We start from the raw sequence: 57,671 nt of genomic DNA on the forward strand, positions 1-57,671 counted from the left end.
CCATTCGCATTTGAAAGTGTAAAAGTGTAAATATCCTGTTTCAGATTCTTGATATTAAAATGAAGCATCGCTTTTGTTAAATCGATTTTTCCTGTTTCAATAAGGGTTAACTTTCCTTTTCCTTTCAGGCTCTTCACTTTTATTGTTTTACCAATATATGTATTGATTTCTTTTACGGGATTATTCACCAAAGTATAGTCGTTTCCTTTTTTTATTACCTGAAGTTCGCGGGCAATTGTGGTACTGCTTCTCCAGGATTGTGTTGGAACTTGCTGCGCATATTCCCAGTTTGACATCCAGCCAATAAACAATCTTCGTCCGTCAGCACTTGGTATATTATTCCAGGTAACGCCAGCATAATTGTCTTTTCCGTAATCCAGCCAGGCCGCTTTTTCTGTGTCTATTTTTTTTGCGAAATTAGAATCTAATGTAAAAGTTGTGCCATCAAAATCACCAATAAAATATTGTGTTCCTGAACCTCCGTTTGCTCCTCCGGGATTCAAATTCTGAATCAAAACCCATTTGGTTTCATTGGTTCCTTTTACTTTTATTTCAAAGAAATCCGGACATTCCCATACACCGCCATGAGCACCAATATTTTTTCCGAACTCAGATAAATATTTCCAGTTTTTAAGATCTTTAGAAGCATAAAACTGATTACGGTCTTGCGCTGCCAAAGCCATAATCCATTGTTTATGGGTTTCATCCCAATTTACTTTTGGATCACGAAAATCGCGAATCCCGGGATTTTTTATGACAGGATTTCCTTCCTCAAATTTCTGCCATGTAAAACCATTATCATTTGAATATGCAATATCCTGTTGTTCAACATCAATCTTACCTTCTTTTTCTTTTGTCATATCATGCAGCGTATAAATCGCTACAATTGGAGCTGTTTTGCCATTCCCTAATCCCGATGTATTATGCGTATCTACAACAGCACTTCCTGAAAAAATATATTTGTCTTTGTCCGGATAAAGCGCAATTGGCTGCTCTTCCCATTTAATTAAATCTTTACTAATCGCATGCCCCCAGTGCATTGGTCCCCAAACACTTTTTTCAGGATAATGCTGATAATACAAATGATAAACTCCATCAGCATAAAACATTCCGTTAGGATCATTCATCCATCCATTTTTTGGTGTAAAGTGAAAATTAGGACGATACATTTTTTCTTCTGTAGCTATTGAAGTTGAGACAGCAGTTGTTTGTGCAACAGCCGTATATGATTTACAAGCTCCTATTGATAATAGTACGGCACTATATAATGCCAGCGGCAGATGTTTCTTTGATGTCATTTTTTTTGATATTTTTTTTGGTTAGATTTTCACTTAAAACTTCTAGAGAAATTCCTTTAGTTTCCGGCATTATAAAAATTACAAATAGTAACTGCAGGACCATCATCAGTGCAAAAATTAAGAATACGACTTCGGGTCCAATTTCTGAAAACAACATTGGAATTAAAGACGGAATAATCGCCGCTAAAACCCAGTGTACCGAACTCCCAAAAGCTTGTCCTGAAGCACGAATGTGATTAGGGAAAATTTCTGAGATAAACACCCATATTACAGCTCCCTGGCCAATGGCGTGCGATGCAATAAATAAGAAAAGAAAAGTGGGCACTGATAATCCGCCCCAGTTGTAATAAAAGGAAGCAGAAACCAATCCTAAAGATATGATATAACCAACTGAACCAATGTACATTAACAACTTTCTTCCTAATTTGTCAATTAATGCTACTCCTATCAGGGTAAATATAAGATTGGTGATTCCGATTCCTATACTGCTTAGTAAAGCTGTATTTTGTCCTAAACCTGCTTCTTCAAAAATTCTTGGTGCGTAATATAAAAAGGCATTGATTCCGGAAAACTGATTGAAAAACGCAATTAAAAACGCCAGAATCAATGGGAAACGGTATTTTTTCATGAAAATATTCTCGTGTTTGGTAACTCCGTTTTCTCTTGAATCATCCATGATGTCTTTAAGATCAGCAGTAGGATCAATTTTAAACAAGACTTTACGGGCTTCTTCATCACGGTTTTTAGACAATAACCATCTTGGACTTTCCGGGATTGTAAGTATGAAAAGAATATAGATAAGAGAAGGAAAAGCCTGAACTCCTACCATCCAACGCCAGGCATTTTCGCCAATATCTTTTAAAAAGTAATTGGATATAAAAGCAATTAGAATTCCCAATACAATATTAAACTGATACAAAGCTACTAGTCTGCCGCGTTTGTCTGCCGGAGCAATTTCAGACACATAAGCCGGAGCGGCAATAGTCGAAGCACCAACTCCTAAACCGCCAATAAACCTGAAAGCGGCAAAAACAATAGGATCGTTTGCAAAAGCGGCACCAATGGCAGAAATAAAGTATAGAATCCCGATCCAGAACAATGTTTTTTTACGTCCTATTTTATTGGTTGGAATTCCTCCAAAAATGGCACCTATAACGGTTCCCCACAATGCCATTGCCATAACAACAGAACCGTGAAAAGCATCAGATGAATGCCATAAAAGCTGTAATTGTTTATCAGCTCCAGAAATAACTACGGTATCAAAACCGAATAGAAAACCTGCCAGTGCAGCAGTAACAGACCAAATCAATATCTTATTCATTGTAGATGTATTAAAAACTTGTTGCTAAGATATCCGCAAAAAAAACAACTTATTTTTAATGATGTTACAATTTAATTCTATAATTATTGATAGTTTGCTATTTTAAGTTAAAACCGTTTATTTACAAGGCTTTACGTTTATTAAAATTTATTTACGAAAACCATGTAGTTTCGATTTTGTTACATTTAATACAAAATTGATACATGAAAAGATACGTTTTTGTACTAATTTGAATTAGAGGATTTGTATTCTTTTGGCGAAATTCCAAATTTATTCTTAAAAGCGGTAGAAAAATAGTTGGGAGAAGAGAATCCAAGTGAGTAGGCAATTTCAGAAATATTCATCTCATTTGATTTTAAAAGCTCTGCAGCTTTCTCTAATTTGACATTATTGATATGATCGCTAATATTAATACCGATAATCGCTTTTACTTTTCGATACAACTGAACTCTTGAAACACTTAGTTTGTCTGCCAAATCTTCGACAGAGAATTTAGGGTTTTCGACATGCATCTTAATAATATCATTCATTTTGGTAATAAAAGTCTGTTCCTGATTACCAAATTTCGATTCGGGTTCGATACGATAAATGTTATTGGTATAATAATAACGAAGTTTTTCTCTGTTGAAAAGCAAACCGGAAATGGATTGTTTTAGAATAGAAAGACTAAACGGTTTGGTAAGATATTGGTCTACTCCGCTTTGCAATCCTTTTAAAACAGCTTCTTTATTGCTTTGCGCCGTTAGTATAATAATGGGAATATGCGAAGAGCGCAAATCCTTTTTCAGCTCTTTGCTAATTTCATAACCGTCTTTATCGACCAGGTTGATATCGCAAATGATAATATCAGGCACTATATCCATTGCTTTTTCAATAGCGTCGCTTCCGTCAGAAGTATGCACTGTATATTCATTCGATAATTTAGCTCTTAAAAAAGTGACCAAATCATTATTGTCTTCTATAATTAAAATCGAATGTTTCTCTGCATCAGAAATAACATGTACCTCATTTACATCTGATTCTATATCAAGATTATCTGTTATTAAACTAGGCGTTATATTTAGGTTTTCGGCTTTGCTTACGATCTCAGAAGGCTGCAAATGGCTGTTTCCTTTTAATAAAGTAATAACAAACTCACTTCCCTGCTTTGATTTTAGTTCGATGGTTCCGTGATGCAAAAGAACAAATTCCTTAGAAAGATGAAGTCCGATTCCTGAACTGTTTTTATTATTATTCGAAGCTTTAAAAAACGGACTAAACACATTAGAAAGTTCATTCTCAGGAATTCCAATTCCGGAATCCTTGCAGCTAATTTTAACCGTATTGTCCTGATTTTCGATAATCGAGATCGTGATTTTTCCGTTATCAGGCGTAAATTTAAAAGCGTTCGAAAGCAAATTAAAATAGACTTTATCCATCAGTCCTTTATCAATAAACAATTCCAGATTTTTATTTTTACAAATAAGCTGAAAATCAATATTCCTGCGAACCGCTTCTCCCCTAAAATTGGTCATTATTTCATTCGTAAAATCACAGATCTTAGTATTTGAGGCTCTTAAAGTAAATTTTTGTTCTTCTATTTTTCTAAAATCCAATAACTGATTGATTAATCTGAGTAATCTGTTTGAGTTTTTATGAATGAGTTTTACTTCATCAATAAGTGCTGTTCCTTTAATTTTTTCATTTTCGATTAAAGACTCAACATAACTCATAATAAGCGTTATTGGAGTTTTAAATTCATGCGAAAGTCCGGTAAAGAAATTTAGTTTTGCTTCGTTGCTTTTCTCGGCAACCTTAGCCATTTCCTGAATTTCATTGTTCTGGTCGATTACAGTCTGATTAATTCTTTCCAGTTGTTTTTTCTTTCTCGAAATAGAAATCGTCGAATAAATACTGTAGATGGTCAGACTCAAAATAATCACCAGGAAAAAACTCAGTAATCTCACCAAATTGTTTTGCGAGGCATATTCTCGTTCCTGTACTTTTATGGCACCTTGCTGCGACTCGATAACCACTTGCTGCTGATCGACTTTATCCATTTGGTTTTCGATAATTTCAGCATTGTTATGGTCGATTACAATAGTATTGAGGATATTGTTTTTTGAAATCGGTTCTTTATTGTACATTTTCAAAGCCAGTTTCAGCGCTTCATTTCCTCCTGTTGGATATAAAATAGTTCCGTCTAAAACGCCGCTCTTTACCAATTCGATACCGCCATTTACCGAATTTAAGCCGTCGACTCCCAAAAACTTAATTTTATTTTCAAGACCTACTGTTTTAGCTGTTTCCCAGGCGCTCAATGCCATGCGGTCGTTGTGAGCGAAAATGTATTCAACATCAGGATTTTGTAAAAGAATAGCTTTTAACGGTGCTGTTACCGATTCTTTTTCCCAATTGCCGTGAATAGTATTGACAACATTCATACGTTTATTCCCCTGAATGATCTGACTAAAGCCCAGACTACGTTCATACGCAGGCGACGAACCATTTGCTCCTGTAATTTCGATAATTTTACCCGAAGCTTTACTATGCGAAATAATATATCGGGCAGCAATTCTTCCTATTTCGATATTATCTGCGCCAAGATAAGCGGTGTAGTTTTCGCCATCAATTTTGCGGTCTACCACCAAAACGGGAATTCCGGCTCTTATCGATTTTTCGACAACGGCTGTTAAAGGTTGGGACTGAATTGGAGATACGATTATTACGTCTACTTTATTGGCGATGAACTTTTCGATATCGTCGATTTGTTTGGCGACATTATTATTGGCATCGCTAATTTTTAAATCGACTTCTGGACGTAATGAAGCTTCAATTTTCATTGAACTGGTCATTTGTTTGCGCCAATCATCTGTGGTCATGGCCTGAGAAAATCCAACCTTAATTTTATCTCCTTGTTTCTGAGTACAGGAAACTAAACTTAATGATGCTAAAAAAAGCAGCAAAATATATTTTACAAGTGAATACATGAATTATGAGTTTATGTAATGAAAATGAGTTTTCAAAAAAAAAATACCTTATTAGACCAGCAACCTGTCAAAATAATTAGGAAGGATTATTTTGTGCTGACAAGCGGGAAGGCAATATATAATTAGGTAAAATTAAACTTTTATTTGATGTACACAAACGTTATCGTATATCTGTAAACAAAAAAAAGAGGATAGGGAATCCTCTTCTAATTATCTCTATAAACTATGCCATGCAAAATTTTACAATAGATTAAAAATAAACTTACAATTGAACTATATTATTTCTCCAAGTATGTAAAAGACTGAATAGCGTACAACTTTAGTTGGATGGGAAAATAAATTATAACGAAAGGGCTTTAGCCAAACAAATATTATTTTGGCTAAAGCCCTATTCTATCAAATCTGGATTTTCCAGCTAAAGCTGGAGCCTATTCAAAATACTTTGCGTAACGATCTTAATCCAATAAAAAAACAATCAATCCTCTTGCGCCATGCGCTCCCAAAACCAATGATTGTTCGATATCAGCCGTTTTTGATGGTCCGGCAATAAAAGTTCCGAAACCGTATTCCTGATTTCCAATTCTTTCGTAAGCCTGATGCATTGTTGCGAGAATATCTTTTTTGTGTACGATGATGGCTAAATACTGTGCAATAAACGGCGATACGCGCTGTCCTAATACATCATCTGTCACCCAAAGCGCACTATTTTCGGCTACGCCAAAATGGGCTTTAATCACATTCAATTCGACATCCTGAAGCGAATGCGGATCATCGTTTGTCCAGTTTAAAGCTGCGATTTCTGCAAGTTGCGGAATTGTTGTGATCAGTCGTTTTTGCAGATTATAATTGGTTTTTATGTATTCGATGATGTCAGCATAATTCGACACTTCAACAGGATCTCCGCCTATATTTTTGAGTACCGTTTTATAAGTTGAAAGCACATCAGGATTCTCTGAACTTAAAAGATTCAGATCAGGCAAATTAGTGATAAAAGCAGGTTGATTTTGCTTTATTTTATTTAAAATATCTGCTTTAGTACTCATTGTCTTTTGCTTTTGCTTCTCTTGAATTTTTCTTGTACCATTCTCTAAAAGATTCCTCGGGAACTTCAGGCATTTCGCGCTGATCGTACCATTTGTTCATTTTATTATTGACCAGACCGGGAATATTTTTCATTACAAAACGACCTGATTTTCCGGCAATATTAAAAATAGTAGGATTCGCTAAAACTGTTGCCATCGTTTTCATTGCAACGGTTTTGGCTGTTGGCGTATGTCCTTCTTTTACTAAAACCTGACGCCACTTGTACAGTTGATCGTGTATATCAATTTTTACCGGACAAACATTGGTACAAGAACCACAAAGTGTACTTGCGAAAGGTAAGTCGGCATTTTTGCTCATGTCTAAATTGGGTGCTAAAATAGAACCAATTGGTCCTGCAACAGCATTATGGTAACTGTGTCCGCCACTTCGTCTGTAGACCGGGCATGTATTCATACACGCGCCGCAACGAATACATTTGAGGGAATTTCTAAAATCTTCTCTTCCTAATTGGGTACTTCGACCATTATCGACAATCACGATATGAATTTCTTTGCCGTCTCTTGGTTTCTTAAAATGACTAGAAAATGTGGTAATAGGCTGTCCTGTTGCACTTCTGGCTAATAATCTCAGAAACACACCTAAATGTTTACGCTGCGGAATCAGCTTTTCGAATCCCATGCAGGCAATATGAACATCGGCAAGATGCGCGCCCATATCGGCATTTCCTTCATTGGTACAAACGACAATTTCACCGGTTTCTGCAATAGCAAAATTGACTCCGGTTAAAGCTACTTTTCTTGTCAAGAAAGTATTTCTTAAACTCAAACGAGCCGATTCTGTTAAATATTGAGGATCGATGTTTCCTTTTTGTGTACCTAAATGTTCGTGAAACGTTTCGCTGACATCTTCTTTTTTAAGGTGAATAGCGGGCAAAACAATATGGCTTGGCGGTTCTTTTCGAAGCTGTACAATGTATTCTCCTAAATCAGAATCGATTACTTCGATGCCTTTTTCGGCCAGATAATCGTTTAAATGGCATTCTTCGGTAAGCATCGATTTTGATTTCACCATTTGCTTGACATCATGTTTTGCCATGATCGAATGTACAATTTCGTTATGCTCTTTTGCATCGGCTGCCCAATGTACTATTATACCGTTTTTCTGTGCATTGGCCTCAAATTCAATCAAATAATCGTGAATGTTTGAAAGCACATTATTTTTAATTTGTGAAGCAGTTTCGCGAAGTAATTCCCAATCGGGAATTTGATGTGCCGATTTATCCCTTTTTTCACGAACAAACCAAAGTGTTTCATCGTGCCAGTTGACGCGTTCTACATCTTTGTTAAAACGTGTTGCGGCTTCGCTGTGCGGTATAACTTTTTCTGATGACATCTCTTTTTGTTTTTTTACCATTAAGATATTAAGTTCATAAAGCTTTGCCTTAATTTACTTAATCTCTTAATGGTGAAAAGAAAATTAAGCTTAATTTTAAAATTACTTAGTTTTCCAACGAATTTAATATTTCGGCGATATGAATGGTTTTGATGGGGCTTTTTTGTCTTTTTAAAATTCCTTCTAAATGCATCAAACACGACATATCTCCGCCTGTAATATAATCTACGTGATGGTTTTCATGGTCTTTTATTCGGTCTTGTCCCATTTTTACCGAAACAGCTTCTTCGGTCACACAAAATGTTCCTCCAAATCCGCAACACTCGTCTTTTCTGGATAAAGAAACCAAATCTAATCCCTTTATATTGTGTAGTAATTGTTCCGGTTTAGAGAAAAATGGCGCATTAAGTTCGGTCATCTGCGAAAGCTTTAATCCGCGTTGACCGTGACAGCTTACATGCATTCCTACTCTATACGGAAAATTTCCATCTATAGAATCAACCTTCAGAATATCGGTAATAAACTCCGTTAATTCAAAAACTTTTTTGCGCATTGCTGCAGCCAAATCTTCCTGTTTTTCATCATGCAAATGGTCTTTTACATGTAAAACACAACTTCCTGACGGACAAACGATATAATCAAATTCTGAAAAATTAGCTATAAAGTTGGCATCGCAGCCTTTGGTTAAATATTGGTATCCGCTATTGGCCATAGGCTGTCCGCAGCAGGTTTGTCCCATCGGAAAGTGAACTTCGCAACCTAATTTCTGTAAAAGTTCATAAGTTGCAATCGCTACTTTTGGGTAAAACTGATCGACATAACACGGTATAAAAAGTCCAACTTTCATATTCTTGGTATTTTAAAACACATAATAACTATGTGTTAAATATTTTCTCTCGCAGATTTGGCAGATTCTGCAGATTTATTTTTATTTTTTAATCTTTGGCTATTATTTTATTTCAGGCAGATCTAATTTCATTTTTGTCATCCTGACGAAGGAAAGATCTCCACAAGTTGCTCTACAAAGATTGGCAATTTTGTTTGCCGAGCTACTTGTGGAGATTCCTCGTTCCTCGGAATGACAAAACTAAACTTAATAACAAAAAAACTTTTAAATCCTTTAATCTATAAACTATTATTTTTCACAGATCGAGCAGATTTTTAATTTTTAATTCTAAATTTTTAATTAAACATCAATGCTTGTAAAACTTCAAATCAATCAAATCATTCTGGATCGGTTTCGGATTCCAGTTTTGATGAATCGCCAATGCAGCTCCCAAAGCACTTGCCTGCGCCATCGAAGCCGCAAAAACTTCGATATCCGGATAAGCTTCGGCCAGTAAATTCATAAAAATTGAATTTTTACTAAATCCTCCATCCACAAAAATCTTTTTTACAGGACTGTTATGAATGACCAAATTAGTCGAAAAAAACTGTTGTTCAACGAGATCGAGCATCAATTGATGATATGCAATTTCATAAGTCTTAAAATTACTCAAATCTCTTTTTTGAAACGGACATTCTTTTAGAATATCAAAATCATATTTCTTTGGATAAATAATCTGAAAATTTAAAGCTCTTAAATTCGAAACTATCTTTTTATCAAAATAAACCTCTTTATACGTATCCAACGGAACTTTAAAATGTGCTGCTAATCTTTTGGTTTGCACTTCATGTTCATTGCCTGAAAACAGACGCGCTGCTTTTACAGGCTTTTCTGTGTATTGCATGTAACACAAACAATCGTGCTGCAGTTCATCAAAAGTCAATTGTTTATTATTGAACGGATTCAGGGAAATACTCCAGGTTCCTGTTGATAATAAAACAAAAGGTTCTGTGAAATTGATAGTATACGGAATAATAGCCGATGAACTGTCATGTAAACCAACTCCAATGGACAATCCGTCTTTTTGTTTTATAATGTCTTTTCCGTAATGAAGCGGTGGAATTTTATCTGAAATATCTTCATTTTTAAGCCATTTATGATACTTCATCTTTTTAAAATTCCAAAGATTGGTATGGCATCCAATACTTGTAATGTCAGAATAAGCTTCATTCGTTAAAAGAAAACTCAAATACTGCGGTAAATGCAAACAGTATTTTACCTGATCGAATAATTCCGGTTTTTCTTCTTTGAGCCTGTAAATCTGCATTCCGGAATTCAGACTTCCCAATACGGGCGAAGCTGTTTTTACTGCAAAAGTTTCTTTTCCCTTGTATTTATTGTAAAAGTCATTTTTTAACTCCTCCGGATACTCTTTTAAGTAGTTATAGAGAGGAGTTAAAACTTTTCCTTTTTCATCAATATAAACAAAACTAGCACCATAAGTACTAAAATTGATGGCTTTTAAAACGTAATCCGTTAGGTTTTTAATTTCTGCCAATCGATCGAATATCCAGTTTTTAAGTACTTCGATATCTTCGCAGGGAAAACCATCTTCATCTACGGTTTCCTCAAGATTTACTGATTTTTCCCAGACAATTTTATAATTTTCATCAAATAAAAATACTTTCTTGTTTGTTTTACCAATGTCAAAAATTGCAACTACATTCATTTAATTATAAGTTATGAGTTTTGAATTATGAGTTATGAGTTAGTTTTTGTTTTATAAAAAACTGCAATAGAGTATTACTATAACTCAAAACTCATAATTCATAATTACAATCCTGTTGCCAATGTTTTTAATCCTCTTTCACCAATTAGATTTTTTCTAACAGAAAGGCTTCTGTACAATTCCACCGGATTTAATGCTGCGCCTGAACGTAAACGAGCTTCGGCAACCAATGCACGAACATCTGTACGGAAAGCGTCCTGAAGAATTTCCTGTGCTTTTACAACATCATTTTCTTCCTGTGCTTTTTCTAATGCTTTTCTGTCTACCAAAAGGGCCTGGGCATATGCAATCATAATGGCTTCTACCGATTGTAATAAATCTTCTAAAGGATCTTTTATGTTGTGAGAAGCATCGATCATCCAACCTAAATCTTTGGCGTGATTCATGCCGCGAGCGTCCATTCCTTCTACTAATTCATTAAAAATCAAGAATAATTGATATGGTTTTAAAGCTCCGGCCGTTAAATCGTCATCTCCATATTTTGAATCATTAAAGTGAAAACCTCCCAGTTTTTCTTCCATCAATAATAAAGAAACGATTTGCTCGATATTGGCATTTGGCAAATGATGTCCTAAATCGACCAAAGTTTGTGCTTTGTCTCCTAACTTTTTTACATACGAATACGATTGTCCCCAATCTGCTACTGTTGTCGAATAAAAATTAGGTTCTGCACATTTGTATTCTAAGAATAATTTCCAGTTTGAAGGCAATGCATCGTAGATTTCTTCTAAACTTTCTAATGTATTTTGGTAGGCTTTTCTAAAGTTTAATTGTCCCGGAAAAGAAGATCCGTCTGCTAACCAAATCGTTAGTGATTCTGATCCTAATTCGATTCCGTGTTGGATAACTTCTATATTATGAGCAATTGCTTGTTTGCGAACTGCTTTGTTTACGTTTTGTAATGATCCAAATTTATACGAATTGTCCTGACCTGCCTGATCCTGAAAGGTATTCGAATTCATGGCATCAAATCTTAAATGGTGCTGTGCAGCAAGACTTTTTATGGCTTTATAATCCTGTGGAATATCCCACGGAATATGTAAAGAAATCGCTCCTGAAGCATTGTTTAAAGCATGAAGCAAACCAACATCTTCGATTTTTTCTTCGATAGAACGTGGTTCCCCGCCTCCTGCAAAACGACCAAAACGTGTTCCTCCTGTTCCTAAAGCCCAGGATGGAATCGCGATTTGAAAATCGATCAATTTTTGAATAATAGATTCTGTATCACCAATTTCTGATACTGTAAAGGCAAATTTATTTTGATGTTTTTTTAATAAATCGTCGTTGTGAGATGCGATATTGTTTGATCCGATTAACATATTATTTTATCTTTTAATAGAGATTACAATATATAAATTAAATAAATTGTACTCTGGTTTAACTTTACTTTTGTATGCTATTTGCTCATTTTTGCAGGCAGTTATGTCTAAAAAAATCTAACGTCCGAATGCTATCGAACGTTAGATCACAAAAAACCACTTTTGCTTTAAACAAACTTAAAAACTTAAACAATCTATCTGTAAAAGCCCATTGATACTCCGCCGTCTACATTCAGCGCGTTTCCTGTTGATTTGTCCAGTAAACCGCCAACGAATGCGAAACAAGCGTTTGCAATATCATCCGGCAATATAATTTCATTTAGTAACGTACGCTTTGCATAATATGCCGGTAACTCGGCAACCGTTATACCGTATGCTTTTGCACGGCCTTCTGCCCAACCGCCAGACCAAATGTTAGAATCTGAGATTACGGCATCAGGATTTACGGTGTTCACACGAATTTTATCGGCACCTAATTCAGCTGCCATCAAACGGGTTAAATGCGCCTGAGCTGCTTTGGCCGAACCATAACCCGGATTATTTGGACCCGCAACCACTGCATTTTTAGATACAATGTTTACGATATCTCCGCCAAATCCTTGTTTGCGCATGACTTCGATTCCGGCTTTTGAAACAATAAATTGTCCTTTTACCAAAATGTCATACAATCTGTCCCACTCTTCAAGCGTATGTTCTGCAATAGATTTAGAAATACTAATTCCGGCATTGTTCACTATAATATCTGCGCCTCCAAAAGCTAATGAAGCTTCGTCTAATGCTTTTTCTGTACTTTTTTCGTCGGTTACATTTAGTAATGTACTTGCTACGGCATCTTTACCAAATAACTTGATAAACTCAGCTGTAGCTTGTTCTAAACGTTCTTCGTTGATATCGTTGATGACCACACAGGCACCTTCCTGTGCAAACTTTTTGGCAATTGCCTTACCAATTCCGCCGGCAGAACCTGTAATTACAGCTACTCTTCCTGAAAGTGCTTTTGGTTTTGGCATACGCTGCAGTTTTGCTTCTTCAAGCAACCAATATTCAATATCAAAAGCTTCCTGATGTGGCAGCGAAGTATATTCTGAAACTGCTTCAGCACCTTTCATTACATTTACTGCATTAATATAATATTCTGATGCCAAACGCGCCATTGTTTTATCTTTGGCAAACGTAAACATACCTACGCCAGGATATAAAATCACGACCGTATTTGGGTCACGCATTGCAGGCGAATTCGACTTTTTGCAAGTATTGTAATAGTCCTTGTACATGGCGCGATACGCTTCAAAAGCAGGTGTTAATTTTGCTTTGATCGCCTCAACATCTGATAAATCTTCGTTTGGTTCCAATGTTAAAACCAAAGGACTGATTTTGGTACGTAAAAAGTGATCCGGACAAGAAGTTCCAAGCGGAGCCAATTTTGATAAATCATTAGAATTAATGAATTCCAGAACTCTTGCATCATCTGTATAATGCCCAATCATTTGACGTTCTGATGAACAGAAACCTCTAAGAATTGGTGCTACTTTTGCTGCTTTTAATTTACGATCAGCCTCAGGAAGACTGTCTATTTTTTTACCTCCAAAAACAGCGCGTTTTTTTCCGTAGTTACTTTCTAAATATTCAGCACATTTCTCGATTACCTCAAGTGTGTTTACATAACTTTCGTAAGCAGTATCTCCCCAGGTAAACAAACCGTGAGAACCTAACATGATACCGCGTAATTTTTTCCCTTTTTTCTCAGCTTCTTCCAAACAGCTTCTTAACTGAAGCCCCAAGTCAAAACCAGGACGCTGCCATCCTACCCAGCCAATTTCGCCGTCGAATAATTCCTCGGTAATTTTAGCACCGTCTTTGGCAGCAGCGATTGCAATTGCCGCATCAGGATGTAAGTGATCGATATGTTTGAAAGGTAAAAAACCATGCAAAGGCGTATCTATAGAAGGCGCTTTTGAAGCCAAATCGAAAATACAGTGATTGAATAATTCGACCATTTCGTCTTCAAACTCAATTCCTCTGTACACATTTTCAAGATTACGAAGACGGTCCAGATAAAGTGCCGCACAACCCGATTTTGTAAGTGTACCAATGTCTCCACCAGAACCTTTAATCCACATTACTTCAGAGGTTTCTCCGGTTAACGGATCTTTATCGGTAATTTTTACTGACGTGTTTCCTCCACCATAGTTTGTCAATCTTAAATCGGCTCCTAATAAATTAGATCGATAAATGAAAAGCGCTACTTCATCTGTTGCCAATGCTGCTGCCTTAGCGTCATCCCAAAGATAGCTTACATGCTTAAAAGTCATATTGTTTATATTTATATTCGACATTGTTGTTATGTTATGTTTGTATGTTTATAATGAATTTCCAATTCCAACCAATACAATTGAAAGCATGATCAGTGCAATTCCCCAACCAAAAGTTCTAAGGGTTCTCTTAGAAACTCCCGACCATTCTTTAAGATAAAATCCCCAGAAATTTGCGGTCAGGATAATGGTTGCCATATGCAAAATCCACGAACTTGCCCCGTTTCCTAATTTGCTTTCTCCCATTCCGTAAAAGAAAAATTGTAAAAACCACATCGTTCCTGCAATACCCGAAAAAAGTACGTTTCTGGCAATTGGCGTTTTAGTATTGGTATAATCTGAGAAAGTTTTATTTTTAAAGTTAAGGTACATGCACCAAATGAAATTGGTAGTAAGGCCACCCCACATCAAAACGATATACGTCACGTTGTTTTGAAATAACGGGTTACAGCCATAATTTACTGCGGTTTCTGCCATTGGCTTTCCAGCTTCGATTCCGTAATTAAAAAACGAACTCAGAATTCCCGAAATAACGGCGATAATCAAACCTTTTACTAAACTAAACTCCTTGTCTTTGTCCTCGTGTCCTGTTGCAAAATCTTTTTCTTTTAAGATTCCTGCTTTTCCCGAAATGGCAATACCTATAAGGCAAACTAAAACTCCTGCCAGAACAAGACGTCCGCCCGGATTTGAAAGCATATCGGTAAACGAAATTTTACCTTCTGTTGGATATAAATCGTAATAAACTGAAGGAACCAAGGCACCAAAAGCAGAACAAAACCCAAGGATAATAGAGTTTCCTAAAGACATTCCTAAATAGCGAACTCCCAAGCCGTAGGTTAATCCTCCAACTCCCCAAATTAATCCCATCAAAAAGGTGAACGCTTTTATGGTTGGCGATGCTGTTACAATAATGTCAACAAAATTTGGAATCGTTAAATACGCTGCAATGGGTGGTACTATAAGCCAGGAGAAAAATCCTCCCACGATCCAGTAGCTTTCCCAAGCCCAATCTTTTACTTTTTTAAATGGCATATAAAAACTACCTGAAGAAAATCCTCCGATAGAATGAAAAATGATTCCTAATAATGATTCCATTAATAATTTAGTTTTTGGTTAATTTGATAGTTAAATTGGTTTTGTAAAATAATAGAATGTAAAAAAGAAAACTGTCCTGTACTATCCTTTATAGTTTTGTTATTTATGTTAAAACTGAAGATTATTACAAACAACTGCCCGATATTATTGGAAATATAAATTTAAAATTTCTATTTTAGCAATCGATTTCGTAATTATTATATCCTCAATTTGCCTTAAACATACAAATCAGCAAAAACATACAACAACCCTTATTTAATTTGAAAGCTTTTGTGAGAAAAGTACCGGACTGAATTATTTTACCTTTTAGACTAAATTTTTTTTCACGCCAATTATAACTCAAAATTAAATCGTAACTTATTGCTGCATAATTTACAAGACTTACAAAATGATTAAATTAATTAAAATAGATGAAGAGTCCAGGATTCCTAAATACAAGCAAATTGTAGATTCGATCCTGCAAAATATTGCCAACGGAAATTTAAAAATAAATCAAAAAATACCCTCTATAAATAGCTTTAGCGAAGAGTTTTATATGTCCAGAGATACTGTCGAAAAGGCGTATAACATTCTAAAAGAGCGAAAAATCATTTCTTCGATAAGAGGAAAAGGATATTACATTACCCGAACAAAACTGGAATCTAAAGTAAATGTGCTATTTGTTTTAAATAAGTTAAGTGCGTACAAAATGAAAACGTACAACTCTTTTATAAATACTATTGGAGCAAATGCGCATACGGATCTGCATATTTACCATTGTGACGAAACTTTGTTTTTGAACTTACTGGATAAATTTGAAGGTGCTTATGATTATTATGTTATTACAACACACTTTAAAACAGATGAGTTAAAACACCTGAGTTTTACAGATGAAGTTGCAAAAGCGATCCAGAGAATTCCGGAAGAAAAACTGGTTTTAATGGATAATATTAAAATTGGAATGGAGGGCGAAATCATTAAAATATATCAGGATTTTGAAAATGATATTTATAACGCTCTGAAAGAAGGATTGGCCAAAATAGCAAAATACGAAAAACTAATTCTTGTATATCCTGACAAAGCGGTTTATCCGTATCCGCGCCGTATCTTGCACGGATTCAGAAAATTTTGTGTAGAGCATGAAATCAATTTTGAAATTCTAAGCGAAGTCTACGACGATATGATCCTTAAAAAAGGGGATTTATTTATTACCATCGAAGAATCGGATTTGGTGAATTTAATGAAACAAATTCGAGATGAAAAATTTACTCTTGGTAAGGATATTGGCGTGATTTCGTATAACGATACGCCTTTGAAAGAGTTATTGGGAATAACGGTGATGTCTACCGATTTTAATGTAATGGGAGAAACTGCTGCCCGAATGATTTTGAATAAAGAAAAAGGACCAGTGAAGGTGCCTTTTAATTTTATTGATCGAAATTCTATTTAGTTTTTTTACCACTAAGACGCTAAGGCGCAAAGTTTTTTTATAGAGTTAAGATTTTAAAGTAGAAAGCTTCAGGGAAATCTGAGGCTTTTTTTGTTGAAATAATCAGAAGAATTTTATCAAATTTAATTATAAATTCGTCTAACCTTTTGGGTGCAGTCTAAGAGACATTTGCGCAGCTTTTCATGAGAACACTTCGGGGAGCGGGGATTTCAAAAACTGTGGAATTTTCGAGTGAAGCATCGAAGGTATCGGTTGGAATGTGTACATATTACAGTAGTACGGGGAGGTAATTTGATGTTTAAATCGTGGAATTTTGTACCAAAATAGCCGATACAGGAAGGAGGTGGGTCGTGGATTTTGATTACAATTACTTTTGGCTTCTTATAGCTGAAACAGGCGAATTTACGTACGGAATTCAGTCTTTTGGTACGTTTTACATAGTTATAATTGACGTTATAAAACCATAAGCCACTCCGTTATGGAATGGCTTTGATTTATTTATACAAATCTGTAAAAATTATAAATATTACTTTTTAAAAAATTCAACAGCATCAATCAATTCAACATCTTTTTGATAAGAATTGACAGCTCCAAATCGTAATTTAGTATCCGTTAAAATCTCAATTAAGTGTTTTTCCTTAAATTTAGTATTTACCAAAATTAAAGTATCTCCAGAAAGAGTGTAACTATTATAAACTATTTTCTTACCATTTTCTAATCTTGAAATAATGTTTTTATTGATTTCAAGAATTATGGAAGACTGTTTTTTATCTATAGTCTGCCAATTTCCAATTAATTTTTCTCTAGTAAAAGCTTCTTTTTTCTGACATGAAAAAAAACTTATCAAAACTACAAACAACATTTTTATAGACATATTCTTAATATTTTAAATTATTCTTCTTTTTCTCCCTCTTCATCAACTTCCCATTCCCAATCAACATCATTTCTTTTTTTAAGTTTAATATTTATATCCGTTCCTTTATTAGCTTTTCTATTTTTTTCTAATCGCTTAATAATATCATTAATAAACTTTTTTGCTCCTTTATTACCCGCATTCTTCCCGCTTATTCCAAAACAACCGTACGAACCAACCAGACGAGTTTTACCATCTCTTGTAAAATTTCCTCCTACATGAATCATTACACCCCGCTCTTCGAAGTGTTCCTTATTCGCGCTGCGCAAATGTCTCTGACTTTGCGCCATTTTAAACAAATGTAATTGAAAAACAAAAAACTCTGAAAGTCTCCGACTTTAATACTGAATTTAATATAAATTATATAGCATTAAAGATTTTGGATCTAAAACATTTACTATTGGATTATCAACTTTTTCAATTTCTAATAATCCTGAATCATTAACGTTGAGATATTTGCGCAACTTTTCATGAGGACACTTCGGAGAGCTGGAGTATTTTTTTATTTATAGGTTTTACCATCACACTCAAAATTAAAACTTAAAATAGTGTTTGTTTTATGTATGCTAAAAATAAGTTCGCCTTTCTTTTTAATAATAGTGTCTCCAATTTGAATGTGTTCTTTATATTTCGCCCACCATAAATCACTTCTTTTTGAATTACAATCACAATCTTTTTTTGTAATTGGATTAGTTCCTCCATAGTCAAACCTTTCATCTGTATCACTAGGAATTTTTTTTACAATCAAAAGACACTCATCAATTCTTCGATTTTCAGCCGAAGAGTCACAATCATTAGCTGAACCGCAAGACACTAAATTTAAACACACGCAAAATAAAATGACATACTTCTTCATTATCAATATTTTTTTTTAATAATCTTCTTGTTTTGTTAATTCTATAATTAGCTCCTGTACTTGATTTAAAATTACCTCCCGCTCTCCGAAGTGTTCCTTATTCGCGTTGCGCAAATGTCTCTGAATTTGCGACATTTTAAACAAATGTAATTGAAAAACAAAAAACACACTACAAAATCACAGATATCTGAAAGCCTTTCAATAAGCTTTCCGGAAACAAGAATCATTAAATTTTAATTAGTATCATACTAACCTCACAAACTATTTAACTAATAGATGATTACTAAGAAAAAAATAAGTTTAGGTACGTATTGCGGATAACTAAATAGAATCATATCTATATTTTTGCCCAAAATCCACAATAAAGGATTCAAAACCCTAAAATAACTAAAAAACTATGTCTGATTTTTTAAAACAATTTGGAGAAGATCTAAAAAAAAATGTACCCGGTTTTATCGCAGTTTCTGTAGCTGAAATCAAAAGCGGAATGTCATATTATTCACAATCTGTAGTAAGCGATTTCGATCCTGAATTAGCTTCTGCATTTAATCTTGAAGTGGTTAAAGCAAAAATGAATGCGATAAAAGCACTAAATATGCAAGGACAAAGTGTTGATAATATCATGATTACTCTTACTTCTCAAATTCATATTATTGATGTATCTGATAATGGGGAGTATTTTATTTACTTAGCCGTAGATTCTACCAAAGCTAATTTAGGTATGACAAAATCTATCCTTAATAAATACAAAAAAGAAATAGCAGAAAAATTGTAATTGCATTTTATATAAATTGTAAAAAGAGAATATTCGTTTTGAATATTCTCTTTTTTATTTATGCTCTTTCTTTGTATGCGTAATTCATTTATCTATATTTATTCGGTAAAAGAAAATAGCACTAAATGGAATTGCGAGAGTACTTCGAAAAATACCCAAATGAAGAAATCTGTATTGAAGAATTAAAAAGCAAACGTTTACAGAATGGATTGATTTGCAAAAAATGCCAGCATAATGTACATTCCTTTAGAAAATCTGATTTAAAATTTCAATGTAAAAAATGTAAAAACAGAATTGGTCTGAGATCCGGAACAGTGATGGAAAACTCCAATTTACCCATTAAATACTGGATGATCTGCATCGAATTAATGACACTCTCTAAACGAAAATTCTCCATTTTACAAATTCAATATTTGTTGGGTCATAAACGCTATGAACCCATTTGGTTAATGGTTCATAAAATTCGTCTCGTCATGCAAAAAAGAGATGAAAAATATACTCTAAGAGCCTACACCGAATTTGATCCTGAATTTCTTAGCGAAATTGGGAAACTCACAACCGCCAAAAATAAACAATCAGATAATATTGAAATTTAATTGAAGACATGCGAAAGCCTCTTTCAAACCTTTGGCTAAAGCCAAATTGTATCACTTCTTTTTTTTGTTTTATAGGGATTATCATTTAATTTGTAACACAAAAAAGTGATGTATTAATTCACCCAAAAAAGTCCTTTAAAAGCTTCTTTAACATTTTATTCTAATCTAATCTCTAAAATGCATCTTCTGCTTGCTTTAAATGATAAAGTTATCGTTATTAAAAATTGATACCACCGAATAGTACCACCTAATTCTCCTGAAATTTAACCAGTACAATATTCGGTTTTGGTGCAGGTTTCATACCTGTTCCCATATAAAAACTGGTATGTGGCGGCTGATTATATCCCACATTTTGCCATGCAACGCTCAACCTGTATTGTGGATCGTGCATCAAAGTATATTGTCTTATTTCGGTTGGAATTGTAGTCGAATAAACTCTAAGTTCTGAATTATCTTCAGATCTTAAAATTAATTCTTCACGCCAATCTCCTAAAATATCTGCCGAAAGTGCCGGCGTAGATTTTGTACCATTGTTTGATGCCGCGCCTGTTGCAGTAAATAATCGGCCTGCGTTGTATTTATCTATGTAATTTGAGTTGAGTAATTCTCTTGAAGAATCCCCATCCCAATAAATTAAAAAATTGATAGAACTTGGTGCTTTTCCTATTTCATTTCCTTTCATGTCATGCAAAAAAGGAGATCCAGACCACCAGCATTGCGCGCCTTTTCGGGTTGGATCTATATTGTCTGCAACTCCACGCCCAACATCTTCGTTTATAGAACCGGTAAACAACACTTTTCCGTCAGCGGCAGAAAACAAAGTTACACCCGGCCCTGTAGTTCCGTTTTCTATTTCGTGAATTCCAAAAACTTCCAAGCCGGGAACATCAAGATCAAGATCTGAAACGTGAAGTGCATCTCCGTGTCTAAAACCTGTTGTATACAAACCTTTTCCGTCATCATCTATACACATCGATCCGTAGATAATTTCGTCTTTTCCGTCGTTATCCACATCTGCAACCGTTAGTCCGTGATTTCCCATTCCGGAATAGGGATTCTCGGCATCTTTACTATCAAAAGCCCATCTTGAAGTCAGTTTTTTATCTTTAAAATCCCAGGCTGCCAAAACAGTTCTTCCGTAATAACCACGGCACATAACCACACTTGGATGAACGCCGTCAAGATAAGCAATGCAAGCTGTAAAACGATCAATTCTGTTTCCTTTAGTATCATTTCCTCCGCTGCCGCCATGTCCGCCCCAACCGGCAAGATCACCGCGTTCCGGAATATAATCGGTCGTGGTAATTAGCTTTCCGGTTCTTCCGTCAAAAACAGAAAGGTATTCAGGGCCTTTTAGAATTTTACCCAAAATAGGCGAATTGGGGTCGCGTTCTACCCAATCTTTTGAAGCATCTCCAACCACATTATTCTGGCTGTCGGTAGTGCCGTCGGCAGTTTTACAAACAAATTCTGAAATTCCGTCACCATCTAAATCGTATACCATAAACTGGGTATAATGTGCGCCTTCGCGAATGTTTTTTCCGAGATTAATCTGCCATAAAAATTTACCGTCTAAGGTATAGGCCTGAAATATGGGTGGATCTGTAATTCCGGTATGTGAGTTATCGTGCGCTTTTCCAGTCATGTGCACGATCAAGTCGTATCTTCCGTCTCCGTCTAAATCCCCCACCGAAAGATCATTTGGGATATATCCTTCAACCGGTTTTAGTTTAATAGATAAATAATCTTTATCCGGGCTTTGGGAAGGAATCGTAAAACTTCCTTTTGCATCGGTTTCTTTTCCTTTAAAAACTGTTTTTACAAACCAGGTATTTTCTTCCTGACTATTGGCTTTTGAGTCTATAAAATTCGTTGCACCCAGAATAGGTTTGTTGTTAAGTTTAATAGCTTTTCTAGTACCACTTTTTCGATATAAATTAAAAGCAATATTATCAGAATCAGTTCCTAAAACTCTCCATCCTATAAAAAACTGACCTTTGTCTTTTACAGCAATAACGCCACGATCGAGGTTTTCCATTTGCCTTTGAGCGAATGAAACTAAAGTTGATAAAAGAAATAATAGTAAAATTTTATTCTTCATGATTGGTGTTTTTTATGGTTAGTTATTGGCCACGGATTGAACGGGTTTTAGCTGGTTTGCACTGATTTTTTTAAAATCTCTCGCAAAGACGCAGAGGCGCAAAGTTTGTTTTATAAGTTTATTACTTTGCGACTTTGTGGAGAATTTAAGCTCAAAAAAATTAAATAAAAAACCTCCGACAATCCGTTCAAACCCGTCTAACCCGTGGCCCATCAAATCAAAACATCTTTTTAAATCCTTCGCTTTGTATTTTCCAGGTTCCGTCTTTTGGGAAACCCGGATTTGGTTCTGTACTTCCGTCCCAACCGGCGCACATCATAGCAACAGCCGTTAGCAATCCTCCGTTTCCTGGCAGGTAAAGCGTTAATCTTTCTGCCTGATAATTGTGTCCGTTTTTCAAATAAGTATTAGTCGTTACATTCATAAACAAGGCTTCAACAGCTTTTTCGGGCATTTGCAAACGCGCTGCCGACATGGCTGTCATTGGGAAATCCCATCCCCATGTTTTATCCCACGACCACGTTTTCCAAACCAGATCGAAAGTATTTTTCATGATTTTTTTATCTAAAAGCGATGTTTCCGGAAGCATCCCGAAAGTTCCTAATACAGACGGATGATCTGTTTTGAATTCCGGATTGGTATAGGAATCTTTGGCACTTTCTGTGGCCAGATATACCTGATCTAAAATGGGTAACGGAGAAAGTTTCGCCAAAACCGCTTCCCATTTTTCAGGTACTGTTTGATTTAGCTTCTTTTTCCATGCGATTGCCGTTTTCAATGCCCAGTTCCAATACGCTAATTCATAAGTTGGATTGAAAGTTTCCATTGCTTTAAAACGTTCCTGTGCAGGAATAACACCAGGTCCTAAAACATAATGATCTGTTTTGCTGTCGTAATGGGCAAAAGAAGCCATGAAATCTGCGGTTGCAAAAACACGCTCGCTATATAAATTTAAAGTTGCTGTGGTAGGTTTGGCACGATAAATCAATTCAGCATAGGTAATAAAATGTGGCTGTTGCCAAATCAAAAACGAACCTACAGATGATGGACTTTCATTCCCGTCTGCATCAACCATTTTCTGCCATCTTGCACCTTCAAAACCTTGCCTTTTGGCGATATTTTTGGCTTTATCAAAGACTTTCTGATACCACGGTAAACTTTTCTCTAGTAACTCAGGTCTGTTCCAGAGTGCAAAGTGAACACCGTGCCACCAATGCATTTCTAAATGCGGTTTTCCGTACCAACTATTGTACGTTAAACCTGTTTCCTGAGGCGGTACTTTTCCTGTACATTGCACTTTGGTCAAATATTGTGACAGGATTACCCGGCGCTCTAATTCTTTGGCTCGCGGATCTGTACTGCCTGAAAAATCTACGGCAGCGCCACTTTTCCAGAATTGTTCCCAACCTTTTATACTGCTGTTTTCAATATCTGTAAAAGAAGAATTTGGTATTTTTTTATCTGCTAAAGCAAAAAGACAGCTTAATTCTAAAGTATTAGTATTGGATGCTTCGATCACAAAATAATGATCTGCAGTTTTTTTAATCTGTGCATTTCCTTTCCAACTCAAATTTACGTTATATGAAATACTGTCCATTACGTGAGTTACAATAGCTTCAGTTTTCGATTTTTCTAGAAGAATACTTTTATAATCCTGCTTGCCTTCGTATTTTGTTCCCATATCTGCCCAATCTCCTGTAGGAAACGGAATTCTTAAACTAATTTTTAAGCGTTTTTGCTGTAATAAATCTGATTTTACTTTTACACCAATGGCATCTTTTTCCTGATGCGAAGCCGTAAGAACTGTTACGGGAATTCCTTCTACTTCAAAATAACTTTCTATTTCCCCTGTCCATAAATTTAGTTTTTGGGCAATCGATTTAATATCTTCGGGTTTTGCCGGAGTTCCGTCTTTTTTTGTAATCTCAAAACCTAAATTTCCCAATTGCAATAAATGCGGATTCTGACGAAACCAATTCACCGCTTCGACTTTTCTGGCTGGTTCCTTTATCTGAACCGTGTACGAAATATCCCTGCCGTATTGCTTGTAATCTCTCAGGGTTTCTGAAAATTTATAATTATTGGTGTTTTTATAACTGTCCCAACCCCACTCTGATTGTGTTCCTAACGGAATTCCGTGTTGATATTTTTTAGGGAAAGTCTGCAAACCGGTAGCGTCAACAGTAAAAGCAAAAGCACCATTACCAACTGTGAGCGAAGCCAAAGTATCTATAGCCGTAATTTGTACATTATGCCTTGTTACTAATGCTTTTCTATCAATTTTCTGTTGGGCCGACAATGAAATCGAGAATAATGATATAATTATTAATAGATGTTTTTTCATTTGGTTAGGTTTATAGTTTCAGGTTGAAATAAAAAAATTAACCGCAAAGCACGCAAGTTTTTTATCTCTAATATTTGTTAAAAAATAAGTTCGCAAAGCTTTATCAATACAAAGCTTTGCGAACTTTGCTTTGTCATAAATCACGCAAGCATAAAAAGCTTTGCTCCCGATAGCTATCGGGATTGCGGTAAAATTTTAAGCGGTTTCATATTTTTATTTTAATAGGTTATCCAATTTTCTTATTGGCTTGATTTATATGTCGTCCCTACGGGACTAAAATGATAGTAGCTATAAATGTTTCTACAAATATATCGCTCCTCTGGAGCTTAAAATTTCTATTTCAAAATCTAAAATCCAAAATCTATGTTCTACAATCTATGTTCTACAATCTATATTCTAAAATCTATATTCTAAAATCTACACTCTTTACTCTATACTCTATACTCTATATTCTAAAATCTAAAATCACCTGACCAAAGTCAAACCCATCAAACCAATCACCACATCATTGGCAATGGTTTTTAAAGTCAGGTTTTTTAATGTTTTATTTTTATCTAATGGTAAATCTAAAATCGTTCCTGCACCGCCATCGACTCCATAACTCGTGAATCCTTTTATGCTTTTAAAATCTTTGAAATATCTCGAAATTTCTCCGGTTTTAAAATAAACTCTTGGCGGTTTTGGCGCATCGGTTGTGAAAGCTAAACCATCAATAAAATAATCCTGCTCGATAGGCCACCAGTTTTCGGGATTTTTTAGAGGCAGAATTTCCGAAGTTCCATCCGTATAATTAATGGTAATTTCTCCGTTTGTGATGCGACTTTGCATTGGGTTTGTAGTTCCTGCGAGCATGAAATAGGCGTGTGAAGCTTTTCCGTTTAAGGGAATATTAATGCTTTCAGGAAAATTATCCCACATGGAGGTGAAGATAATATTTTTTTGATTTTCATCAGAAGGCGTTTGAAACGGAATTCCGTTTGGAGTTGTAATCTGCCCGTTTGTTTTTGCTTTTTCGCGTAAACCTTTGTCATCGATTTTTACGGAAATATTCGGATAACACCAATTCCCTACTCCTTGTTTGGGTAATTGTAAAGTCACCGTTTGAGGTCTTGGGGACAAATATTCATAATTGAAAATATCCGTCACTTTTGAGTTAAAAAATGATGCTAACGAAATTGTTTCTGCACGTTTGGATTTATCCAATGGCGCATCCCAGTTTGTAAACTCGTTAAGAGATTTATTAACTGATTTTACATTTACATGAATGGGTTTCCACCAGGATAATTCTCCTTGTCTCAATTCTACAAAAAAGAGTTTATCACCTGCCAAATTCACTTTTGCCTTGAGCGAATTTTCTGTTTTGGAAATTTCACTTAAAACTAATTGCGGATCGTAAACTGATATTATTTTAGCTTTAGAAGTTTTCAATTCTACTATTTCATTTGCAGTATAATTTTCTTTTGAAGTTACTTCTTCTATCAAATCGCCTTTCCATTTAATGGTAATTTCATAAGAGGTATTATAAGGAACTTCGATACTGATTTTTGGATTTCCGATGTTTTCCGGAACTGATTTCCATGAAACTGAATTTCCGTTAACAGTAATATTTTCTACAGTTTCATAAGACGAATTCAAAACCAGATTTAAATTCATTTTAGCCGAAAACTGGTTTTTGATCTGGTATTTTTCCTCTTTATTTTCTCTTTTAAAATCAATTGAAATGTCCGGAATTTGCAAAGAAGCTTCATTCCATTTTTGAGGAAATCCGGGTTTGATGGTTAAAACCTCAGCCAAAGCATCCGGCTGAATTCCAAAAAGTCCTTCGACCAAAGTTCGTGAAGCCATACCAATTGGGTCAGCAAAATCGCGGTACAATTCGCCACGCATGGCATCCTGATACAAAAGCTGCTCGAAACCTCCGGGCGAAGCTCCTAAATACATACTTTCTACCAGAGCACTTTCCCACATTGTAAAAGCTTTTTCTGATTGTCCGCCTTGCCAAAACGCCAAAGAGGTATGCAATTGTTCGGCTAAAGCCACATTATTTGTCGACCATGTGTAAGGCTGCCAGTTGGTGGTACTAATAACATAAAGGTCTTTTTTATCCAATCCTTCTGCCGAAATTGGAATGTGCGGAATCTGATTGTTGACATAATCCAGCATTTGATAACTCTCGAAAGGATTCGATAATTCTGAATCAATCGTGTGGTAAATACTCCAGATTCCTGGTGTATCGTGCAATAATCTGTTTCCTAAAGCATCTTTATATTCGGCAAAAATTCCTTTATTGGCTACCCAAAGCTGACTGTTTGTTGCTTTTAGAATTTTATCAGCTTCTTTGGTAAAAGGGTTTTCATCTTGCTGAATTTTCTTTGCAATCTGAGCAACCGTTTTGTTCGCGTAATAATTATACGCCGAAGAATGAATGACTCCGCCCCCGCTATATTGCAAGGCATCACTTGCCCAAATTGAAGCATATGCATCGTATAATCCGTCTCCGTCAGGATCGAAATTTCTTTTTTCCCAGTTTAAATGTCTCTGGATTGTGGGCCACATTTCTTTTATAAATGCCGTATCACCTGTCCATTTAAAATGTCTGAGCATCTGATCTATAAAAACCAGATTCATATCATAATGATGTGCGACGTTATTCTTATTCGGACTTCTGCTGATATATCCGCTACTGAACATCGAAGTTCCTATTTCTTCTTTTTGGCGGGCTAAATTTCTTTCTTCATCCAACACAATCGGGCCACTTTCCGGACTTGTCACCTGCGAATTGCTGTAACTGGTAAAATGCGTTTTTGCCCTGTCATGCCAGCCCAAAGGATCTGCTGTATAAGCACCTCGCCAGGCATTTAGATACATTCTCCAGGCAATGGCACCATGAAGATAGGCTGGACTTTCCCAAATTCCGTCGGCAGCGATTGCAAGTGCAGATCCTAAAGTATTGATGTAAGGATCCGGAGTCGAAACCTTGACTCTATTAGCCAAAAGCTGTGTTTGCTGAACTGACTTTTCGTAAAGTTGAGCTATATTTTTCTGGTTGTAATTTGTTTTAGAATCTTCTGCCAAAAACAACCAATAATCACCTTTTTCTGTAATTGATTTTATTTTTCCTGTAATGAGACTCAACGATTCCGGATTTGAATTGTAAAGTTCTAATGGAGTTTTCTGAGACTTTGCATTGGCCAAATGTGTTACAGATTCCGGAAAAAATCCAGTAAGCTTTTTATTGTTTCCTGTTTTTTGTTTATTGCTTTCTGAACCATATTCTAACAGGAAAGATTCTTTTTTGATCGTGTACTTATTATTGCTACAATAATCTGGCTGTAGATAAAAAACCGATTCAGGATCAGCGCCAATATCGCCATCACGACTAAACTTTTTTCCAGTTGCTCCGCCAAAAGCCCAAATTAAGCTGCAATTTTTAGATACGTTTTTACCGTATACTTTTACAATAAAACCTTCACTTTCTTTTAAAGCGACGACATCTATAAATAATTTTCCGTTTCCTAAAATCGGGTCTTCAATGGTATAATGCATTGTGCCTAAAACATATCGGGTATCAATTTTTGAAGTTTCAGTAATCCATTTGCTTTCGTTTCCGTTTACGATACCTAATTTAAAATTCCCTCCCATACCCGGCATATACATTGCAAACTCAGGCAAATCGCCTGTTTCTACCCTAAATCCTGTATTAGAACCGTACAACGCTCGGTTGAATTTTCGGGTGCCATTTTTTAAAACAAAACTATTTCCCTCCGGCGCGTAGTGTATTTTGCGTGGTGTTTTATTTTCTTGTCCAAACGTAACGAGTGAACACATTAGAAATAAAGCTGCCAGGATTTGAATAGATTGTTTTTTAATTTTCATAGCGTTGTAAAAAATGAATTATCCTTAAATTCGGATAATAAAATTATTCTGTTCTAATTTTATGAATGCTGTAACGTGGATGCAATTTCTTTGTTTTTTAGTGGTATAGTATCCTGTACCTACCTGATTTTTGCAATATAATATTTTATAATATTCTTATTTTTTAACATCATAGTACAGGATACTTTATAAAAACAGAACTACTAGTTTTGAAATAACATCAAATTAACTATGCTATAAAAAAGTTTCAGGTTTCAGGTTTCAGGTTTCCTGATAAGGCTTTCGTTTCGCTTAGCCTGAAAATGTAAATGATTTTTACCGCAAAGAGCGCTAAGGTTTACGCTAAGTTCGCAAGGTTTTTGTTTTGTATTTCGCTTTGCTTTGAGGTCACTAAGGGATTGCGAAAAAAGTACGCAGATGAAACGAGTGGCTTGAAATTAAAAATTAAAACTTCATTGATAGCGAAGTCTAACTTTTGTTTAGTCTTTTTGAGTTACGATTATTAAAACCTATTAAACAATTACTTTAAAACAAAATATCATATTTCATGAAATCAATTAAACTACTTTCTTTTTTATCTCTGGCTTTCCTTTTTTTCAATTTCACTTTAAAACAAGAAAATAAGCCAACTGTTTTTATGGTGGGCGATTCTACTGTAAAAAATGGTAAAGGCGATGGCTCCGGCGGACTTTGGGGATGGGGCGATTATATTGGGCAATTTTTAGATACTACAAAACTCAATATCGAAAATCATGCTTTGGGTGGTACAAGCAGCCGAACTTTTCAGGATAAAGGCTTGTGGATTGCGGTTTTAAATAAACTCAAAAAAGGAGATTACGTCCTGATTCAGTTTGGGCATAATGATGATGGCCCGGTAAACGACAGTCTTCGTGCCCGCGGAACGATCAAAGGAATCGGAAACGAAACTCGGGAAATTGATAATATCCTGACCAAAAAACATGAAATTGTTCATAGCTACGGCTGGTACATTAAAAAGGTAATTCGTGAGGCAAAATCAAAAGGAGCGATTCCTATTGTTTGCTCTCCTATTCCGCGAAACGACTGGAAAGAAGGGAAAGTGCCCCGTAACAATACATCATATGGTTTATGGGCCAAACAAATTGCAAAAAAAGAGAAAGTGACTTTTATCGATTTGAATGATAAAATGGCTCTGGAAATGGAAAAACTGGGCGAACAAAAAGTAACGGGAACTTACTTTTATAAAAAAGACCATACGCATACCTCAGCAAAAGGTGCGGTACTTTCTGCTTCACTAATTATTGATCAACTAAAAGAAAGTAAAAACTCTTTGAAAAATTACATTTTAAAAGATCCAAAAATTGTACTTCCTGCCAAAAAGAAGGTGTATTTGATTGGAGACTCTACAATGGCCAACAATAATGGTGATCAAAATGCCGTGGGTTGGGGAGTTCCGTTTCCTGCGTATTGCGATACAACCAGAATTGAAGTGATTAACAAAGCCAGAGGCGGCAGAAGTACCCGAACTTTTGATCATGAAGGCCTTTGGAATGAAGTTAAAGAACAATTACAGCCCGGGGATTATATAATGATTCAGTTTGGGCATAATGATGCCGGGGCTATTGATAAGGAAAAATTTAGAGGTTCTCTTAAAGGAAATGGCGACGAAACACAGGAAGTTACCCTTGCAGATGGATCTAAAGAAATTGTACACACTTTTGGGTGGTACATGAACAAATTTATTCGGGAAGCCAAAGAAAAAGGCGCTATACCTATTGTTTTAAGCCAAACGCCAAGAAATGAATGGCCAAACGATAAAGTAGAACGAAGAAGTGATACGTACGGAAATTGGTCGAAAGAAGCAGCCGAAAAGGAAAAAGTATTCTATATCGATTTGAATGAAATAGTTGCCCTAAAATACGAAGCTTTAGGCAAAGAAAAAGTAAAAGCCTTTTTCCCGAAAGATCATACGCACACCGGTGCAGAAGGTGCTAATCTCAATGCATTGACCGTAGCGGAAAGCATTAAAAAATTAAAAGACTGTGGGCTTAGGGACTATGTGTTATGAGTTATGTGTTATGAGTTATGGGTTATGGGTTATGGGTTATGGGTTATGGGTTGCTTGACAATTTTTATTCATTCATAACTTCTAACTTCTAACCTCTAACCTCAAATTTATCCCATAAAAAAAACCTCGTTTAATTGCTTAAACGAGGTTTTATTTTGAATAAAAATATTATTTTTTTGATTCTTCGATAGAAACTTTTCTAAACTCTTTTAAAAGTTTTTCAATTTCTAAAGTAGCTTTACGAGCTCTTGGTCCAGCAGCTTTAACACCTTTTTCTGTTAAAGATTCAGCTTCTGCTCTAAATGTGTCAATTTCGGCGTTGATTTTTACTAATAGATCTTTCATGCTTATAATGATTAAATTAAGCCGCAAAAATAAAAGTTTGATTGATAGTTACAACATATTTCACGTTAAAATTATCAGTGTTTTTCAGGGTTCCCGTTAACATTAAATTTACCTCGCTTTTTTTTGCGAACCACACAAGAACCAAACAACTACTAATCAACCACTTATTTTATCAACTATAAAAAGAGATGCTTACACGAGGTCTGTAAAATGACTGAAAATAATTTGTTATTTTTTATCTCAATTACAAAAAACGACACAAAAATTTAACATTTTGCTCCATATCGATCTGAATTTTGTTGAGAATTTGAGGAAAAACTACTCAACCAACTGTTTATTCACGTAAACATTTTTAAAATTTACTCCATTTATAATGCTTTTATCAATATCAGTTTTAGTTGCCTCAATGTTTAAATTTTCAAATACAAAATTCGATAAACGAACATTTGGATCATTTTCTACTCCGTAAAAAGTATCACATTTAAGATCAATATTTTTTAAAGTAATATGATCTCCGTAAGACAATGGAACATCAGGACGGCCTTTTAAATCAAAAAATTGTTTCCATGCAAAAACAGCCAGACAGGTTTTGGCTTCACCCTTGATATCTTCTACTCTTATGTATTCATATCGCTGTGGTGTGTCGGGTCTCATTTTTAGCCACAATAATCTCGAAGCACCTTCTATTTTACAATTACGCATGATTACGTTTTTGTTGTGAATAGATTCGCTTCCGTTTGTTAGCGCAGAATGACAGAATCCAAAATTGCAGTCTTCGATGATAATATTGGCATTAGGTCCGTTATTTTTATCCTGATCGGCATACGGTCCTTTTCCTCCTTTTAAGGCAATTGCATCATCATTAACAGATAAGTAACAGCCTTTTACTAAAAAATTAGTGCAAATATCAATGTCGATCGCATCTGTACTTGGGGCTTTTGAGCTAATGTGAGGAGAAAAAATATAAAGATCAAGCAGTTTTACATTATTACATTTATAAAAATGATTCGTCCAGAAACCAGAATTTATTAATCTTACATCCTGAAGCTGCACGTTATTAGAGTTCCATATAAAAACCAATCGCGGTCTTGAAACTTCGAGATTGGTGCATTTTGGATTTTCTTTGCGTCGCGCCCAAAAAGCATCCCAATATTTTTTGCCATTTCCGTTAATAGTTCCTTTTCCCGAAATCGAAAAATTATCGACTCCGTATGCATTGACCAAAGCGGGGAAATAATCCAGATTTTGGCCTTCCATTCTCGATGGCATTATTGGGAAATCGGCAATATTATCAGAACCTTTTAAAACTCCGCCTTCTGAAACGTATAATGTAGTTTTAGGTTTAAAAAACAATGCCCCACTTAAGTAAACTCCTTTTGGGATAATAATAACTCCACCGCCATTTGCAGCGGCTTTATCGATTACCTTCTGAATGGCAACGGTTTGAATTTTGGTACTGTCCTTTCCTACTCCAAAATCTGTAATCGTGTATTTTTTGCCCAGATCTTTCAACTGAATTTTAGAATAATCCTTAAACCAATTGGTGATTTCGCTTCCATCCGGAAATGTATCATTTGCGTAATGCTGCGCAAAGGATGTATGTGAAAGCCCTATGATGCAGATTAAAATTTTAAAAATATTTTTCATTTTGGTTATGTGTTAGTATTAGTTTATTTTTTTTTAATGAGTGTAGCCAAAGTTTCCACAATCTTGTCATCCTGACGGATGAAGGATCGCACTCGAAACTCTGCAAAGATTAGCGATTTACTTTGTCGAGTTTCTTGCGGAGATCCCTCGTTCCTCGGGATGACAAACTGAACGGTTAACAATCTTTGTCGAGTTTCGAGTGTGATCTCTCGTTCCTCGAGATGACAAAATGAACGCGTATTCTTTGTCGATTTAGCAACGCAGATCCCTCGTTCCTCGGGATGACAACATTGCGGTTAATTTATCAATTTACTACATAATCTTACTTCACCTCAACCTTAATTTTAGCCGAAAGCTGCTTGGCTAAAGTCGTGACGTAATTGGTAAAATACTTCGAATCTTTAAAATTACTATCTGCGCTTAATTCCCAGCCCGCTATCGGATAATAACTCACTTGCTGATTGTTTTTTGCAGAAAGTTTTATCAAATAGGAATCTGTTAGTTTTCCTGTTTTTGGCGCTTCGATATAACCTTTATAAACCGCTTTTGGAACAATTACAGCAGTTCCCAGAATCCATTGGCGTTCGTAGGTTAGTTTATCATGTAATATGAAACATACAAAATCTCCGGCATTAATTACCTGCAAAGGGTTTTGATTGTTAAGGTTAGAATATGCAATTACAAGCGTCTCTTTTCCTTTTAAACCATTAACCGAAATAGTATTTTTATAACCGTACATTCCTGGCCAGATTGATGCAGTTTCCTGTGCCTGATATTTATTTCCTGATGCTTCCCAATTTTGATAGTTATAGCTTAAAACAGAATTTACGGGACCTTCACTTACAATTTTAAATGTTGTTTTCTCGATATTGTTTATTGTATCGCTGCCAATAATTCCTAGTCTGTTGATTTTATTATCAATCAATAAAGCAAAACCTCCCAGTCCGGCTGAATTTCCGACAGGGAAAATATCTCTTCCCCAATCGTACATCACGTGATAATTGTCTTCAACAGCTCCTTTACTGTTTATTCCAACATCTTCTGGTGTAATGGCAGGTATTTTTTTTCCGAAAACATCTTTTGAATTTCTTCCGTCCAGATAATGCCTGAAACCTACTTTGTCATTTTCCCAGCTTGGGCCGTCGGTTTGGTATTTTTGGTAACCTAATTTTTTATGCACTTGGTTGGCCATCAAAACTTCATCTGTGGCGGGATGAACAGGCAGATTTTTAGCTTCTCTTTTTCCGAATCTTGCACTCGTTTTTATTGGAAATTTAGGATCTGTATCTGACCAGCTTAAGGTTGCTGTTTTAACTTCTTTTGGAGCAAAATCTGTTACTATAAAAAGTTCGTCCCATTTTCCGTCGCCATCCAAATCATTAACCTGTGCCGGAATTGTATCTTTTTTATATATTAAAACAGGATAAGTTCCTGTTTGGTTATTTACAGACAGTTGATTTCTTTTTATCGAAATAGCTTTTTGAGGCACTTCTATAGTAGAGGTGTTTTTTAAAACAATGGTATTTCCGTTTGATTTTTTCTGCGCATTACAGTTCGCAAAAATTAATACTGATAATGCAAAGGGCGCGTAAAATTTTATAGTATTTTTCATTCTTTTTTTATTTTTATTTGGGGAACAATTTAGTCATTTAATCCAAATGAAAAACCTCTTTTAACACAATAGTTTTTGGCGAATTATCTGCATTTGTTTCCATTATATCTCCCATATAGCTCCACCATTTTTTTACAATGGGATGATTGGGTAAAAAAGTCGTATCAAAATCTTTACTGATTTTTTGAACAGCAAAAAGTGTTAAGGTTGTTTCGTCTAAAAAAATACTATAATCCTGAATTCCGCTTTCTGAAAGTAAAGTTTGTAATTCAGGCCAGATTGTATCGTGACGTAATTTATATTCGGCTTCAAAACCCGGTTTTAATTTCATCGTAAAAGCATTTCTTACTTTTGTATTATTTTCCATTTTTTCTAATGATTTTTGTTTTTTTTTGTTGGGCGTAATTTTTTAAACACATAGATACATAGGTTTTGCATTGTCTCAAAAAGGCGTTTCACTTGTTTCAATTCAAATAGATTACCACTTTTAACTTTGCCGCTTTGTTCCTCTGTACCTCAGCACCTTTTAAACTATTTTAAAAATAAAGGCCGAAGCCGTTTCGTATCTCCCTCCTTGCGAAGCGGTAAATAAGTAAGTTGGTTTCCCGTTTTGAAACAATAACTGCGGACGTTCTACCCTTCCATACCGATTCAAATGTTTGGGTGCTTCGGGCTGATTGATATATTTATTTAAGGGCTGATAGGCAATTTGGGGTTTACTCCAGTTTTTTCCGTCATCAGAATCCATGTACAATCCGTAATCGATTCCGAAAACGCCCATATCTCTTGCCAGCATTTTGAATTTTTTATTTTCATACCAAACAAAAGCATCTTCGCATTGTTTGTTGTCTCCCAGTTTAGAAAAATCAATAACCGGATTATGCTCGTATTTTTTATAAGGCCCGTGAAGGGATTTAGCTATCGCCAATCCGTATTTTCTGTTGCCTTTTACGGGAAACTTTGGATGTTCGTAATTTTCTGTATCCAATGATTTATAATACAGCCAATATTCTCCGTTTGGATGTTTTAAAAACGAAGGATTTGTGGTTAAAAGATCATCCCATTCGCCTTCTTTTCCCGGAAGCAATAATGGTTGATCTGGTCTTTGCCAGGGTCCGAAAAGAGAATCTGCAGTGGCTAAACCAATTCGTTTGGTATTCATTTTTCCGTTGGAATTTCCCATAAAAAACAACGCATATTTTCCGTCTACAAAATGAATGCTTGGATTATGACAAGTTGTGGCATCCCAAAAACCTTCGCCTCGCGGTGCTAAAATTGTACTTACATATTCATATGGTCCTTCGGGATTGTTGGCAACTGCGTGTGCAATCTCAGAACTGTTGATCCATCCGCTCATTCCTTTTGCTTTGGGCCATCTGGAAAAAAACACATGAATTTTGCCATCGGGACCTTCTATTGGGCTGTTGCACCAAACATAATAATCTTCGAATTCTAAAGCGCGTCCAACTGGTCGAAGTCTTTTTTCGAAATCAGAAAGCTTTGGATCATCCCATAAAGTAATGGCTTTCGCCGAAAATGGAAGACACAGCGCCATAACAGCGAGAGAATTTCCGATTATAAATTGTCTTCTATTCATTTTTTTTTTGAATTTAAGATTCGCTACTCTTTTGGTAAACGCATTTTTGTCATCCCGAGGAACGAGGGATCTTCACAAGAAACTCGATAAAGTAAGTTAACAATCTTTGCCGAACTACTAACGGAGATTCCTCGTTCCTCGGAATGACAAACTTTATGGTAACTTTGTTAAATCTTAGTAATGTTGATACGGTTCTCAAAATACTATACAAACTTTGTCAAAGTTTAAAACTTTGACAAAGCTTCCAAGCACTAAACCTATTTTTTCTCTGTTTTAATTTCCCAATCATCTGTTCTAAAAGGTGACGCGGGTAAATTTTCTTTATTGAATAAATTAGGTTCAGGAATGGCTTTCCAGGCAAAACGAACGGCAACGGGTTCTTTTACTTTCAAAGAAGAAACTACCACTGTTTTCCCTTCAATTTTGGCATCGGCCGGATAAAAAACCTGATCGCTTCCTGCTATTTCAAATTCTTTTAGATGGTCTCCATTTTGCTTTAAACCTGATTCGGCGTAATCAAAAAATAATTGTGCTTTTTGTTTTTTAATTTTCATTTGGCTAAAAATAGGTCCTGAATACACCAGTTTATTTTCTCCATAGGTTTTAGCGCGGGCAATTAAAGCGAGTCTGTAACCCACGGTTTGCTTGTCTATTGGGTGAATATTATTGGCGTCTCCAACATCTGTTGTCACAACCATTCCGCTGTTCGGAATTATTTTTAAGGACATTAATTGTGCTTCGCGTATTTCGGCATTTTGTCCTTTATGAGGTGTAATTTGTACATAAAAAAAAGGGAAATCTCCTTGTTTCCTTTCTTCTCTCCAGCTTTTTACCATGGCAGGAAATAAAGATCGGTACAAATAGGCTTTTCCTGAATTACTTTCGCCCTGATACCAAATAGCACCCTTTATAGTATAATTTACCAGAGGATGAAGCATTGCATTATACAATACATACGAGGTTTTGTTGGCTTCTTTTTTAGGCTTTTTTAATTGTCCTTTTACAGCATTTTCTGCCGCTGCAATTTGCTCATTGGTAAGATTTAAATAATAGTTTTCAAGTTTTTCCTGATATGCTTTTTCGTTTTTTGCGTCTTCCTGCAAAATGGGCAAAAAGGCAACATCTTGTTCTAAAACGCTTTGCGCTGTCCACGCTTCTGCTTTTGTTCCGCCCCATGAAGTCGAAATTAATCCGATGGGTACATTCAGTTTTTGATATAAATCCCTGCCAAAAAAATAGGCTACGGCAGAAAAACTCTGAATACTTTCGGGCGTACACACTTTCCAGCTTCCGGTAACATCTTCAAGTGGTGTCTGCGCAGCATTTACGGCAACGGTAAACAATCTAATATTGGGAAAAGAGGCGTTTTTTACTTCTTCTTCATAATTTTTGACTCCGGTTTTCCATGTTTTATCTTCTCTTCCCACAGGAAAAAACATATTCGACTGACCTGAACAAAGCCAAACCTCGCCGATTAAAATATTTCTTAAAGAGATCGTATTTGATGCATTGATGGTAATATCATAAGCTTTGTCACTTCCGTTTGGTGTGTTTAATGCTGTTTTCCAGTTTCCAGCAGCATCCGCCAAAACTTCAACGGGAAGATTATTCCATCCTAAATGAATGGTTATTTTTTCGTTTGGAGCTGCCCATCCCCACAAATTAACTTTTGTATTTTGCTGTAAAACCATATTATCAGCTACTAAAGCGGGCAATTTAACCTGCGCCAGAACAGCGTTTTTTGCACTAAAAACCAGTAGAATTAAGAGAAGTCTTTTTAGGTAAATCATTAGAATATTTTTAAATACTAAAACATTAAATTTAAAACAGTTAAACGGTGAATCTATCCTGTGCTTTCCTGTTTATTTTAAATAAAAAAGAAGTCGTCTAAAAAAAGACAACTTCTTTAAAAAAAAATAAAAAAATTGGAGCAAATGTTTCTTAATCGTAACCCGGATTTTGATCGTAAAGCCCAGGAACGGCTAAAATTTCTGATAACGGAATTGGATACAACAATGAATTGTTATCGATTGTTCTAATTTTCCCTTCGGTATCTTCTGCCGCTTTCCAGGCGTTCATTGTAGTTACTGCTTTCCCTGATCTGATAAGGTCAAACCATCTTGTCCCTTCTGAGAAAAATTCTTTTCTTCTTTCTGTAAACAAATCATCCAAAGTAATATTAGAAGCATTTGCCGCAACACCTGCTCTTGTTCTTACTTTATTTACAATATCATCTACTTCTGCCTGCGATCCGCCGCCGCCGTGAAGCGTACATTCGGCCATTAACATCAATACATCTGTATAACGTGTTACCATAAAATCGACACCCCAGTCTTCACGACCGTTTCCGTATCTGGCAGCATCAATGTATTTTTTGAAAACAGGCAACGTATAACTTCCTTTATAGGTTCCGGTAGCAACTGTATAACTGGTTGCAATTCCGTAAATTTTTCTTTTGTCTGTTGCTTCAAACAAATTCAAAAATCCGGTTGAAATTGGTTTTGCCTCCAAAGCTCCCTGCGCTGATAAATTTACCGAAGCAAAATAAGGCTCGTAACCTAACTCTACCATAAAATTGCCTCCAACGGCCAGCGGCAAACTTTGAGTATACGGAATTGTTAATACATTTTCTTTATTGGTAATTCCTTCTACTTTAAAAATGGGTTCGTAATCTGTATTAAAGGTATATAAACCACTTAACTTAATATCATTTAATTGCTGATAGGCTTTGTCCCATTCGTTTAATCCCAATGTAGCGCCATCAATACTATATGTTGGGCTTGAGCGGGTCATGTATACAAGACCTAATAATGCTTTTGCTCCGTATTTGGTAACACGACCAAAATTCGCTGCGTCGTATGTTGGTGCCAAATCCGGAATAGCTTGTTCAAGATCTGCTATGATCAGTTTATAAACATCTACAACCGGCGTTCTTGGTATTTTTGCAGCTTCGGTAGCGGTCATTGTTTTTTCTAATAATGGCACTCTTCCAAACCATCTTATTAAATCAAAATAACAGAATGCTCTAAGAAAACGGGTCTCGGCAATCATAGAAGCTTTCTCAGCCGGATTGGTAAAAATCTGATCTCCTTTTTCGGCGATTTTTTCTAATAACTGATTGGCTTTATTAATAGCATTATAATTACTCAAATAGGCTTCTTTCACGTAAGTGTTCGAACTTATCGAGGTATAAAAACTATTAATTCCTTCCCAATCTCTTGAAGCTTGTGTTGTAGCAAGCAAATTATCTGATCTTACCTCGCTTAAATTCAGGACTCTGTTGGCATAACCATACGTTCCCATTCCGTGAAAAGCCACAGAATAAGTTGCATTTCTGGCCTGAACAAAATCGCCAGGTGTGGCGTAGAAATTCTCAATGGTTCCCTGAGATAAAGGCAATTGATTCAATTCATCCGTGCAGGACGTTATTGCCATTATTACTGTGAGTAAATAAATATATTTTTTCATTTTATTTTAATTAAAATTAATGTTAAGTCCTATCACTAAAGATTTTGCCAAAGGAGCTCCGCCATAATCTACCGGTACAGAAAAATCGCTGTTTGAACTCGCTGATGTATTTACTGCCTCAGGATTAAAACCTACTTTATATTTGTTCCAGTAGAACCAGTTTTCTCCCGTTACATAAAGTCTCATATTATCGATTCTGCTTAAACCTTTAATGGCTTGTCTAAGGTTATACCCAATTGTAATGTTGCGAACACTCACATAATCTGATTTGTACAACCAGTCTGAATTGGCCTGATATCCAAAAGATGTTCTCCAGTTTCCTCTTACCGAAGGATCTACGTTTAATGAATTTTCAACAGATCCCATTCCGGTACGGTCAATCGCTCTTCCTGTTAATCCGTAAACTGTTCCTCCGTTTTGTCCCTGAACTAATATATTTATATCAATATCTTTATATTTGAAGGTATTGGTGATTCCCCAGGTATATTTTGGAGTTGGATTACCCAAATCTACACGGTCATCAGAATTGATTTTTTTATCTCCGTTCTGATCAATATATCGTGGATCTCCCAAAACTAATTTATTACCTCCAATTGTAGTTCCACCCGCATCAATATCAGCCTGACTCACTACTCCGTTTTGCTGTAATCCAAAAATAGTATACATTGGTTTTCCAACTTCTAATTTTACAAAAGGAACTCCACCATCATAGGCATTACTAATTTCAATTTTACTCTGGCCAGGTCCAAGCGCCAAAACTTTGTTTTCGTTATGGCTTATATTGGCCGAAGTTCTCCATTCAAAACTTGGTGTTTTCACGTTTAAAGAGCTCAATTCAAATTCCCAACCCTGATTTTGTACTTCCCCAACATTGGTCAAATAACTTGTAAATCCGGTTGCCCCAACGATAGGCACTCTTAATAATAATTCGCTGTTATTTTTTCTGTATACTTCGAATGTTCCTGTTACTCTGTTTTTTAGAATTCCAAAATCCAAACCGAAATCCACACTTCTTGATTCTTCCCAGTGCAATGATGGGTTTGCTATCGATGATGCTCCCTGACCAATTGCAGCTGCACCACCAATAGAATAATTATAGGTCGCCAATGTTGCGTAAGAGGCATAACTGCCAATATTGTTACTTCCGTTAAGTCCTCCGCTCGCTCTTAGTTTTAAGTCACTAAGCCAGTCTACTTTTTGTAAAAACTCTTCTTGTTTTACTCTCCAAGCTAATGATAGCGAAGGAAAAACTCCCCATTGTTTATCTGATCCAAATTTCGAAGAACCATCACGTCTTACACTTGCAGATAAAATGTATTTTTCTTTGTAGTTGTACTGCAATCTTGCAAAATAAGAAAGCAATGTACTTTTTTCTGCATTGGTTGATCCTAAAGATCCCGTGGGCAATGTCTCGACAGTTGAACTATTATAAAGTGCCCCTGAAGATAAATTTGATCTCATAATTTCATATGAACTAAACGATTGTCCTAAAAGCACATTAAAATTATGATCTCCAAATGATTTGTCCCAGTTTAAGGTATTTTCATTAACTAAGTTTTGTCTTCTGTATGTGTTATATGCTCCTCTAATACTTGCCTGAACATCATTTGGTGTGTAACTTTCGGTTGTATTATCTGAGTTGTCAAAATTTAATGTTGTCTTCCAGGTAAACCCTTTAGCAAACTGATAACTTGCATAGGTAGAAATCAAGGTTCTGTACATGGAGTTTTTTCCTGTTCTGGCCAATGCATTAAGCATATTGGTCGTACTACTTCCCCACGCATATCTGGTTGTATATTTTTCTCCTGCCGCATTGGAGGCGCTTTCAAAAACCGGTGTTGCTACAAGGGCTTTAAATAAGGTATTGTCTTTTCCTTCTACTCCCGGATCATTTTTGATGGAGTATGAAGGCGCAATATTTATTCCTGTTTTAAAATTTTCTGATAATTTAAAGTCAACGTTGGCTCTTGCAGAAAATAAGGTGTAATCTGTACCAACAATATATCCTGAATTTTTTTGGTAATTGGCAGATACATAATAATTAACAACATCAGTCGCTCCGGAAGCCGATAATTGATAGTTATTGAATTCTCCTGTACGGAAAACTTTATCCTGCCAGTCGATATAATCTAATCCAGGATGTCCAGGAATATCCCATCTTTCATCATACAAATAAGTATAATACCTTGTATTGGCTGTGTTAAGAGGTGCAGTTGGATTTTTTGCATTATAAGCTGCAATTCTTTCCGCATTGTTCTGGCTTGCAGAAGCACCTGTAATTCCTGATCCTACCCATTGCGAATCGATCATGGTTTTAGCCCTGTCGATCCATCCCTGAGCTGATAACATATCTACCCTGTTGGCTTCTTTATTTACACCGCCATACATATTAAAAGTAAATTTTGTTTTTCCTTTTTTTCCCTTTTTTGTTGTAATCAAAACAACTCCGTTTGAGGCTCTTGATCCGTAAATAGAAGCTGCTGCTGCATCTTTTAATACTTCGATCGACTCTACATCATTAGGGTTCATGTTATCTAGTGGGCTTCCGCTTGAAAATCCTCCGTTGCTGTTGGATCCTTCGGTGTAAATAGGAAATCCATCTACCACATACAAAGGTTCGTTTCCGGCCGTAATAGATCCTGCTCCCCTAATTTCGATACTAAAAGGCTGCCCTGGTAAACCTGTTGTTTGTTTTACACGCACCCCGGCTACCTGCCCTATTAAACCCTGATCGATTCTGGAAATTGGTCGTTCTGTAAAGTTTTCTGTTTTAATTCCTGAAATGGCTCCTGTAGTTAATTTTTTCTTTTGGGTTCCGTACCCAATAACTACGACTTCATTTAAGTTTGAACTCTCTGCATCTAAAGAAACATTATAAGTAGTTGAAGCTCCAATTTTTAGTTCTTTCTTTAAAAATCCTACGAAAGAGAAAACCAAAGTTTCTCCTTCGGAAACTTTTATGGTGAATTTCCCATCAAAATCAGTACTAGCTCCTCTATTGGTTCCCTTAACGATTACGTTAGCTCCCGGAATGGAGAGTTTAGACGGATCAGTAACTGTTCCTGTAACCGTTTTTTCTTGCGCATAAGCCGACGCATGCAGTAAAGCAAAGAAGGCCATAATCAGCAAAAGATTAAGCTTGTTTTTCATAAAAGTTAAATTTTGGTTAGTTTAATAGTTTTTTCAAATTTATCCAGAACCAGTTGCCGTGGCATCCTGTAGTATCCTGTTAGATTTCAGTACATTATAGCGTTTTTATATTTATTTTAAGACAAAAATCGCACAACTGACTGATTTACAATCTTTAAAAAAAATGAAATATTAATAAATATGATATCAAAAATTTAATTAAAATATTTTTTATTATTTGGTATTTATTTATATAAAAAATAAAGAATAACAAAATAAGTAACTACATTGTTTAAACATTCCGTTTTTTAATATAATTACTAAAAACAGGATGCTACAGGATAGCCTTTTGATGGGTTACTAATACTTTTACTTCATTACTACTGCTGAAAAATTGTGTTGTATGATTTTTTAACGATGTGAAGTGATTAATTTAGTAACCACTAAAACTTTTTGAGTAAATAATGAAAATAACCAAATCCAATCTCCTTATTACCTTATTCTTTTGCGGCGCTCTTAGCACTTTTGCGCAAGAAACATCCGGTTCTCCCTGGCCAAAATCTACTAACATCAATCAGCCGTGGGCACGTTGGTGGTGGATGGGAAGTGCTGTAGATAAACCCAACCTCAAAAAGAGTTTGACAGACTTTTATAAAGCAGGAATTGGTGGTGTTGAGATTACACCTATCTACGGTGTAAAAGGAGAAGAAAATAATTTTATCGATTATCTTTCGCCTAAATGGATGGAGATGTTAGATTACACTATTCATATTGCCGATAGTCTGCATATGCAAGTTGATATGGTATTGGGAACGGGCTGGCCTTACGGAGGTTCTCATGTAACATTGCCTTATGCTGCCTCAAAATTAATTGTAGAGAAATATTCGATTAAGAAGAATGAAACTTTCGATAAAAATATTGTTGTCACCAACAGTAAAGAAAAAGTACCTGCTGAACTTTTATATGTTGTAGCCTATGCAAGCGATGGCACTTATATTAATTTAACAGATCAGGTTAAAAAGAATAAAGTTAATACTAAAGATAAAGGAATTGAAGGCAATCCTGTTGCTTTACCCAACTTATCAGAACCTAATAAACTAAAATGGAAAGCCCATAAAACTGATTATACGATTTACGCCGTTTTTAGCGGAAAAACAGGACAGGAAGTAAAAAGAGCTGCGCCGGGTGGCAAAGGATATACTTTAGATCATTATTCTGAAGAAGCACTAAATGCATATGTAGTTCCTTTTAATACTGCTTTTAAAGGTCGTGAAGGAAAAATAAGAGCCATTTTTAATGATAGTTTTGAGGTATACGGAACTGATTTCACACCTAATTTCTTTGAAGAATTTAAAGCCTTACGTGGATATGATCTTAAAAAACAATTACCTCTTTTACTAAATGAAACTTATAATGAAGCGGGTAACAGAATAAGAAGTGATTACAGGCAAACGATTGGTGATTTGTTATTGAATAAATTTGATAAATCATGGACTAAATGGGCGCATTCTAAAAACTTTAAAACCAAACTTCAGGCGCATGGATCTCCCGGAAATCTTATTGATTTGTATGCTTCCGCGGATATTCCGGAATGTGAAACTTTTGGCTCTATGCCATTTGACATTCCGGGTTTCAGACGAGAAAAAGAGGATATTCGTGAAGGTGATGCTGATCCGGTGATGTTGAAATTTTCGTCATCTGCGGCTCATATATCAGGTAAAAATTTAGTTTCATCAGAGACTTTTACATGGCTGAGAGAACACTTTAAAACAGCGTTATCACAATGTAAACCTGAGGTCGAAGATTTAATGCTCAACGGAGTAAATCATGTTTTTCTTCATGGATCTACATATTCGCCAACAAGGGCAGCATGGCCGGGATGGCAATTTTATGCTTCGGTAAATTTCAATTCTAATAACAGTATTTGGGAAGATGCTCCGGCTTTGTTCTCCTACATATCAAATTGCCAGTCATTGTTACAACAAGGAAAATCTGATAATGAAATCCTGCTTTACTGGCCTATTTTTGATACTTGGGACAAATATCAAAAAGGTAATTTATTCTTTCAGTTCAAAATACATTCTTTATCAGAATGGCTGTACGATACCTCGTTTTATGACACTACCAAAAGTTTAATAAAAAAGGGATATGGCGTAGATTTTATCTCTGATAATTTTATAGCAGATGCAAAAGTAATCAACGGAAAAATTGTTTTACCCGGCGGTAGTTTTAAATCGCTGATTATTCCGTCTTGTAAAAAAATGCCTCTTGCTACTTTGCAAAAACTAATTGAACTCAAAAAAGCTGGCGGAGCTATTATTTTTGAAGGTCTACCTGAATCAGTTCCCGGATTCAACGATTTTAAGAAACAGGAGGAAAACCTTCAAAATCTTTTAACAGCAAATGCAGCCTTAATACAGCCTGCCTCAGACATTTTTAAAGCTCTGGAAAATGTACAACTGTATCCTGAAAAACTTGTAGAAACAGGTTTAAAATACACAAGAAGAGATATTGATGGTGAAAAAATTTATTACTTGGTTAATCATACCCCACAAACGATAGATACTTTTATTCCGCTGCAAATCGGCAATAAAGAAGTTGTTATTTTTGATCCGTTAACCAGAGCTTACGGTAATGCTATTGTTACTAAAAATGCCAATACAACACTGGTTAAGCTTAAAATAGAACCGGGACAATCTTATTTTTTAAAAACAGAAAATACGGCATCACAAAAAAAATGGCAATATTATGAGCCTGTTGCGAATGCCATTTCTTTAAAAGGAAACTGGAAAATAGCATTTGACAAAGGTGGTCCGGAGCTTCCTGCAAATGCAACAGTATCTACTTTAGAATCCTGGACTAAATTAAGTCCTGATGCAGCTGCGTTTTCCGGAACGGCAACTTATACTTTAGAATTTGACAAGCCTAATGCTAAAGCAGATCAATGGAGTCTCAATTTGGGAGATGTCCGCGAAAGTGCCAAAGTCTGGCTAAATGATGAATTTATAGGTACGGCATGGTCTGTTCCTTATCAATTGCACATTAAAAAACTAAAATCAGGAAAAAATATACTAAAGGTTCAGGTTACAAATCTCTCTGCCAACAGAATCAGGGATAAAGAACTAAAAGGTGAAGAATGGAAGATTTTTTATGAAATCAATATGGTCGATAAAGATTATAAAAAATTTGATGCCACAAAATGGGAACTTATGCCTTCGGGATTATTAGGCCCTGTTACGATTACGCCATTAAAACAAGAAAACTAATTATTAAATAACGAATATTAAAAATGAAAAAGTTACTTTTATTTTTCGCTATATGCCTTTCATACACTAACTCGGCAAACGCACAACAAGCATTTGATAAAAAATTAGTATTAAAACAAATGATGCTTGCCAATGATTATTTCATGCAAAAATGGCCTGAAACCGGCAAAACAATAATTACCAATAAAGAACGCCCAAGTAATATCTGGACGCGCGGGGTCTATTATGAAGGACTTATGGCACTACATGAAATTTACCCTAAAGAAGCTTATTACGATTATGCATATGCCTGGTCTGAATTTCATAAATGGGGTTTTAATGGCGGAAATACGACCCGAAACGCCGATAATTATTGTGCTGCACAAACTTATATCGATTTGTATAATCTGGAGCCGGATGCCAAAAAATTGAAGAATACAAAAGCGAATATCAACATGCTTTTGAATACGCCTCAATTAGACGATTGGTCGTGGATTGATGCTATACAAATGGGGATGCCGGTTTTTGCCAAACTTGGAGTGTTGGAAAAAGACAATCGCTATTTCAAAAAAATGTATCAAATGTACATGTACTCGCGTGACAAACATGGAGATCACGGACTTTATAATCCTAAAGATGGTTTATGGTGGCGCGATGCTGATTTTGATCCTCCTTACAAGGAACCAAACGGAGAAGATTGCTACTGGAGCCGCGGAAATGGATGGGTAATTGGGGCTCTTGCTAAAGTGCTAACGATTATTCCTGAAAACGCACCTTACAGGGCACAATATGTAAAAGATTTAAAAGCTATGGCAGCAGCCCTGGTTCCTATCCAGAGAGCTGATGGTTTCTGGAATGTAAGTTTACATGATCCCACTAATTTTGGAGAAAAAGAAACTTCTGGTACAGCATTATTTGTTTATGGAATGGCTTACGGAATCAACAGCGGGATTCTCAAAAAAGAAACGTACCTGCCAGTTGTTCAAAAAGCATGGAATGCGATGACAACTGAAAGTTTACACACCAATGGCTTTTTAGGGTATTTGCAATCTACTGGAAAAGAACCAAAGGACGGCCAACCTTTATCTTATGATAAAGTTCCTGATTTTGAAGATTACGGATTAGGCTGTTTTTTACTGGCGGGTTCAGAAATATATAAAATGAAATAACTTCTTTTTGGGACTATTTCGTATAAAAAAGCAGGATATCCTTGATGGGATTCCTGCTTTTTTTTATTCCAACTACAACACATTAATTGGAAACTGAATTATAATTAACTAAATTACATAAGAAAAAATAAAGCTTTATAAAAATTATTAAACTTTATTGACATTATATTCGAAGCTGCAAACTTCATTTCTGACGTTTCGGGTACCAAATCAGATTTATTTTTAAAATGAGATTGTAACTCTTTTATAATTTCAATTCTTGTCTTAGAACTATCCAACAATATCAAACTTTTAACCTCTTGTAAAAACGATAAACTGTCGTATAATTGTTTATTAAACAAGCATACCAAAACATTAGTTCCTTTTTTTTCAAGTTGTAAAAACTCAACCAATTCAGACTTGTCATAGACAACATATATTGAGCGATCAAATTTTGCAGCTTCATTTTCATTTTTCGACAAAAATGAATTTTCGAAAAAATCAAATTCATTTTTAAAGCGTCTTTTAAACATCTTTAAAAAAATACCTTTATTATCACAAACCAAAACTCTTTCCTTTTCCATTTTTAAACTTATTTAGAAGTAATTAAAAAATTATTCTCCTTATTGTTATTCCTTAAAAACACAACCTAACCAACTACAAATCAATTGTTTTAAATTTCATACAAAGGTAAATTGACAGAGATTAAATAAGGAACCCTATACGTTATAAAATGAACAGATTAAGGTTTTTATTTAAAAGTTTCCAGAAAATTATATTTTATTAATATGAGTTACATTATGTTCTACAAAAGATATTAATTCATCTATTTTTCGACCGTTATTGTATTTGCTTGAAATTGAAATTATATAATTATTTCGCCCCCTAACGTACAGAAAGAAAAAATCTTTAGTTAAAATTGCTTTATCAATCTGACTCCACTTATGAACAACTTCACCCATGGGAGAATGCACATAAATTCTCGAATTGGTAAAATTAAATTTATACTTTTTACTAAACCTATTATATTTTAATAGCTTTTTAATGAACTGAAAAACAACTTTACTTATCGTATTTACAAACGAATACTGAAATAAAAAAAACAATACAATAAGGATCAGATTTCGTACCAGCCATTGTATATAATCTATTTCATCATTGAGATCAAAAAAATCAAAAAAAACAGCTGAGATTAAGAGAATTCCTGAAAAAACAACAACACGTTCTCGATAGAGGCTCTTAAAATACATTTTATTTAATTTTCGAATTTCGCCTATATTCAACTCAAACTCCAGAAAAAAACCAGAATTACTCATATCTTTTATGATTGCATTTGTACGTATTTGGAAATTTTTTATTTCTGTAAAAAATCAAATCAAAATTAGTGCAATCACAATGTGTACGCTTACTAATGAAGACATAAAAATAGCAGAATACGACTTTTAACAAATTGCTCAAATAGCAGATAAAAAGTGGTTTCCATAAAATGAAATATTGTTTTTGTACAAAATAATTTTCTTACAATTTAACAGCTATTTTTATCGATGAAAAAAAATCAAAAAAATACCTTTATAAGTTATTAAAATATCAGAATAAGACTAAACAATAATTTATATTTAGTTTATTTTCAAATAGTTTAATTTAAATTTTATTTACTACTACTAACTAAAATATTTGCCTACATTTGAAATCAATTTAAATTCATTATAAATAATTTCTTACAAATAAATGAAACTTATTCCTACAGAAGAAAAGCTTAAAGAAAGAGTTAAAGAGTTAACTTGCCTTTATGAAGTTTCAACCATAATTGCAAGGTCTCTCACTAAAGAAAAACAAGCATTACAAAAAATAATTTCGAGTACAAAAAAGGCATGGAGATACGATAAAGATGCCATAGTAGAGCTATTTGTTCCCGATTATATATTAAATACAGCTGAACTAACTGAACATACTGAATACCAAACTAGTATCATATATATCGCAAAAAAAACTGCTGGATATATTAAGGTTCATTATCCAAAAAGTAAATACAATGCTAGTGATTTTTTGAACGAAGAACAAAAACTGTTGGATACTATTGCATATGAAATAGGTAATTATCTGGAGAAGTTTAATACTATCGAAAAAAAACAGCGATTAATGCGAACGGTAGAACGAATAGACAGACTCTCTATTCTGGGAGAAATGACAGCAGGAATAGCACATGAACTTAATACTCCTTTGGGCAACATATTGGGTTATGCAGAACTAATCAAGAGTAGCAATAAAGATCATGAAATAGATTCTGATATTGCTACAATAATAAACTCTGTTATTTATTGTCGTGAAATCGTAAAAAAACTAATGTTTTTTTCTTGCGAAATACCTCAGCAACGACAATTTAAAGAAGTCAAACCTATTGTTGATTTTGCAATGTCATTCCTGAAACAAAACTTTCAGGAAAAAAATATTAAATGCGAACTGGTTTTTAAAAACGATACTATACAGGCTAAGATCGATGATGTTCAACTTACACAGGTTTTTTTTAATTTACTCATCAATGCCATACATGCCTCTCCTGAAAAAAGTACAATAAAAACAATTATCGATAGTGACACTGAAAATTTGATAATAACAATAGAAGATCAGGGAACCGGAATTCCTGATCACATTAAACAAAGAGTATTCGAACCCTTTTTTACAACTAAAACTACAAAAGGCTGCGGACTTGGACTTAGTGTCGTTCATGGAATCGTTAAAAATTATAATGGAGAAATAGTCATAGAAAATAATACGCCGGCAGGATCGATTTTTATAATAAAATTACCTTTAAACTAATTATGAGCATAATGAAACAAAACATACTTATCGTCGATGATAATTATGATATGCTTGATGTAATTCAGCGTCACTTAAAGTCCTTTGATTATCATACTTACAAAGCATCTTCTGTAATTGATGCCATCGATGTTTTAAAATATAATGATATTCATTTATTAATTACAGATCTCAATATGCCTGATATTGATGGTATTGAACTATTAAAATATACTAATGAACATTACCCCTTAATACCTAAATTAGTTGTTACAGGGTTTAACACTATTGATAATGCAATAAATTCTATAAAAGCAGGCGCTTTAGATTATTTAAACAAACCATTTTCAAGTGATGAACTTCAAAAGGCCATTAAAAAATCTTTATTGAAGGCACAAACAAGTCCGAAAACTTTATCAAACAGGATTAATTCGTCAGTAGAAAACAATAATTACTTTGGTATTGTAGGCCGTTCAGAACACTTTGAAAAATTAGTAGAAATAATAAACCGTGTAAAAGACAATAACGTTAATGTATTAATAGAAGGAGAAAGCGGTACAGGAAAAGAGCTTATAGCAAAAGCAATTCATTATAAAGGTGCATTTTCAAAAATGCCTTTTATATCGGTAAACTGTGGTGCAATTCCGGAAAATCTTATAGAATCGGAATTTTTTGGATACACCAAAGGAGCCTTTACAGGAGCATCAGAATCAAAAATTGGATTTTTTCAGGCAGCCTCAAACGGAACTATATTTTTAGATGAAATTGCAACAGCCCCGTTATCAGTTCAAACCAGACTTTTGCGCGTAATACAAGAAAAAGAAGTTACTAAAGTAGGCTCTACAAAAGTTGAAAAAATAAATGTGAGAATAATTTGTGCAACCAATAGCGATTTGCACAAAATGGTTTTGGAAGGAAAATTTAGAGAAGATTTATACTATAGAATAAACGTCATTAATATAAAAACAACTCCTCTTAGAGATAAAAAAGAAGACTTGTTGTTATTAATAAACAGCTTTCTAAAAAAGTATGGGATAAAATATAACAAACCCAATACTTCGATAGATGAAAAAGCTATTGAAATATTACTTCGATATTCCTGGCCGGGAAACGTCAGAGAATTAGAAAATATTATTCAACGTATGATTATATTAAGTGACGAAATTATAAATGTTCAGCATATTCCTGAACATTTAAAATACCATGTTCCCGAAAAAAGTTTTCTCTTTAGATCATTAAAAGAATTTGAGAAAGAACACATCATAAAAACACTTACTGCTGTAAATAATAATAAAAGTAAAGCAGCAAAAATACTGCAAATAGATCGTAAAACGCTTAGTCAAAAATTATCTTAATTATATCTATTATTTCTAATGGAACTGACTTTTTAAGACAATAAATGATAATGTCTTGCTATTTCCAGTAGATGCAACTACAATAAAAACTTTAGATACAGATTAAATCTGTATCTGATAAAATTCATCTATTAAAAACTTTTTATGGGTAACAATTAAAAAGCAGAGTATTAGACAAAAACAAAATAAATTTAACTTTATAAAACTAGCTCTACGTGAAAAAAATTGAACACTTCTACGGTACCGACTTAAAATGGACAAAACCTTTTGCTCAACAGCTCGAAGGAAAAATTGTTGGAAATTTTATAATTGTCCCTGAAAGTATCCAAACAGGGACACGTTATTTTTTAGATTGTGGCGATGGAATCATTGCCTATTATATTGATGTACAATACAACAAAAACCTTCAATTTATCCAGAAAAACATAAGCAATGATTTCGTTGGAATATATTATAATTTAACCGATGGCGACGCCAAATTATCTGCCAATAATTTCATGAAAGACATAGGCCGATGGAAATATAACCTAGCAGTTATAGATGGTGGCTTAGAATCAGATTATGAAGTAAAAAAAGGCAGTAGAACATTGGCTTTGTCTATATTTTTAAAAAAGTCAATGATGGAGTCTTTTGCCATAAAAAACAATATATACTTTCGTGATATTGATAAAATAACAAATCCTAAAAAAAACACCATTGTAATGCTTGACAGGATGAGTAGCGACAGTTTTCATATTTTAAATGACTTACAAAAACTTAAAGTTGGCGGTCCTATTTTTGATTTGAATTTGACCGGAACAGTGCATATGTTACTGGCAAATTTTCTAAAAAAAATGTCTGCGAACAGAATTATCATTCAAACAGTAAACAAAGACGATTTAAACAAGATTATAGCATCACAAATGTTTTTAATTGAAAACATCAAAGAGCCATTTCCCAGTATTCAAATTATGGCTAATATGGCTAATATGTCTGAATCAAAATTTAAAAATTTATTTAAAAAAATAACAGGAATGACACCTAATGCCTTTTTTATGGATAATAAATTACTGCACGCAAAAGAACTTCTTGAAAGTAAACAATTTTCTATATCGCAAATTTCAGATGATCTTAATTTTACCAACAATTCCTATTTCGCATCAAAATTTAAAGAACATTTTGGATTATCCCCCAAAATATTTGTCAAACAACTATAATTTAAAAATATACCACATTTTATTATGAAAAAATTCACTCATTTCTATAGTTTAACTCCAGAATGGCAGCATCATTTAGCTAAGGAAATGAATGGCGAACTTATTGATAATAAGATAATCGTTATTCCGAAATCACTTGGTCAAGGTCATTCCTATTTTACGCAAATCACTCCTGGTATTTCAGTATTACTTATGGATTTTGTACTGAATGAGTCTGTAAAAATAAATCGTATTAAATCTGATAATCAATTATATATTTTACATTTTGATCTAAGTGAAAATGCTAACGTGATCAAAATTAATAATATTGATTACAAAATCGGATCTTATGATAATCTGGGACTTGCTATTATAGATAATAAAATAGAAAGTTCTTTTAAACCGGCAATAAACAAACGAACATTAGCATTGCGATTACTTGTTGATAAAAAACTATTAGATGGTTTTTTAAAAAATCATCCTAGTGAGGAATTCAGTAAACGAAAAATTAAAGTTCCAAAAAATTCGCTTTATTATTATGACAATATAGACAGTAACAGCATTTTATTAATCAGATCTATAAAGGATAAATCAGTATTCGACATCAATTTTAATTCCCATCTAAAAGGTATTTCGCTAAAATTGCTGGGTAATTTCTTAAATCGGTATGAAAATTCAAAAGCTGTTGAAAATGAGGTTACCGAATTAGAAATTGAAGCTATTACCAAAACAAAAACATATTTATTAAATAATCTTTATAATCCGTTTCCTTCTATAAGCTTTCTTTCTGAAATGGCCGGTATGTCGCCTTCAAAATACAAAATGCTATTTAAAAAAAGTTTCTCGAGTACTCCAAATAATTTTTTTATAAAGGAAAAAATGATGCTGGCCAATAAATTTTTACAAAGTGGCGATTACACGACATTAACTGAAATCATTTATGAACTTAATTATACAAAATTAAGTTATTTCTGTTCAAAGTATTACGATCAGTTTCACAGAAAGCCATCAGATGATTTTATAAAAAAAATATAGTAATTAGGCTTAAATAAAGCTTCTCTTTACGTAAAAAAAACCAGTGAAGATAGCTTCACTGGTTTATCTATATATTTTAATCACAAAACATTTTCCGAAATCATCAATGATGATAACTTCATTGATTTTTCAAAAGCAATTGAAAGAGACTTACTTTAGTAGTAAATTCATTGTGAAGTATTGCTATTTTATTGATTTTTTAAGTTTTTCCAGGGATTTATCCTGTAGGATCTTAAGCTGCTGTACGACTATAGCGGCAACTTCAACAGCCCCTTTCTTTGAAAGATGTGTATCATCTGCTTTTTCTTTATCATAATAAGCATTTTCTCCGGCTTTAAAATGCAAATGCAATTGTTTTGATTTTTCTGGTCCGTAAGATTGTTCTAATAGTTCAGTATGATATTCCAGGTCTATAAGTGGTACATTGTACTCTTGTGCTGCTAATCTTGTTTCTAGTGGATAATCTCCGTGAGTAGGCACTAACACTCCTTTTTCATTAAAATTACGTCTTGCTATAGAAGTAAGCAATATTGGAATTGCACCTTTTTCACGGCTTTCTTTTACAAAGCGAATTAAATTGTGTCGGTAAGCTGTATGCGGATTAGTATATCGCGTAGAATCTTCTATTTTTTCATCATTATGTCCAAATTCAATAAAAACATAATCTCCTTTTTTAAGCTTATTATGAACAGAGTCCCAACGTTTTTCATTGATAAAACTTTTGGTACTTCTGCCGTTTACAGCTTTATTTATTATAACAATATTATCATTAAAAAATGTCTGCAGCACCTGTGCCCACCCATGTTCCGGGTTACGTTCCGGATCTTTCTTGTCTGCCATTGTCGAATCTCCAATACAATATACTGCTGTTTTTTGTGCAAAACAAACTGTAGTTATAAGCAATGTTAGTGCTATATATTTTTTCATTTTAATATATTATTGATGTTAATCATTTTTTTAATTTAATGGTGGGTCGCGTTGGTATTGACAATAAAAAGTTCTTAGCCCGTATCATGAACCTCTTTAACCTTGGCAGCTAAAAGCCTTAGTCCCTTAATTCCTCAGTCTCTCAGTCCTTCAAAAAAACTATTTCGCTGCCGATGGAACTGTTGCGCGCTGCCCTATAAATACATCTGTCATTAGAACGTTTTCTGCATTCTCATTCGATAACGCATTTTTAGCAGATTTGATTTCAATATTCCTTAAAGAGATATTCCTGATCTTTTTATCCGGAAATCCCTGAATTACAATTCCATTTTCTGTGGCTTTGTTGCAGGTAATATCCGAGAAAGAAATATTCGAAATCTCAGACTGGAAACCATTGCCTTCTCCGTGATAATTTGCAGTGATATATAAGCAATCTTCTACCTCATCGAGTTTGATATTTCGCACAAAAACATTTTTAATAAAACCGCCTCTATCGGCATTAGTTTTTAAATAGATTCCTCTTTTTAGATAACCAATGGTTTTACAATTCTCAACATAAACATTTTGTACTCCTGCTGACATTTCACTGCCAATTACAACGCCATGAAGTCCTTTAAAATTGCAGTTTCTAATTACAATATTTTCACTTGGTGTGGCTGAATTTGCTCTTCCTTCATGATCTCTTCCTGCTTTAATAGCCACGTTGTCGTCACCATTATCGAAAGTTACATTTTCGATTAAAACATCTTTTGCATATTCAGGATCAATACCATCGTTATTATAATTTAACGATTTATAACGTACTCCCCGAACCGTGATACTTTCGGATTTTAATAAATGTAAACACCAAAAAGGGGAATTTTCGATACGAATATTCTCCACCAAAATATTCCTGCAATTGAAAAACTGAATCATTTGCGGACGTAAAAAATGCCCCTCCCCAAATTTCCTGTCTTTAAGCGGAATATCATTATGATTCATATCGCGGCTTAGATTTTTTCCTGCTCCCTCTTTGGCCTTAAAGCTTTTCCATACCTTACCTCCTTCTCCATCAATAGTTCCCTCGCCAGTTATAGCAATATTTGAGCATTCGTAACCGTATATTAGCGGACTGTAATTGTATAACATTGTTCCTTCCCAACTTGTTAAAACCATGGGTAAGTAGTCTTGCGGGTTATCACTGAATTTAATTTTTGCTCCCTTTTCCATTTTAAGGTTAACGTTACTCACAAAGTGAATTGGACCATTGATTTTATAAATCCCCTTGGGCACAATTATCGTTCCGCCCTTGTTCTTTTTACACAACGCCATGGCTTTATCAAATACAGCTTTATTATTGGTAACAGAATCTCCTTTTGCTCCTAATTTTAAAACATTTATTTGATAAGATGGAATAACCGGAAGCTGAATTCTGTTGACAATAGCATCTACTTTTGCCGATGGAAATTCAGTCTGCTGTGCAAAAGAAGCAAATGAAATCAGTAGAAAAATGAGACACTTAAAATTCATAATGTTATATTTTATTTGGTTTAGCCCACGGGTTGTAACCGGTTAAACGGTTTTTCGCGGATTTTTTTATTACATAAAGCAAACTAATTTTTTTTAATTAGTCAAAAACCTAACGTTTAAAAAAGTCTCGCAGATTGGGCAGATCTTAGTTTTTTTTGATAAAAAACAAGAAAAGAAAACAGCGAAAACCGTTTAATCCGTTAAAATCTGTGGGCTAATTTTTTTTATTTCGAATACCAATTAGCAATAGAATCTTTTAAGATATTTTCTATTGTATATTTTGCTGCCTCTTTTTTTGAAAGCTGATGTGACCATGAAACTCTTTTTTTAGGCTGAAAACCTTCGCCTTTGCAATTATACTCTGCATAAAAAGCAGTTTTTTCTGCTTCGGGTTTTGACCAGTTATGCCAGCCTTCTGGTTTGATATGTTTTCCCATGTCACAATCGATATAAACTGTTTTGGCATAAATACGCCAGGGTCTGCCCAAATAAACTGATGTAGCAGCTGGTTCAGCGGTAAGTTTGCATTTTTTAAAAACATACCCAAAAGTAGTATCCTGAGGAGTTGAAGCTGCTGTGATATAGGAATTTTTGATACTGTGAATTTCACAATTTTCGAATAATACAGTAGCACTTCCAAAAATAAAATCGGTTGTACCTTCGATATAACAATCTTTAAAATATTGCTTTGCATCTTTTCCTGACACATACAAAGTATCCTGATTGCCCAGAATATTACAGTTTGATATCTTAGCACGATTTGCTACCACAGACAATGCAATTGCTTGTCCGTTATCACCTGAAGCATTTTTTATCGTTAAATTTGATGCTGAAAAATCATCGGCTTCTACCAAAATCGTATAGGTAAAAAAGGTACTATTTCTTCCTGTGTTGATTTTCGAAAAATTATCATCAAAACTTATAATGGTATTTTCCCTGCTTTCACCAACAAGCGCTAAATGAGTATTCCACTCCGGAATTTTAATCTTTTCATTGTAAACTCCATTCTTTACGAAAACCGTTATTTTTTCATATGGAAATGAAGGACTCGCATTTATAGCATCCTGAATTTTTGTAAAATCACCTGATCCGTCTAAAGCAACAGTAAAAAAGTTAGCTTTTTTTTTGTCTGAAGTCTCTGCTGCGGATAATTTAATTCCGTTTTTAATCGCCCATGCAGGGTATTTTTTCAATACTTCTTTTGGGGCATCTGTATACCAGGAATAGCCGTTTCTGCGTTCTGCACCAATTTCGTCAATAGATTTTTTCTTAACTCCATCACGGTCGCAAAAAAATGGTTCATTTTTGTCAAGCTCCATAAATCTTGCCCAAATTGGTGCAGCATTTTGAGAAACAACCATTTTTTTATCAATAATTTTTCCGTCATCGTTTAAAATACGTTTCTCCTCAAGATTAGTGATTTTTGTTTTTTCGAACCAAATCTGTGCACTTTTTACTGCCGTTATTATTTCGGGCGAAGGTTTATCTATCGACATTAACAGTAAAGCAATCTTAGCTGATTCATACCCGCTTAAAGACGCCAATTCAAAAGCTCTTGCATTTGCGGGAGCAAAAGTAACTTCATCATGTTGTGCACACCAGGCCGTTAAAATTCCATTTTGTCTGTATTGCGTTTTTAAGATACAATCAATTCCTTTATCGAAAGATTTTTTAGCTTTTTCGATAATTTCCTTTGATGGTTTTACACTATAAAAATCATTATCGTCACTTACATGTTTCATAATGGTTAGTATATTCACCATCGAATCATCATTGTATGTAATGTGTGTGTAGTACCCTTTTTTCAGTGGAAAAAACTGAGGCCATCCCCCATTACCATATTGGGCCTCAAATAAGTAGTTTAAACCTTTTAAAAAAGATTCTTTATAGCGATCATCCTTGACCTGAGCATACATTTTAGACATAAAAAGCATTTCCTGACAGGTTGCGCTATTGTCTGTAGTAATTTCTTTAGTCGAACTTTTAAGGGCAAGTAAATCCTTTTTTTGCTGCGCGGTTAGCTCTTCCTGCATCTGAATATTTTTTGGCCATCCGCCAATATCTCGTTGATACAACAAAGCATTCTCTGCTATTTTTTTAGCCTCATCTGTACCAAACCATCCTGCATCATTTTTACGAATAATATCCGGCCAGTTTTTATAGGTGTTTTGAGCATTTACTGCAAAGCAAATACTAAATAAAACTAATACTATATATTTTTTAAATTGAATCATTTTAAGCTTATTTTGTTATTCTAAACCAATCTACCGCAACATTTCCTGAATCGTTTGTTACTTTTTCGCTCAAGGCAAAAAGACCAACTTTGGCCCCAATCCATTTTCCTTCTTTTGCAACAAAATCAGATCCTATAGACTGAT

General features: G+C 34.7%; 39 protein-coding genes and 1 pseudogene (2 of these 40 cut by a window edge). 10 read left to right on the top strand and 30 right to left on the bottom strand.

All coding sequences use genetic code 11. The annotated features are described in order from the left end of the window. The 10 genes from B0M43_RS19910 to rhaT all read right to left on the bottom strand — a co-directional run. Window positions 1–1,298: the 5' portion of a glycoside hydrolase family 32 protein gene (locus tag B0M43_RS19910; RefSeq protein WP_078007900.1), read on the bottom strand. Its footprint begins 310 nt before the window's first position; the window shows 1,298 of its 1,608 coding nt (coding positions 1–1,298); its start codon is at window positions 1,296–1,298; its stop codon lies off the left edge, out of view. After that, window positions 1,261–2,619 (bottom strand): sugar porter family MFS transporter, encoded by a 1,359-nt coding sequence (locus B0M43_RS19915; protein ID WP_065448986.1) that lies wholly within the window; start codon window positions 2,617–2,619, stop codon window positions 1,261–1,263. The genes B0M43_RS19910 and B0M43_RS19915 overlap by 38 nt, the downstream gene beginning before the upstream one ends. A 224-nt stretch (window positions 2,620–2,843) precedes the next feature. Further along, window positions 2,844–5,588 carry a substrate-binding domain-containing protein gene (locus B0M43_RS19920; RefSeq protein WP_078007901.1) on the bottom strand — a complete coding sequence of 915 codons (2,745 nt, stop codon included), beginning with the start codon at window positions 5,586–5,588 and terminating at the stop codon, window positions 2,844–2,846. A gap of 455 nt (window positions 5,589–6,043) precedes the next feature. Continuing rightward, complete coding sequence (locus tag B0M43_RS19925) at window positions 6,044–6,631, bottom strand: LUD domain-containing protein (RefSeq protein WP_078007902.1); 588 nt, start codon at window positions 6,629–6,631, stop codon at window positions 6,044–6,046. Further along, a complete protein-coding gene (locus B0M43_RS19930; RefSeq protein ID WP_078008030.1) occupies window positions 6,621–8,024 on the bottom strand; it encodes a lactate utilization protein B in 1,404 nt (467 codons plus the stop codon). The genes B0M43_RS19925 and B0M43_RS19930 overlap by 11 nt, the downstream gene beginning before the upstream one ends. Window positions 8,025–8,130: 106 nt before the next feature. Next, complete coding sequence (locus B0M43_RS19935; protein ID WP_078007903.1) at window positions 8,131–8,871, bottom strand: (Fe-S)-binding protein; 741 nt, start codon at window positions 8,869–8,871, stop codon at window positions 8,131–8,133. 346 nt (window positions 8,872–9,217) lie between these two features. Beyond that, window positions 9,218–10,579: an FGGY-family carbohydrate kinase gene (locus B0M43_RS19940; RefSeq protein WP_078007904.1), complete on the bottom strand. Its 1,362-nt coding sequence runs from the start codon at window positions 10,577–10,579 to the stop codon at window positions 9,218–9,220. A 104-nt stretch (window positions 10,580–10,683) separates the two neighbouring features. Then, window positions 10,684–11,958, bottom strand: a complete 1,275-nt coding sequence (locus B0M43_RS19945) for a TIM barrel protein (RefSeq protein ID WP_065448992.1) — start codon at window positions 11,956–11,958, stop codon at window positions 10,684–10,686. 194 nt (window positions 11,959–12,152) lie between these two features. Beyond that, complete coding sequence (locus tag B0M43_RS19950; protein WP_078007905.1) at window positions 12,153–14,294, bottom strand: bifunctional aldolase/short-chain dehydrogenase; 2,142 nt, start codon at window positions 14,292–14,294, stop codon at window positions 12,153–12,155. A gap of 24 nt (window positions 14,295–14,318) precedes the next feature. Then, a complete protein-coding gene (gene rhaT / locus B0M43_RS19955; protein ID WP_078007906.1) occupies window positions 14,319–15,368 on the bottom strand; it encodes an L-rhamnose/proton symporter RhaT in 1,050 nt (349 codons plus the stop codon). A 388-nt stretch (window positions 15,369–15,756) separates the two neighbouring features. Here rhaT and B0M43_RS19960 point away from each other — a divergent pair, with 388 nt between their 5' ends. Then, a complete protein-coding gene (locus B0M43_RS19960; RefSeq protein ID WP_065448995.1) occupies window positions 15,757–16,797 on the top strand; it encodes a GntR family transcriptional regulator in 1,041 nt (346 codons plus the stop codon). A gap of 526 nt (window positions 16,798–17,323) precedes the next feature. Here the strand turns inward: B0M43_RS19960 and B0M43_RS19965 are convergent. From B0M43_RS19965 to B0M43_RS19980, 3 genes are all read right to left on the bottom strand, one after another. Continuing rightward, window positions 17,324–17,671 (bottom strand): hypothetical protein, encoded by a 348-nt coding sequence (locus B0M43_RS19965; RefSeq protein WP_123921823.1) that lies wholly within the window; start codon window positions 17,669–17,671, stop codon window positions 17,324–17,326. 17 nt (window positions 17,672–17,688) lie between these two features. Beyond that, window positions 17,689–17,937 (bottom strand): hypothetical protein, encoded by a 249-nt coding sequence (locus B0M43_RS19970; protein ID WP_123921824.1) that lies wholly within the window; start codon window positions 17,935–17,937, stop codon window positions 17,689–17,691. Between the two features lie 275 nt (window positions 17,938–18,212). Then, window positions 18,213–18,566, bottom strand: coding sequence for a hypothetical protein (locus tag B0M43_RS19980; RefSeq protein ID WP_123921825.1), 354 nt, complete (start codon window positions 18,564–18,566; stop codon window positions 18,213–18,215). Between the two features lie 397 nt (window positions 18,567–18,963). Between B0M43_RS19980 and B0M43_RS19985 the strand changes: the two genes are divergently transcribed. After that, complete coding sequence (locus tag B0M43_RS19985) at window positions 18,964–19,341, top strand: hypothetical protein (RefSeq protein ID WP_078007910.1); 378 nt, start codon at window positions 18,964–18,966, stop codon at window positions 19,339–19,341. A 125-nt stretch (window positions 19,342–19,466) separates the two neighbouring features. Next, window positions 19,467–19,925: pseudogene (locus tag B0M43_RS19990) on the top strand (transposase); the annotation flags it as partial. A gap of 259 nt (window positions 19,926–20,184) precedes the next feature. Here B0M43_RS19990 and B0M43_RS19995 read toward each other — a convergent pair. From B0M43_RS19995 to B0M43_RS20005, 3 genes are all read right to left on the bottom strand, one after another. Next, on the bottom strand, window positions 20,185–22,038 hold the full coding sequence (locus B0M43_RS19995; protein WP_078007912.1) for a rhamnogalacturonan lyase: 1,854 nt from the start codon (window positions 22,036–22,038) through the stop codon (window positions 20,185–20,187). Window positions 22,039–22,255: 217 nt separating this feature from the next. Beyond that, window positions 22,256–24,382: a hypothetical protein gene (locus tag B0M43_RS20000; protein WP_078007914.1), complete on the bottom strand. Its 2,127-nt coding sequence runs from the start codon at window positions 24,380–24,382 to the stop codon at window positions 22,256–22,258. A gap of 465 nt (window positions 24,383–24,847) precedes the next feature. Next, a complete protein-coding gene (locus B0M43_RS20005; RefSeq protein ID WP_078007915.1) occupies window positions 24,848–28,258 on the bottom strand; it encodes a DUF4450 domain-containing protein in 3,411 nt (1,136 codons plus the stop codon). Window positions 28,259–28,805: 547 nt separating this feature from the next. Here B0M43_RS20005 and B0M43_RS20010 point away from each other — a divergent pair. After that, entirely contained in the window at window positions 28,806–30,305 is a 1,500-nt protein-coding gene (locus B0M43_RS20010) for a rhamnogalacturonan acetylesterase (RefSeq protein WP_078007916.1), read from the top strand. Window positions 30,306–30,473: 168 nt separating this feature from the next. On the opposite strand, the gene B0M43_RS20015 is transcribed toward B0M43_RS20010, so the two are convergent. From B0M43_RS20015 to B0M43_RS20050, 8 genes are all read right to left on the bottom strand, one after another. After that, a complete protein-coding gene (locus B0M43_RS20015) occupies window positions 30,474–30,650 on the bottom strand; it encodes a histone H1 (RefSeq protein WP_055095391.1) in 177 nt (58 codons plus the stop codon). A 318-nt stretch (window positions 30,651–30,968) separates the two neighbouring features. Beyond that, window positions 30,969–32,297, bottom strand: a complete 1,329-nt coding sequence (locus B0M43_RS20020) for a glycoside hydrolase family 28 protein (protein ID WP_078007917.1) — start codon at window positions 32,295–32,297, stop codon at window positions 30,969–30,971. Between the two features lie 322 nt (window positions 32,298–32,619). Beyond that, window positions 32,620–33,909 carry a DUF4861 domain-containing protein gene (locus tag B0M43_RS20025; protein ID WP_078007918.1) on the bottom strand — a complete coding sequence of 430 codons (1,290 nt, stop codon included), beginning with the start codon at window positions 33,907–33,909 and terminating at the stop codon, window positions 32,620–32,622. Between the two features lie 37 nt (window positions 33,910–33,946). Further along, window positions 33,947–34,276 carry an L-rhamnose mutarotase gene (gene rhaM / locus B0M43_RS20030; protein WP_078007919.1) on the bottom strand — a complete coding sequence of 110 codons (330 nt, stop codon included), beginning with the start codon at window positions 34,274–34,276 and terminating at the stop codon, window positions 33,947–33,949. 159 nt (window positions 34,277–34,435) lie between these two features. Then, window positions 34,436–35,506, bottom strand: a complete 1,071-nt coding sequence (locus B0M43_RS20035) for a glycoside hydrolase family protein (protein WP_078007920.1) — start codon at window positions 35,504–35,506, stop codon at window positions 34,436–34,438. Between the two features lie 257 nt (window positions 35,507–35,763). Beyond that, window positions 35,764–37,296: a sialate O-acetylesterase gene (locus B0M43_RS20040; RefSeq protein WP_168199966.1), complete on the bottom strand. Its 1,533-nt coding sequence runs from the start codon at window positions 37,294–37,296 to the stop codon at window positions 35,764–35,766. Between the two features lie 151 nt (window positions 37,297–37,447). Continuing rightward, window positions 37,448–38,974 carry a RagB/SusD family nutrient uptake outer membrane protein gene (locus B0M43_RS20045; protein WP_065449010.1) on the bottom strand — a complete coding sequence of 509 codons (1,527 nt, stop codon included), beginning with the start codon at window positions 38,972–38,974 and terminating at the stop codon, window positions 37,448–37,450. A gap of 6 nt (window positions 38,975–38,980) precedes the next feature. Next, window positions 38,981–42,124 (bottom strand): TonB-dependent receptor, encoded by a 3,144-nt coding sequence (locus B0M43_RS20050; RefSeq protein ID WP_078007922.1) that lies wholly within the window; start codon window positions 42,122–42,124, stop codon window positions 38,981–38,983. A 443-nt stretch (window positions 42,125–42,567) separates the two neighbouring features. Here B0M43_RS20050 and B0M43_RS20055 point away from each other — a divergent pair, with 443 nt between their 5' ends. Beyond that, on the top strand, window positions 42,568–45,369 hold the full coding sequence (locus tag B0M43_RS20055; RefSeq protein WP_078007923.1) for a glycosyl hydrolase: 2,802 nt from the start codon (window positions 42,568–42,570) through the stop codon (window positions 45,367–45,369). A 23-nt stretch (window positions 45,370–45,392) separates the two neighbouring features. Next, window positions 45,393–46,517, top strand: coding sequence for a glycoside hydrolase family 88 protein (locus B0M43_RS20060; RefSeq protein ID WP_078007924.1), 1,125 nt, complete (start codon window positions 45,393–45,395; stop codon window positions 46,515–46,517). A 113-nt stretch (window positions 46,518–46,630) separates the two neighbouring features. Here the strand turns inward: B0M43_RS20060 and B0M43_RS20065 are convergent, their stop codons facing one another. Together B0M43_RS20065 and B0M43_RS20070 are read right to left on the bottom strand one after the other, a co-directional pair. After that, complete coding sequence (locus tag B0M43_RS20065) at window positions 46,631–47,080, bottom strand: hypothetical protein (RefSeq protein WP_078007925.1); 450 nt, start codon at window positions 47,078–47,080, stop codon at window positions 46,631–46,633. Between the two features lie 189 nt (window positions 47,081–47,269). Next, complete coding sequence (locus tag B0M43_RS20070; protein ID WP_078007926.1) at window positions 47,270–47,812, bottom strand: YcxB family protein; 543 nt, start codon at window positions 47,810–47,812, stop codon at window positions 47,270–47,272. Between the two features lie 412 nt (window positions 47,813–48,224). On the opposite strand from B0M43_RS20070, the gene B0M43_RS20075 reads away from it, so the two are divergent. The 4 genes from B0M43_RS20075 (at window position 48,225) to B0M43_RS20090 (ending at window position 52,857) form a co-directional block, all read left to right on the top strand. Beyond that, window positions 48,225–49,313 (top strand): sensor histidine kinase, encoded by a 1,089-nt coding sequence (locus B0M43_RS20075; protein WP_078007927.1) that lies wholly within the window; start codon window positions 48,225–48,227, stop codon window positions 49,311–49,313. 11 nt (window positions 49,314–49,324) lie between these two features. Then, on the top strand, window positions 49,325–50,647 hold the full coding sequence (locus B0M43_RS20080; RefSeq protein WP_371295971.1) for a sigma-54-dependent transcriptional regulator: 1,323 nt from the start codon (window positions 49,325–49,327) through the stop codon (window positions 50,645–50,647). A gap of 215 nt (window positions 50,648–50,862) precedes the next feature. Continuing rightward, entirely contained in the window at window positions 50,863–51,843 is a 981-nt protein-coding gene (locus tag B0M43_RS20085) for an AraC family transcriptional regulator (RefSeq protein ID WP_078007929.1), read from the top strand. Window positions 51,844–51,867: 24 nt separating this feature from the next. Further along, window positions 51,868–52,857, top strand: coding sequence for an AraC family transcriptional regulator (locus B0M43_RS20090; protein WP_078007930.1), 990 nt, complete (start codon window positions 51,868–51,870; stop codon window positions 52,855–52,857). Window positions 52,858–53,040: 183 nt separating this feature from the next. On the opposite strand, the gene B0M43_RS20095 is transcribed toward B0M43_RS20090, so the two are convergent. The 4 genes from B0M43_RS20095 to B0M43_RS20110 form a co-directional block, all read right to left on the bottom strand. After that, window positions 53,041–53,784, bottom strand: coding sequence for a rhamnogalacturonan acetylesterase (locus tag B0M43_RS20095; protein ID WP_078007931.1), 744 nt, complete (start codon window positions 53,782–53,784; stop codon window positions 53,041–53,043). Between the two features lie 159 nt (window positions 53,785–53,943). Continuing rightward, on the bottom strand, window positions 53,944–55,293 hold the full coding sequence (locus B0M43_RS20100) for a glycoside hydrolase family 28 protein (RefSeq protein WP_078007932.1): 1,350 nt from the start codon (window positions 55,291–55,293) through the stop codon (window positions 53,944–53,946). A gap of 224 nt (window positions 55,294–55,517) precedes the next feature. Continuing rightward, on the bottom strand, window positions 55,518–57,527 hold the full coding sequence (gene pelA / locus B0M43_RS20105; RefSeq protein ID WP_078007933.1) for a pectate lyase: 2,010 nt from the start codon (window positions 57,525–57,527) through the stop codon (window positions 55,518–55,520). 7 nt (window positions 57,528–57,534) lie between these two features. Further along, window positions 57,535–57,671 carry the 3' end of a glycoside hydrolase 43 family protein gene (locus B0M43_RS20110; RefSeq protein ID WP_078007934.1) on the bottom strand. It continues 1,462 nt past the right edge of the window, so only the last 137 of its 1,599 coding nucleotides appear in the window; its start codon lies beyond the right edge, outside the window; the stop codon is at window positions 57,535–57,537.

The sequence above is a fragment of the Flavobacterium sp. KBS0721 genome (assembly GCF_002007065.3).
In the GTDB taxonomy this organism is placed as follows: Bacteria; Bacteroidota; Bacteroidia; order Flavobacteriales; family Flavobacteriaceae; genus Flavobacterium; species Flavobacterium piscis.

What these genes read in the sequence shown, in the direction of transcription:
- B0M43_RS19915 (WP_065448986.1), bottom strand. Translation starts at nt 2,619, where the DNA reads ATGAATAAGATATTGATTTGGTCTGTTACTGCTGCACTGGCAGGTTTT.
- B0M43_RS19920 (WP_078007901.1), bottom strand. Translation starts at nt 5,588, where the DNA reads ATGTATTCACTTGTAAAATATATTTTGCTGCTTTTTTTAGCATCATTA.
- B0M43_RS19925 (WP_078007902.1), bottom strand. Translation starts at nt 6,631, where the DNA reads ATGAGTACTAAAGCAGATATTTTAAATAAAATAAAGCAAAATCAACCT.
- B0M43_RS19930 (WP_078008030.1), bottom strand. Translation starts at nt 8,024, where the DNA reads ATGTCATCAGAAAAAGTTATACCGCACAGCGAAGCCGCAACACGTTTT.
- B0M43_RS19935 (WP_078007903.1), bottom strand. Translation starts at nt 8,871, where the DNA reads ATGAAAGTTGGACTTTTTATACCGTGTTATGTCGATCAGTTTTACCCA.
- B0M43_RS19940 (WP_078007904.1), bottom strand. Translation starts at nt 10,579, where the DNA reads ATGAATGTAGTTGCAATTTTTGACATTGGTAAAACAAACAAGAAAGTA.
- B0M43_RS19945 (WP_065448992.1), bottom strand. Translation starts at nt 11,958, where the DNA reads ATGTTAATCGGATCAAACAATATCGCATCTCACAACGACGATTTATTA.
- B0M43_RS19950 (WP_078007905.1), bottom strand. Translation starts at nt 14,294, where the DNA reads ATGTCGAATATAAATATAAACAATATGACTTTTAAGCATGTAAGCTAT.
- rhaT (WP_078007906.1), bottom strand. Translation starts at nt 15,368, where the DNA reads ATGGAATCATTATTAGGAATCATTTTTCATTCTATCGGAGGATTTTCT.
- B0M43_RS19960 (WP_065448995.1), top strand. Translation starts at nt 15,757, where the DNA reads ATGATTAAATTAATTAAAATAGATGAAGAGTCCAGGATTCCTAAATAC.
- B0M43_RS19965 (WP_123921823.1), bottom strand. Translation starts at nt 17,671, where the DNA reads ATGTCTATAAAAATGTTGTTTGTAGTTTTGATAAGTTTTTTTTCATGT.
- B0M43_RS19970 (WP_123921824.1), bottom strand. Translation starts at nt 17,937, where the DNA reads ATGATTCATGTAGGAGGAAATTTTACAAGAGATGGTAAAACTCGTCTG.
- B0M43_RS19980 (WP_123921825.1), bottom strand. Translation starts at nt 18,566, where the DNA reads ATGAAGAAGTATGTCATTTTATTTTGCGTGTGTTTAAATTTAGTGTCT.
- B0M43_RS19985 (WP_078007910.1), top strand. Translation starts at nt 18,964, where the DNA reads ATGTCTGATTTTTTAAAACAATTTGGAGAAGATCTAAAAAAAAATGTA.
- B0M43_RS19995 (WP_078007912.1), bottom strand. Translation starts at nt 22,038, where the DNA reads ATGAAGAATAAAATTTTACTATTATTTCTTTTATCAACTTTAGTTTCA.
- B0M43_RS20000 (WP_078007914.1), bottom strand. Translation starts at nt 24,382, where the DNA reads ATGAAAAAACATCTATTAATAATTATATCATTATTCTCGATTTCATTG.
- B0M43_RS20005 (WP_078007915.1), bottom strand. Translation starts at nt 28,258, where the DNA reads ATGAAAATTAAAAAACAATCTATTCAAATCCTGGCAGCTTTATTTCTA.
- B0M43_RS20010 (WP_078007916.1), top strand. Translation starts at nt 28,806, where the DNA reads ATGAAATCAATTAAACTACTTTCTTTTTTATCTCTGGCTTTCCTTTTT.
- B0M43_RS20015 (WP_055095391.1), bottom strand. Translation starts at nt 30,650, where the DNA reads ATGAAAGATCTATTAGTAAAAATCAACGCCGAAATTGACACATTTAGA.
- B0M43_RS20020 (WP_078007917.1), bottom strand. Translation starts at nt 32,297, where the DNA reads ATGAAAAATATTTTTAAAATTTTAATCTGCATCATAGGGCTTTCACAT.
- B0M43_RS20025 (WP_078007918.1), bottom strand. Translation starts at nt 33,909, where the DNA reads ATGAAAAATACTATAAAATTTTACGCGCCCTTTGCATTATCAGTATTA.
- rhaM (WP_078007919.1), bottom strand. Translation starts at nt 34,276, where the DNA reads ATGGAAAATAATACAAAAGTAAGAAATGCTTTTACGATGAAATTAAAA.
- B0M43_RS20035 (WP_078007920.1), bottom strand. Translation starts at nt 35,506, where the DNA reads ATGAATAGAAGACAATTTATAATCGGAAATTCTCTCGCTGTTATGGCG.
- B0M43_RS20040 (WP_168199966.1), bottom strand. Translation starts at nt 37,296, where the DNA reads ATGATTTACCTAAAAAGACTTCTCTTAATTCTACTGGTTTTTAGTGCA.
- B0M43_RS20045 (WP_065449010.1), bottom strand. Translation starts at nt 38,974, where the DNA reads ATGAAAAAATATATTTATTTACTCACAGTAATAATGGCAATAACGTCC.
- B0M43_RS20050 (WP_078007922.1), bottom strand. Translation starts at nt 42,124, where the DNA reads ATGAAAAACAAGCTTAATCTTTTGCTGATTATGGCCTTCTTTGCTTTA.
- B0M43_RS20055 (WP_078007923.1), top strand. Translation starts at nt 42,568, where the DNA reads ATGAAAATAACCAAATCCAATCTCCTTATTACCTTATTCTTTTGCGGC.
- B0M43_RS20060 (WP_078007924.1), top strand. Translation starts at nt 45,393, where the DNA reads ATGAAAAAGTTACTTTTATTTTTCGCTATATGCCTTTCATACACTAAC.
- B0M43_RS20065 (WP_078007925.1), bottom strand. Translation starts at nt 47,080, where the DNA reads ATGGAAAAGGAAAGAGTTTTGGTTTGTGATAATAAAGGTATTTTTTTA.
- B0M43_RS20070 (WP_078007926.1), bottom strand. Translation starts at nt 47,812, where the DNA reads ATGAGTAATTCTGGTTTTTTTCTGGAGTTTGAGTTGAATATAGGCGAA.
- B0M43_RS20075 (WP_078007927.1), top strand. Translation starts at nt 48,225, where the DNA reads ATGAAACTTATTCCTACAGAAGAAAAGCTTAAAGAAAGAGTTAAAGAG.
- B0M43_RS20080 (WP_371295971.1), top strand. Translation starts at nt 49,325, where the DNA reads ATGAAACAAAACATACTTATCGTCGATGATAATTATGATATGCTTGAT.
- B0M43_RS20090 (WP_078007930.1), top strand. Translation starts at nt 51,868, where the DNA reads ATGAAAAAATTCACTCATTTCTATAGTTTAACTCCAGAATGGCAGCAT.
- B0M43_RS20095 (WP_078007931.1), bottom strand. Translation starts at nt 53,784, where the DNA reads ATGAAAAAATATATAGCACTAACATTGCTTATAACTACAGTTTGTTTT.
- B0M43_RS20100 (WP_078007932.1), bottom strand. Translation starts at nt 55,293, where the DNA reads ATGAATTTTAAGTGTCTCATTTTTCTACTGATTTCATTTGCTTCTTTT.
- pelA (WP_078007933.1), bottom strand. Translation starts at nt 57,527, where the DNA reads ATGATTCAATTTAAAAAATATATAGTATTAGTTTTATTTAGTATTTGC.